This is a genomic window from Nocardiopsis tropica, assembly GCF_042660575.1.
Classification (GTDB): domain Bacteria; phylum Actinomycetota; class Actinomycetes; order Streptosporangiales; family Streptosporangiaceae; genus Nocardiopsis; species Nocardiopsis tropica.
In genome coordinates, this window is sequence record NZ_JBHSUF010000025.1 from 57,672 (window position 1) to 114,440 (window position 56,769).

General features: G+C 72.7%; 52 protein-coding genes and 1 riboswitch (1 of these 53 cut by a window edge). Of the genes, 23 read left to right on the top strand and 29 right to left on the bottom strand.

From position 1 onward, the window contains the following. The 12 genes from coaBC to pyrR form a co-directional block, all read right to left on the bottom strand. On the bottom strand, positions 1 to 640 hold the 5' portion of the coding sequence (gene coaBC / locus ACFQBR_RS29595) for a bifunctional phosphopantothenoylcysteine decarboxylase/phosphopantothenate--cysteine ligase CoaBC (protein ID WP_267950309.1). Its footprint begins 551 nt before the window's first position; only the first 640 of its 1,191 coding nucleotides appear in the window; its start codon is at positions 638 to 640; its stop codon lies off the left edge, out of view. 211 nt (positions 641 to 851) lie between these two features. Next, positions 852 to 1,118 carry a DNA-directed RNA polymerase subunit omega gene (gene rpoZ / locus ACFQBR_RS29600; protein ID WP_267948918.1) on the bottom strand — a complete coding sequence of 89 codons (267 nt, stop codon included), beginning with the start codon at positions 1,116 to 1,118 and terminating at the stop codon, positions 852 to 854. A gap of 143 nt (positions 1,119 to 1,261) precedes the next feature. Continuing rightward, positions 1,262 to 1,849, bottom strand: a complete 588-nt coding sequence (gene gmk, locus ACFQBR_RS29605; RefSeq protein ID WP_267948917.1) for a guanylate kinase — start codon at positions 1,847 to 1,849, stop codon at positions 1,262 to 1,264. Between the two features lie 319 nt (positions 1,850 to 2,168). After that, complete coding sequence (gene mihF, locus ACFQBR_RS29610) at positions 2,169 to 2,492, bottom strand: integration host factor, actinobacterial type (protein ID WP_267948916.1); 324 nt, start codon at positions 2,490 to 2,492, stop codon at positions 2,169 to 2,171. Between the two features lie 414 nt (positions 2,493 to 2,906). Continuing rightward, complete coding sequence (gene pyrF / locus ACFQBR_RS29615; RefSeq protein WP_344182859.1) at positions 2,907 to 3,614, bottom strand: orotidine-5'-phosphate decarboxylase; 708 nt, start codon at positions 3,612 to 3,614, stop codon at positions 2,907 to 2,909. 319 nt (positions 3,615 to 3,933) lie between these two features. After that, entirely contained in the window at positions 3,934 to 4,875 is a 942-nt protein-coding gene (locus ACFQBR_RS29620) for a dihydroorotate dehydrogenase (RefSeq protein WP_267948914.1), read from the bottom strand. A 37-nt stretch (positions 4,876 to 4,912) separates the two neighbouring features. Beyond that, positions 4,913 to 5,812, bottom strand: coding sequence for a dihydroorotate dehydrogenase electron transfer subunit (locus tag ACFQBR_RS29625; RefSeq protein ID WP_267948913.1), 900 nt, complete (start codon positions 5,810 to 5,812; stop codon positions 4,913 to 4,915). A gap of 307 nt (positions 5,813 to 6,119) precedes the next feature. After that, entirely contained in the window at positions 6,120 to 9,422 is a 3,303-nt protein-coding gene (carB, locus tag ACFQBR_RS29630) for a carbamoyl-phosphate synthase large subunit (RefSeq protein WP_344182861.1), read from the bottom strand. Positions 9,423 to 9,438: 16 nt separating this feature from the next. Beyond that, the gene (gene carA / locus ACFQBR_RS29635; protein ID WP_267948911.1) at positions 9,439 to 10,584 is read right to left on the bottom strand and encodes a glutamine-hydrolyzing carbamoyl-phosphate synthase small subunit; all 1,146 of its coding nucleotides are present in this window, start codon (positions 10,582 to 10,584) and stop codon (positions 9,439 to 9,441) included. A 59-nt stretch (positions 10,585 to 10,643) separates the two neighbouring features. Beyond that, a complete protein-coding gene (locus ACFQBR_RS29640; RefSeq protein WP_267948910.1) occupies positions 10,644 to 11,945 on the bottom strand; it encodes a dihydroorotase in 1,302 nt (433 codons plus the stop codon). 159 nt (positions 11,946 to 12,104) lie between these two features. Then, a complete protein-coding gene (locus tag ACFQBR_RS29645) occupies positions 12,105 to 13,013 on the bottom strand; it encodes an aspartate carbamoyltransferase catalytic subunit (RefSeq protein WP_267948909.1) in 909 nt (302 codons plus the stop codon). Beyond that, on the bottom strand, positions 13,013 to 13,636 hold the full coding sequence (pyrR, locus tag ACFQBR_RS29650; protein WP_267948908.1) for a bifunctional pyr operon transcriptional regulator/uracil phosphoribosyltransferase PyrR: 624 nt from the start codon (positions 13,634 to 13,636) through the stop codon (positions 13,013 to 13,015). Before pyrR ends, ACFQBR_RS29645 begins: the two co-directional genes overlap by 1 nt. 558 nt (positions 13,637 to 14,194) lie before the next feature. Here pyrR and bldD point away from each other — a divergent pair. Both bldD and ACFQBR_RS29660 read left to right on the top strand, forming a co-directional pair. After that, positions 14,195 to 14,689, top strand: a complete 495-nt coding sequence (bldD, locus tag ACFQBR_RS29655) for a transcriptional regulator BldD (protein WP_013154123.1) — start codon at positions 14,195 to 14,197, stop codon at positions 14,687 to 14,689. A gap of 272 nt (positions 14,690 to 14,961) precedes the next feature. Next, positions 14,962 to 15,576 carry a GNAT family N-acetyltransferase gene (locus tag ACFQBR_RS29660; RefSeq protein WP_267948907.1) on the top strand — a complete coding sequence of 205 codons (615 nt, stop codon included), beginning with the start codon at positions 14,962 to 14,964 and terminating at the stop codon, positions 15,574 to 15,576. Here the strand turns inward: ACFQBR_RS29660 and metF are convergent. Beyond that, positions 15,488 to 16,417 carry a methylenetetrahydrofolate reductase [NAD(P)H] gene (metF, locus tag ACFQBR_RS29665; protein WP_267950308.1) on the bottom strand — a complete coding sequence of 310 codons (930 nt, stop codon included), beginning with the start codon at positions 16,415 to 16,417 and terminating at the stop codon, positions 15,488 to 15,490. The two genes, ACFQBR_RS29660 and metF, sit on opposite strands and share 89 nt — an antisense overlap. Positions 16,418 to 16,619: 202 nt before the next feature. On the opposite strand from metF, the gene ACFQBR_RS29670 reads away from it, so the two are divergent. From ACFQBR_RS29670 to ACFQBR_RS29685, 4 genes are all read left to right on the top strand, one after another. Then, a complete protein-coding gene (locus ACFQBR_RS29670) occupies positions 16,620 to 17,711 on the top strand; it encodes a polyprenyl synthetase family protein (RefSeq protein ID WP_344182864.1) in 1,092 nt (363 codons plus the stop codon). Between the two features lie 110 nt (positions 17,712 to 17,821). Further along, a complete protein-coding gene (locus tag ACFQBR_RS29675) occupies positions 17,822 to 19,135 on the top strand; it encodes a DUF418 domain-containing protein (RefSeq protein WP_344182866.1) in 1,314 nt (437 codons plus the stop codon). 68 nt (positions 19,136 to 19,203) lie between these two features. After that, complete coding sequence (locus ACFQBR_RS29680) at positions 19,204 to 20,097, top strand: SDR family oxidoreductase (RefSeq protein ID WP_267948904.1); 894 nt, start codon at positions 19,204 to 19,206, stop codon at positions 20,095 to 20,097. A 152-nt stretch (positions 20,098 to 20,249) separates the two neighbouring features. Next, entirely contained in the window at positions 20,250 to 21,254 is a 1,005-nt protein-coding gene (locus ACFQBR_RS29685; RefSeq protein WP_378554911.1) for a zinc-binding dehydrogenase, read from the top strand. A gap of 180 nt (positions 21,255 to 21,434) precedes the next feature. Here ACFQBR_RS29685 and thiE read toward each other — a convergent pair whose 3' ends face one another. Both thiE and ACFQBR_RS29695 read right to left on the bottom strand, forming a co-directional pair. After that, on the bottom strand, positions 21,435 to 22,103 hold the full coding sequence (gene thiE, locus ACFQBR_RS29690) for a thiamine phosphate synthase (protein ID WP_330157729.1): 669 nt from the start codon (positions 22,101 to 22,103) through the stop codon (positions 21,435 to 21,437). Positions 22,104 to 22,241: 138 nt separating this feature from the next. Beyond that, positions 22,242 to 22,619 carry an Rv2175c family DNA-binding protein gene (locus tag ACFQBR_RS29695; protein ID WP_267950307.1) on the bottom strand — a complete coding sequence of 126 codons (378 nt, stop codon included), beginning with the start codon at positions 22,617 to 22,619 and terminating at the stop codon, positions 22,242 to 22,244. 107 nt (positions 22,620 to 22,726) lie between these two features. After that, positions 22,727 to 22,840, top strand: a riboswitch (TPP riboswitch). Here ACFQBR_RS29695 and thiO point away from each other — a divergent pair. The 7 genes from thiO to thiI all read left to right on the top strand — a co-directional run bounded on the left by thiO (position 22,836) and on the right by thiI (position 31,201). After that, positions 22,836 to 24,077 carry a glycine oxidase ThiO gene (gene thiO / locus ACFQBR_RS29700; RefSeq protein WP_378554912.1) on the top strand — a complete coding sequence of 414 codons (1,242 nt, stop codon included), beginning with the start codon at positions 22,836 to 22,838 and terminating at the stop codon, positions 24,075 to 24,077. It overlaps the preceding riboswitch by 5 nt. Before the next feature lie 8 nt (positions 24,078 to 24,085). Beyond that, positions 24,086 to 24,301, top strand: a complete 216-nt coding sequence (thiS, locus tag ACFQBR_RS29705) for a sulfur carrier protein ThiS (RefSeq protein ID WP_267948901.1) — start codon at positions 24,086 to 24,088, stop codon at positions 24,299 to 24,301. A 2-nt stretch (positions 24,302 to 24,303) separates the two neighbouring features. Next, a complete protein-coding gene (locus ACFQBR_RS29710; RefSeq protein ID WP_344185187.1) occupies positions 24,304 to 25,086 on the top strand; it encodes a thiazole synthase in 783 nt (260 codons plus the stop codon). Positions 25,087 to 25,580: 494 nt separating this feature from the next. Next, entirely contained in the window at positions 25,581 to 27,548 is a 1,968-nt protein-coding gene (pknB, locus tag ACFQBR_RS29715; RefSeq protein WP_344185188.1) for a Stk1 family PASTA domain-containing Ser/Thr kinase, read from the top strand. Positions 27,549 to 27,724: 176 nt separating this feature from the next. Next, a complete protein-coding gene (locus tag ACFQBR_RS29720; RefSeq protein ID WP_267948898.1) occupies positions 27,725 to 28,381 on the top strand; it encodes a response regulator in 657 nt (218 codons plus the stop codon). Positions 28,382 to 28,545: 164 nt separating this feature from the next. Continuing rightward, positions 28,546 to 29,571 carry a 6-phosphofructokinase gene (locus ACFQBR_RS29725; protein WP_267948897.1) on the top strand — a complete coding sequence of 342 codons (1,026 nt, stop codon included), beginning with the start codon at positions 28,546 to 28,548 and terminating at the stop codon, positions 29,569 to 29,571. Positions 29,572 to 29,911: 340 nt separating this feature from the next. Beyond that, positions 29,912 to 31,201 (top strand): tRNA uracil 4-sulfurtransferase ThiI, encoded by a 1,290-nt coding sequence (gene thiI, locus ACFQBR_RS29730; RefSeq protein WP_267948896.1) that lies wholly within the window; start codon positions 29,912 to 29,914, stop codon positions 31,199 to 31,201. Between the two features lie 66 nt (positions 31,202 to 31,267). Here thiI and aroF read toward each other — a convergent pair whose 3' ends face one another. Further along, positions 31,268 to 32,314 carry a 3-deoxy-7-phosphoheptulonate synthase gene (gene aroF, locus ACFQBR_RS29735; RefSeq protein WP_267948895.1) on the bottom strand — a complete coding sequence of 349 codons (1,047 nt, stop codon included), beginning with the start codon at positions 32,312 to 32,314 and terminating at the stop codon, positions 31,268 to 31,270. A gap of 453 nt (positions 32,315 to 32,767) precedes the next feature. Between aroF and ACFQBR_RS29740 the strand changes: the two genes are divergently transcribed. Next, a complete protein-coding gene (locus ACFQBR_RS29740) occupies positions 32,768 to 33,352 on the top strand; it encodes a molybdopterin-dependent oxidoreductase (protein ID WP_267950305.1) in 585 nt (194 codons plus the stop codon). Here the strand turns inward: ACFQBR_RS29740 and macS are convergent. From macS to ACFQBR_RS29755, 3 genes are read right to left on the bottom strand one after another with little or no spacing between them, the layout of a single operon-like run. Continuing rightward, positions 33,316 to 34,644, bottom strand: coding sequence for a MacS family sensor histidine kinase (gene macS / locus ACFQBR_RS29745; protein WP_378554915.1), 1,329 nt, complete (start codon positions 34,642 to 34,644; stop codon positions 33,316 to 33,318). The genes ACFQBR_RS29740 and macS overlap by 37 nt on opposite strands. A gap of 3 nt (positions 34,645 to 34,647) precedes the next feature. Beyond that, positions 34,648 to 35,559, bottom strand: a complete 912-nt coding sequence (locus ACFQBR_RS29750) for a hypothetical protein (protein WP_344184103.1) — start codon at positions 35,557 to 35,559, stop codon at positions 34,648 to 34,650. Continuing rightward, complete coding sequence (locus ACFQBR_RS29755) at positions 35,556 to 36,353, bottom strand: alpha/beta hydrolase (RefSeq protein WP_344184104.1); 798 nt, start codon at positions 36,351 to 36,353, stop codon at positions 35,556 to 35,558. The genes ACFQBR_RS29750 and ACFQBR_RS29755 overlap by 4 nt, the downstream gene beginning before the upstream one ends. A gap of 404 nt (positions 36,354 to 36,757) precedes the next feature. On the opposite strand from ACFQBR_RS29755, the gene ACFQBR_RS29760 reads away from it, so the two are divergent. After that, complete coding sequence (locus ACFQBR_RS29760; protein WP_344184105.1) at positions 36,758 to 37,582, top strand: lysophospholipid acyltransferase family protein; 825 nt, start codon at positions 36,758 to 36,760, stop codon at positions 37,580 to 37,582. Positions 37,583 to 37,680: 98 nt separating this feature from the next. On the opposite strand, the gene ACFQBR_RS29765 is transcribed toward ACFQBR_RS29760, so the two are convergent. Both ACFQBR_RS29765 and ACFQBR_RS29770 read right to left on the bottom strand, forming a co-directional pair. Then, positions 37,681 to 38,628 (bottom strand): ROK family glucokinase, encoded by a 948-nt coding sequence (locus tag ACFQBR_RS29765; RefSeq protein ID WP_267948891.1) that lies wholly within the window; start codon positions 38,626 to 38,628, stop codon positions 37,681 to 37,683. Between the two features lie 141 nt (positions 38,629 to 38,769). Next, positions 38,770 to 39,264, bottom strand: coding sequence for a hypothetical protein (locus ACFQBR_RS29770; RefSeq protein WP_344184106.1), 495 nt, complete (start codon positions 39,262 to 39,264; stop codon positions 38,770 to 38,772). A 539-nt stretch (positions 39,265 to 39,803) separates the two neighbouring features. Here ACFQBR_RS29770 and ACFQBR_RS29775 point away from each other — a divergent pair. Beyond that, on the top strand, positions 39,804 to 41,603 hold the full coding sequence (locus tag ACFQBR_RS29775) for an AMP-dependent synthetase/ligase (RefSeq protein ID WP_344184107.1): 1,800 nt from the start codon (positions 39,804 to 39,806) through the stop codon (positions 41,601 to 41,603). 382 nt (positions 41,604 to 41,985) lie between these two features. Here the strand turns inward: ACFQBR_RS29775 and qcrB are convergent, their stop codons facing one another. Genes qcrB through ctaE form a run of 4 tightly spaced genes read right to left on the bottom strand, consistent with a single transcriptional unit; the run spans position 41,986 to position 46,359 of the window. Next, positions 41,986 to 43,638 (bottom strand): cytochrome bc1 complex cytochrome b subunit, encoded by a 1,653-nt coding sequence (gene qcrB, locus ACFQBR_RS29780; protein WP_267948888.1) that lies wholly within the window; start codon positions 43,636 to 43,638, stop codon positions 41,986 to 41,988. A gap of 3 nt (positions 43,639 to 43,641) precedes the next feature. Then, positions 43,642 to 44,784: a cytochrome bc1 complex Rieske iron-sulfur subunit gene (gene qcrA / locus ACFQBR_RS29785; RefSeq protein ID WP_267948887.1), complete on the bottom strand. Its 1,143-nt coding sequence runs from the start codon at positions 44,782 to 44,784 to the stop codon at positions 43,642 to 43,644. Further along, positions 44,777 to 45,715 (bottom strand): cytochrome bc1 complex diheme cytochrome c subunit, encoded by a 939-nt coding sequence (gene qcrC, locus ACFQBR_RS29790; protein WP_431061492.1) that lies wholly within the window; start codon positions 45,713 to 45,715, stop codon positions 44,777 to 44,779. Before qcrC ends, qcrA begins: the two co-directional genes overlap by 8 nt. A 17-nt stretch (positions 45,716 to 45,732) precedes the next feature. Then, positions 45,733 to 46,359 carry an aa3-type cytochrome oxidase subunit III gene (ctaE, locus tag ACFQBR_RS29795; protein WP_433700465.1) on the bottom strand — a complete coding sequence of 209 codons (627 nt, stop codon included), beginning with the start codon at positions 46,357 to 46,359 and terminating at the stop codon, positions 45,733 to 45,735. Positions 46,360 to 46,840: 481 nt separating this feature from the next. Between ctaE and ACFQBR_RS29800 the strand changes: the two genes are divergently transcribed. The 3 genes from ACFQBR_RS29800 to trpD all read left to right on the top strand — a co-directional run bounded on the left by ACFQBR_RS29800 (position 46,841) and on the right by trpD (position 48,660). Continuing rightward, a complete protein-coding gene (locus tag ACFQBR_RS29800) occupies positions 46,841 to 47,278 on the top strand; it encodes a hypothetical protein (RefSeq protein WP_267948885.1) in 438 nt (145 codons plus the stop codon). 20 nt (positions 47,279 to 47,298) lie between these two features. Continuing rightward, a complete protein-coding gene (locus ACFQBR_RS29805; protein ID WP_267948884.1) occupies positions 47,299 to 47,421 on the top strand; it encodes a hypothetical protein in 123 nt (40 codons plus the stop codon). A gap of 147 nt (positions 47,422 to 47,568) precedes the next feature. Then, positions 47,569 to 48,660 (top strand): anthranilate phosphoribosyltransferase, encoded by a 1,092-nt coding sequence (trpD, locus tag ACFQBR_RS29810; RefSeq protein WP_267948883.1) that lies wholly within the window; start codon positions 47,569 to 47,571, stop codon positions 48,658 to 48,660. 96 nt (positions 48,661 to 48,756) lie between these two features. Here the strand turns inward: trpD and ACFQBR_RS29815 are convergent, their stop codons facing one another. Genes ACFQBR_RS29815 through ACFQBR_RS29830 form a run of 4 tightly spaced genes read right to left on the bottom strand, consistent with a single transcriptional unit; the run spans position 48,757 to position 51,989 of the window. Beyond that, complete coding sequence (locus tag ACFQBR_RS29815) at positions 48,757 to 49,185, bottom strand: protein-tyrosine phosphatase family protein (protein ID WP_267948882.1); 429 nt, start codon at positions 49,183 to 49,185, stop codon at positions 48,757 to 48,759. A gap of 6 nt (positions 49,186 to 49,191) precedes the next feature. Further along, complete coding sequence (locus ACFQBR_RS29820; RefSeq protein ID WP_267948881.1) at positions 49,192 to 49,467, bottom strand: Lrp/AsnC family transcriptional regulator; 276 nt, start codon at positions 49,465 to 49,467, stop codon at positions 49,192 to 49,194. A gap of 55 nt (positions 49,468 to 49,522) precedes the next feature. After that, positions 49,523 to 50,287, bottom strand: a complete 765-nt coding sequence (locus ACFQBR_RS29825; protein ID WP_267948880.1) for a rhomboid family intramembrane serine protease — start codon at positions 50,285 to 50,287, stop codon at positions 49,523 to 49,525. Next, on the bottom strand, positions 50,265 to 51,989 hold the full coding sequence (locus tag ACFQBR_RS29830) for a DEDD exonuclease domain-containing protein (RefSeq protein WP_267948879.1): 1,725 nt from the start codon (positions 51,987 to 51,989) through the stop codon (positions 50,265 to 50,267). The genes ACFQBR_RS29825 and ACFQBR_RS29830 overlap by 23 nt, the downstream gene beginning before the upstream one ends. Before the next feature lie 131 nt (positions 51,990 to 52,120). Here ACFQBR_RS29830 and ACFQBR_RS29835 point away from each other — a divergent pair, with 131 nt between their 5' ends. From ACFQBR_RS29835 to ACFQBR_RS29850, 4 genes are all read left to right on the top strand, one after another. Next, positions 52,121 to 52,402, top strand: a complete 282-nt coding sequence (locus ACFQBR_RS29835) for a hypothetical protein (RefSeq protein WP_267948878.1) — start codon at positions 52,121 to 52,123, stop codon at positions 52,400 to 52,402. Continuing rightward, the gene (locus ACFQBR_RS29840; protein ID WP_267948877.1) at positions 52,399 to 53,790 is read left to right on the top strand and encodes an NYN domain-containing protein; all 1,392 of its coding nucleotides are present in this window, start codon (positions 52,399 to 52,401) and stop codon (positions 53,788 to 53,790) included. Before ACFQBR_RS29835 ends, ACFQBR_RS29840 begins: the two co-directional genes overlap by 4 nt. A gap of 387 nt (positions 53,791 to 54,177) precedes the next feature. Next, positions 54,178 to 55,179, top strand: coding sequence for a C40 family peptidase (locus tag ACFQBR_RS29845; RefSeq protein ID WP_267948876.1), 1,002 nt, complete (start codon positions 54,178 to 54,180; stop codon positions 55,177 to 55,179). A 344-nt stretch (positions 55,180 to 55,523) separates the two neighbouring features. Further along, positions 55,524 to 56,561 (top strand): C40 family peptidase, encoded by a 1,038-nt coding sequence (locus tag ACFQBR_RS29850; RefSeq protein WP_378554914.1) that lies wholly within the window; start codon positions 55,524 to 55,526, stop codon positions 56,559 to 56,561. Positions 56,562 to 56,769 lie beyond the last annotated feature (208 nt).

The following is a 56,769-nucleotide window of genomic DNA, read 5'->3' on the forward strand; positions in this document are numbered from 1 at the left end:
GGGCGTACCCCTGCTTGCCGGAGGAGTGGTTGCCGAGGAACCGGACCGGGTCGATGGCCTCCCTGGTGCCCCCGGCGGAGACGACGACGCGGCGGCCGGCCAGGTCGGGGGCGGCGGTTCCGCGGCGCAGGACCAGCCGTGCGGCCTCGAACAGCTCGGAGGGCTCGGGGAGGCGGCCGCGTCCGCTGTCGGCGCCGGTGAGGCGTCCCACGGCCGGGTCGAGGACGACGGCGCCCCGCGCGCGCAGGGTGGCCACGTTCGCCCGGGTGGCGGGGTGCTCCCACATCTCCGTGTGCATCGCGGGTGCGAACACCACGGGGCACCGCGCGGTGAGAAGGGTGTTGGTGAGGAGGTCGTCCGCCAGGCCGGCGGCGGCCCTCGCCATGAGGTTGGCGGTGGCCGGGGCCACGAACACGAGGTCGGCCTCCTGCCCGATGCGCACGTGCGGGACCTCGTCGACCCCGTCCCACACCCCGGTGGTGACGGGCTGTCCGGACAGGGCCGCCCAGGTGGGCTCGCCGACGAAGCGGAGGGCCTCGGCGGTGGGCACGACCCGGACGCGGTGGCCGGACTCGGTCAGACGGCGGAGCAGCTCGCACGCCTTGTAGGCGGCGATGCCGCCGCCGACGCCGAGGACCACCCGGGGAACGCTCTGTGTCTCACTCACAGGAAGGAGTTCTACCAGGCCCGGCCGGGCGGGCACGCGCCGACCCCGCGGACGGCCGCGCCCCCCGCGCGCCCGACGGGGCGGTGGAGGGCGGTGTGCGGGCTCCGGCGGCACGCCGCGGCAGCGCCGGGCTCCGCCGCGCCTGCCGGCCCGTGGCACGGGACGGCCGCGGCGGAGGGGTGGATCAGGTGCCCTCGTAGGGCTCGGCGGTGAGCAGGCCGGACTTGACCTCGCGCAGGGCGATGGACAGGGACTTCTCCTGCACCTGGGTCTCGACCAGCGGGCCGACGTACTCCAGGAGGCCCTCGCCGAGCTGGGCGTAGTAGGCGTTGATCTGGCGGGCCCGCTTGGAGGCCATGGTGACCAGGCTGTACTTGCTGTCGACGAGCTGCAGCAGGTCGTCGATGGGCGGATTGGTGATGCCTTCGGCGACGGGCTCGGTACCAGCCACTTCGTTTACCCCCAGGGAAGGTCTCCGGCTCGTCGGAAGCCGTGACGTGATCGTTCGGGACGTGTTCGAGGATACGCGGCGCCTCCGGGGGCGAACCCGGCGCGGGCGGACGCGGGCGGCGGTGGCCGTGGGCCCCGCCGCTATCACACCTTGGGCGCGTCGATCAACGCTAGCAGCTCGGCGCACACTTCCTGCACGGACGTGTTGACGAGCGTGGTGTCGAACTCCTTCTCGGCGGCGAGCTCGACCTTGGCGACCTCCAGCCGGCGACGGATGACCTCGTCGGACTCGGTGCCGCGTCCGGTGAGGCGGCGGACCAGCTCCTCCCAGGAGGGCGGCGCGAGGAAGACGTGGTAGGCCTCGGGCATGGTCTCGCGGATCTGGCGGGCGCCCTGGAGCTCGATCTCCAGCAGCACGGGGGCGCCGGCGGTCAGGCGGGCCTGGACGGGGCCGCGCGGGGTGCCGTAGCGGTTGCCCGCGAACCTGGCCCACTCCAGGAGCTCGTCCTCGGCGACGAGGCGGTCGAACTCCTCGTCGGTGACGAAGTGGTACTGGACGCCGTCCTGTTCGCCGGGCCGGGGCGCGCGGGTGGTGGCCGAGACCGAGAGCCACACGTCGGGGTGCTCGCGCCGCAGGTTGGCGACCACGGTGCTCTTCCCCACACCCGAGGGGCCGGACAGGACGATCAACCGCTTCTCGGCCGGACGGGACTCGGATGCGAGCTCAGGCATGTGTGTTCGGGGCTTCCCTTCGGGGCCTGTCCGCCGCGGGGCCGGAGGCCATCGGCCGCGCTCCGGGGACCTGGCGGGACCGGGCGCGTCGCCGTGCGGGCGGCTGCTGTGCGGGGGTGTCCGCGAACGGTCGCGGGAAGATCCATTTATACCACCGAGCCGCGGTGCGGCGGACGGTTGTGACCTGGGGCCATCCGTCCGCCGACCGCGGCTCGCGCTGTGGCTTCACCGTGAGCCCGCCGCTGTCGCGGCGCGCTCTCCGCCGCGACTGTGGGGGACGCGGACGGGCCGGCGTACTGCGTACTGCTCCTACCGGGTGTTACTTGGTGAGGTCACCGAACTCGGCTTCCAGGGCCGCGCGCTGGTTGGTCCCCAGACCGCGGACACGGCGCGACTCGGCGATGTTGAGACGCTCCATGATCTGCTTCGCACGGACCTTGCCGACACCGGGGAGGGATTCCAGCAGAGCCGAAACCTTCATCTTGCCGATGACGTCGTCCTTGAGGCCGTTGGCGAGCACCTCGGACAACGAGATGCCGCCGTTCTTCAGCTTGTTCTTGACCTCCGCGCGCTCTTTTCTGGCCTTAGCGGCCTTCTCCAGAGCCGCGGTGCGCTGTTCAGGTGTGAGGGGAGGAAGGGCCACGCCGGGTCACCTCGGATTTCTACTCGTTTGTAGAGGGCGGACGCCTGCGCAAGTTAGTAGGTCTGACCCCTGTTAGGCAACGTAAAGTGCCCTTTCAGCGGCTATTTCATCGAACTAACTACGTAGAGTTACCATTCAATTGCGGTCGGAGACGAAATACAGGACCTTGGTCCCGATTGGGCCGAGCACAAAGCGCGTCACCAGCGCAGGTCACAGAGGGGTGACCCGGGTCACTCCGGGCAGCCTGTTCCGAGTTTCGGACACACCTAATTGGTGACCGTCAGTGATCCATAACCGCGCGTGATGAGCTCGCTTCGTTGGTTCGTCCCCGGGATCCTTCGATCCCCTCGCCCCTCCCCCCGGGACACCGTCGAAGGGTGCTCCCGGCGCCGTTCTCCCGTCCGTCCGCCTCCCCTAGACCCTGGCCCCGGCCCGCCGCACGGCGGCCGCGAGGGAGGCCGCCGCCGCGCCGGGGTCCGGCGCCCGCGTGATGGGGCGGCCGATGACCAACAGGTCGGCCCCCGCACCGATGGCCTCCTCCGGGGTGGCGACGCGCGACTGGTCCCCCCTGTCAGCCCCCGCCGGGCGCACTCCCGGTGTGATGAGGGTGACGTCCGGCCCCACCTCCGCGCGCACCAGCGCCACCTCCCGGGGGGAGCACACCAGGGCGCGCGCCCCGGCGCCCACCGCCAGCGCGGACAGGCGCCGCACCGCGTCCCGGGCCGGGCCGAGCAGCCCCACCTGCTCCAGGTCCGCCTCGTCCATGGAGGTGAGCACGGTCACGGCGGCGATCCTGGTGTCCGGGGCCGCCTCCGCGGCCGCGCGGACCATGTCCGCCCCTCCGGAGGCGTGCACCGTGAGGAAGGAGGGGCGCAGCCACGCGACACTGCGCGCGGCGCCCTCGACCGTGGCCGGTATGTCGTGGAGCTTGAGGTCGAGGAAGACCCCGAGCCGGCTGGCCCCGCGCACCGCGCTGACCACCTCCGGCCCGTAGCGCAGGTACAGCTCCAGTCCCACCTTGACCGTACTCACGTGGGGTGCGACGGCCGAGGCCCAGGTGGCCGCCGTCTCGATGTCCCCGGCGTCGATCGCGACGGCGATGGGCGCGGAAGGCGCGGTCATGTCGGTCTCTCCAATCGTGTGCCACCGGCTCCGTGCCGGTGCGTGCAACATCCGCACGTGCTTACCGATGTGCTTACCGAAGCATCGGCCGATGCACGTCCACTGTCCTGTGCACACCATCAAGGTGTGCGATTCCCCGGATGAGTCGCTTCATGCGCCCATTCCGTATCACTTCCCCGTAACGGCCGCCCAGACGGACGCAGCCCGACGCTCCCCCGAGACCGCCCCCTTGCGCCAGGATGCGCCTGTTTGGTCGCACAGAGCCATCTCAACGCCGTTCAGGCCGGTCAGGGCCCTTGTGCGCCGTGTGCCCGACCTGTCACGCCCCGGCCCCCTGCCGGTGGGCCGCTCCCACCACGTCCGAGGCCCTGGCGAAGCCCCGCGCCTCCAGAGCCTCGGTGAACTCCCGGAGCACGCGGCTGCACGCGGACGGGTCGGAGAAGTTGGTCGTGCCGACCGCCACGGCGCTCGCCCCGGCCGCCATGAACTCCAGGACGTCGGCGCCCGTGCGGACGCCGCCCATCCCGATGATGGGCACCCCGGGAAGCGCCTCGTGCACGCGGTAGACGCACCCCACGGCGAGCGGCCGGATCGCCGGGCCGGACAGCCCGCCCATCCCCCCGGCCACCGCGGGCCGCAGGGTGCGGGTGTCCACCGCCATGCCGCGCACGGTGTTGATCATGGACAGGCCGTCCGCGCGCGCCTCCACGCACGCCGAGGCCAGCTCCACCACGTCGGGGACGTCGGCGGCCAGCTTGGCCAGCACCGGAAGGTCCGAGCGGGCGTGGGAGCGCACCGTCTGCACCACCGCCGCCGCGTGGGAGGCGTCGTCGGCGAAGTGGCGCCCCGACGGGGCGGCCGGGTCGGGGCAGGACAGGTTCACCTCGATGGCGCTGACGCCGTCGGCCGCCGAGATCCGCCTGGCCAGCTCGCCGAACTCGCCCACCCCCGCCCCGGCGATGGAGACGATGGCCCGGCCGCCGCGGGCCAGCAGCCAGGGCAGGTCCCGCTGGAGGAACACGTCCACCCCGGGGCCCTGCATGCCCGTCGTGCTCAGCATGCCGCTGGGCGTCTCGGCCATGCGCGGCGCCGGACGCCCCGCGTGGGGCTCCAGCATCACCGACTTGGTCGTCACGGCGCCGATCGACGCGATGTCGAAGAACTGGGACAGTTCACGGCCGGAGCCGGCGCATCCGGCGGCGGTCACCACGGGGTTGGGCAGGTCCATGCCGCCCACCCGGGTCCTGAGGTCTGCGTTCACGTGCCTTCACTCGGTCGTGTGTGTGTCGCCGCCCGGGTCAGGCGATGTCGCGCGCCGACTCGGCGGCGCGGGCGGCGCTGGAGCCCTTCCACCCCGGGGCGCCCAGGGCGTCGAAGGGGATGGTCCCCACGTCGTCGAAGCGCACCTGTTCGCCGCGGAACACCGGGCCGTCCACGCAGGAGCGCACCATGCGGGTGATGCCGTCCTCCCCCACCACGGGGATCACGCAGGTCATGCAGATCCCCGTGCCGCAGGCCATGGTCTCCTCCACCGCCACCTGGACGGGGACCCCGTGGCTGCCCGCCACCGCGGTGACGGCGCGGAGCATGGGCATCGGGCCGCAGGCGTACACCGCGTCGGACCGGCACTCCTCGATCACGCGGCCCAGGACGTCGGTGACCCGGCCCCTGGTGCCGAAGGAGCCGTCGTCGGTGGTGAAGGCGGCGGTCTCGGCGATGCGGCGGGCGGTGATCGCGCTGAACACCCGGTCGGCGGAGGCCCCGCCGAGCACGAAGTCGACCCGGCACCCGCGCCTGCGCAGCGACTGGGCGAGCGGGAACAGCGGCGCGCTGCCGGAACCGCCGCCCACGAGCACGCAGTTGACGGGTTCGCGCGGCAGCGGGAACGGCCGGCCCAGGGGGCCGACCACGTCCAGCAGGTCGCGCGACCTCCGCTCGGACAGCCAGGCGGTGCCGGTGCCGCGCACGGAGAACAGGAACTCGACGGTGCCGCCGTAGTCGGGCTTGACGTCGTGGATGGCGAAGGGACGGCGCAGCAGGGTGCTGGAGTGGTCGCCGCCGACCGCCACCGAGACGAACTGGCCCGAACGGAACCGCTCGGCGATCCCCGGGGCGACGACGGTGATGGCGTAGTAGGCGTCCACCCTGCGCACGTTCAGCACGGGGCACCTGACCTGCACCGGTCCGTTGTCGCTCATGGTCTCGGAGAAGCCTCTCTCGCCTCGGGCGCGCGGGCGCCGCGGAGTCCCCGCGGCGCCCGCACTCTACTGCCGGGGCCCCGCCCGGAGGCGGGGCAGCCCTGTCCCTACAGCCTAGGCCGTTCGGTGGGCGTGCCCCGCTCAGCGCACCGGCGCCGCCCCCGGGGGACGGCGCCGCGGCCGCCTCCCCCGGCCCGTGCCCGGCGGATCGGGGGGCACGCGCCGCCGGTGTCCGGACCGCCCCGTGGCGCTCCTCACACCCTGTCCCGTCCGGGGCCCGCCCGGGCCCCGGACGGGGAGGCCCCGGCTACTCCCGGCCGGCGTTGAGCGCCCTGGCGTGCTCCTGGAGGGAGCGCACCCCGACGTCGCCGCGCACGCGCGCCTCGATGGCCTGGACGGCCGCGGCCAGCCCCTGCACGGTGGTGACGCTGGGCACGCCGCGCACCACCGCGGCGGTGCGGATCTCGTACCCGTCCAGACGCGGCCCGGCCTGGCCGGCGCTGCCGAACGGGGTGTTGACGATGAGGTCCACCCCGCCCTCGTGGATGAGCTGCACGATCGTGCGCTCCCCGTTGGGGCCGGGGCCCGCGCTGTGCTTGCGCACGACGGTGGCGCGCACGCCGTTGCGGCGCAGCACCACGGCGGTGCCCTCGGTCGCGAGGATGTCGAAGCCCAGGTCGGCGAGCCGCTTGACCGGGAAGATCATCGAGCGCTTGTCGCGGTTGGCCACGGAGACGAACACCTTGCCCCGGGTGGGCAGGGAGCCGTTCACGGCCAGCTGGGACTTGGCGTAGGCGGCGCCGAACTCGACGTCCAGGCCCATGACCTCGCCCGTGGAGCGCATCTCGGGGCCGAGGATGGTGTCGACCCCCTCGCCCTCCTTGTCGATGAACCGGTTGAACGGCAGCACGGCCTCCTTGACCGACACCGGGGCGTCGGCGGGCAGGTCGCCCCCGTCGCCGGTGGCGGGCAGCATGCCCTCGGCGCGCAGGTCCGCGATGGACGTGCCCGCCATGACGCGGGCGGCGGCCTTGGCGAGCGGCACCGCGGTCGCCTTGGACACGAACGGCACGGTGCGGGAGGCGCGCGGGTTGGCCTCCAGCACGTTGAGCACGCCCGAGGCCAGCGCGTACTGGACGTTGATCAGGCCGCGCACGCCGGTGCCGCGGGCGATCGCCTCGGTGGAGTAGCGGATGCGCTCGATGTCCTCCTGCCCCAGGGTGATCGAGGGCAGGGTGCAGGCCGAGTCGCCGGAGTGGATGCCGGCCTCCTCGATGTGCTCCATGACCCCGCCCAGGTACAGGTCGGTGCCGTCGTAGATCGCGTCCACGTCGATCTCGATCGCGTCGTCCAGGAAGCGGTCGATGAGCACCGGGTGCTCGGGGCTGACCTGGGCGTTGCGCTCGATGTAGTCGGCGAGCATCGTCTCGCTGTAGACGATCTCCATGCCCCGGCCGCCCAGCACGTAGGAGGGGCGGACCATGACGGGGTAGCCGATCTCGTCCGCCGCGGCCTTGGCCTCGGCGAAGGAGTAGGCGGTGCCGTACTTGGGTGCGGGCAGCCCCGCCTCGGCGAGGACCTTGCCGAACTCGCCGCGGTCCTCGGCCAGGTCGATGGCCTCGGGGCTGGTGCCGATGATGGGCACCCCGTTCTCCTTGAGCCGGCGGGCCAGCCCGAGGGGGGTCTGGCCGCCCAGCTGGACGATGACCCCGGCGACCGTGCCGCTGAGCTGCTCGGCGCGGACGACCTCCAGCACGTCCTCCAGGGTGAGCGGCTCGAAGTAGAGCCGGTCGCTGGTGTCGTAGTCGGTGGAGACGGTCTCGGGGTTGCAGTTGACCATCACGGTCTCGTACCCGGCCTCGGAGAGGGCGAAGGAGGCGTGGACGCAGGAGTAGTCGAACTCGACGCCCTGGCCGATGCGGTTGGGCCCCGAGCCCAGGATGATGATCTTGGGCTTGTCGCCGTCGGGGACCTCGGTCTCCTCGTCGTAGCTGGAGTACAGGTACGGCGTCCGGGCGGCGAACTCGGCGGCGCAGGTGTCCACGGTCAGGTAGACGGGGTGGATGCCGAGGGCGTGGCGGAGTTCGCGGACGACGTCCTCGCTCCGGCCGGTGATCTCGCCGATCTGGAGGTCGGAGAAGCCGAGGCCCTTGACCTCGCGGAGCAGGTCGGCGTCGAGCTTGGGCGCCTCGGCGAGGACGCGCGCCGCCTCCTCCAGCCGGAGCATCTGGTCCAGGAACCACGGGTCGATCCTCGTGGACTCGTGGAGCTCCTCGACGGTGGCCCCGGCGCGGAAGGCCTGCTGGACCTGGCGCAGCCGGTGCTCGGTGGGGACGGCGGCCCTGCGGAGGAGCTCGTCCTTGTCACCGGGGCTGCCCGCCCAGGACAGCCCCACCCCGGCCTTCTCCAGCGAGCGCATGGCCTTCTGGAGGGCTTCGGGGAAGGACCGGCCGATGGCCATGGCCTCGCCCACCGACTTCATCGTGGTGGTGAGGGTGGGGTCGGCCCCGGGGAACTTCTCGAAGGCGAACCGCGGGACCTTGACGACCACGTAGTCGAGCGTGGGCTCGAAGCTGGCCGGGGTCTCCTTGGTGATGTCGTTGGGGATCTCGTCGAGGGTGTAGCCGACGGCGAGCTTGGCGGCGATCTTGGCGATCGGGAAGCCCGTGGCCTTGGAGGCCAGGGCGGAGGACCGCGAGACCCGGGGGTTCATCTCGATGACGATGACCCGGCCGGTGGTGGGGTGGACGGCGAACTGGATGTTGCAGCCGCCGGTGTCCACGCCGACCTCGCGGATGACCGCGATGCCGAGGTCGCGGAGCTCCTGGTACTCGCGGTCGGTGAGGGTCATGGCGGGGGCGACGGTGATCGAGTCGCCGGTGTGCACGCCCATGGGGTCGAGGTTCTCGATGGAGCAGACCACCACGACGTTGTCGTTGGTGTCGCGCATGAGCTCCAGCTCGTACTCCTTCCAGCCGAGGATGGACTCCTCCAGGAGCACCTCGGTGGTCGGGGAGAGCGCGAGGCCCTGTCCGGCGATGCGGCGCAGCTCGGTCTCGTTGTGCGCGAAGCCGGAGCCCGCGCCGCCCATGGTGAAGGAGGGGCGCACGACGACCGGGTAGTTCAGCGCCTCGGCGGCGTCCAGGCACTCCTGGAGGGTGTGGCAGATGCGCGAGCGGGCGGACTCGCCGCCGATGCGCTCGACGATGCGCTTGAAGCTCTCGCGGTCCTCGCCGGACTGGATGGCGTCGATGTTGGCGCCGATGAGCTCGACGCCGTACTTGTCCAGGATCCCGGCCTCGTGCAGGGAGACGGCGGCGTTGAGCGCGGTCTGCCCGCCCAGGGTGGGCAGGAGCGCGTCGGGGCGCTCCTTGGCGATGATCTTCTCGATCATCTCGGTGGTGATCGGCTCGACGTACGTGGCGTCGGCGATCTCGGGGTCGGTCATGATCGTGGCCGGGTTGGAGTTGACCAGGATGACCCGCAGGCCCTCGGCCCGCAGGACACGGCAGGCCTGGGTGCCCGAGTAGTCGAACTCGGCCGCCTGCCCGATCACGATCGGGCCGGAGCCGACCACGAGGACGGATGAAAGATCACTACGGCGCGGCATGCTCTTGTTCCTCTAACTACTTGGCAGCCGGAGCGGGCTGGGCGTCGGACATCAGGGTGACGAACTCGTCGAAGAGCTCGGCGGCGTCGTGGGGGCCCGCGGCGGCCTCCGGGTGGAACTGGACGCTGAACACGGGCCGGTCCAGCAGCCGCAGGCCCTCGACGACCTGGTCGTTGAGGCCGATGTGGCTGACCTCGGCCCGGCCGTAGGGGGTGTCGAAGGGGGTGTCGAGCGGGGCGTCCACGGCGAAGCCGTGGTTCTGGCTGGTGATGGCGACCTTGCGGGTGCGGGTGTCGATCACCGGCTGGTTGACGCCGCGGTGGCCGAAGGGCAGCTTGTAGGTGCCCAGGCCCAGGGAGCGCCCCAGGATCTGGTTGCCGAAGCAGATGCCGAAGAGCGGCTTGCCCGCGTCCAGGACGCCGCGCATGGCGTCGACGGGGCCGTCCGCGGTGGCGGGGTCGCCGGGGCCGTTGCTGAAGAACACGCCGTCCGGGTCCAGGGCGAGGATGTCCTCCGCGGTGGCCGCGGAGGGCAGTACGGTGACCCGGCAGCCGCGCTCGGCGAGGCGCTGGGGGGTCATGGCCTTGATGCCGAGGTCGACGGCGGCGACGTGGAACCGGGTCGGGACGCCCTCGGGGGGCAGGACCTCGTAGGCGGCGTCCGTGCTGACCTCGGCGGCCAGGTCGGCGCCGGCCATGCGGGGCGCCTCCAGGACGCGGGCGAGCAGCTTCTCCGGGTCGGTCTCGACGGTGCTGACGGCCGCGCGCATGGCGCCCCGGTCGCGCAGGTGGCGGGTGAGGGCGCGGGTGCCGGTGAGGGCGATGCCGACCACGCCCTGGCGGCGCAGCTCCTCGTCCAGGGTCCGGCGGGCCCTCCAGTTGGAGGTGATGCGCGCGGGCTCGCGGACGACGTACCCGGCGACCCAGATGCGGCCGGACTCGGGGTCGTCGTCGTTGACGCCGGTGTTGCCGATGTGCGGCGCGGTCATCGTGACGATCTGGCGGTGGTACGAGGGGTCGGTGAGCGTCTCCTGGTACCCGGTCATGCCGGTGTTGAAGACGATCTCGCCGAAGGTCTCGCCGGTGGCGCCGAAGGATCGGCCGCGGAAGACCCGGCCGTCCTCGAGCACCAGAATCGCCGGTCCGCCGGTTTCCTCGGACACGTTTCCCCCCTCTGCCGCACCAGGACCGGCCTGGGCGTTCGCTGCTGTCGCTGCCGTGTTCACTTGATCTTGCCTTCCAGGACGGTGGGGGTGCCGCGCAGGAACGTGGCGCGGACCCGGCCCGGCAGGGTCATGCCCCGGAAGGGGGTGTTGCTGCTCTTGGTCGCCATGGCCGCACCGTCCACCGCGACCGGGTCGGCCGGGTCGTACAGGACGACGTTGGCGGGCTCGCCCTCCGCGAGCTCGCGGCCGTGCCCCCCGACGCGGCCGATGCGGGCCGGCGCCGCGGACATGCGGTCGGCGACCCCGGCCCAGGTGAGCAGGCCGGTGTCGACCATCGTCCTCTGCACGACCGCCAGGGCGGTCTCCAGACCGACCATGCCCATCGCGGCGGTGGACCACTCGGTCTCCTTCGCCTCCCTCGGGTGCGGGGCGTGGTCGGTGGCGACGATGTCGATGGTCCCGTCGGCCAGGCCCTCGCGCAGTGCCTCCACGTCCTCGGCCGTGCGCAGGGGCGGGTTGACCTTGTAGATCGGATCGTAGCTCTCCACCAGCTCGTCGGTGAGGAGCAGGTGGTGGGGGGTGACCTCCGCGGTCACGTCGCAGCCGCGGGCCTTGGCCCAGCGGATGATGTCGACCGAGCCCTTGGTGGAGACGTGGCACACGTGCAGGCGCGAGCCGACGTGCTGGGCGAGCAGGCAGTCGCGGGCGATGATCGCCTCCTCCGCGACGGCGGGCCAGCCGGGCAGGCCGAGCCGGTCGGAGACGCGGCCCTCGTTCATCTGCGCGCCCTGGGTGAGGCGGGGCTCCTGGGCGTGCTGGGCGACGACGCCGTCGAAGGCCTTGACGTACTCCAGGGCCCTGCGCATGAGCAGGGCGTCGGAGACGCAGATGCCGTCGTCGGAGAAGACGCGCACCCGGGCGGCGGACTCGGCCATCGCGCCGATCTCGGCGAGCCGCTCCCCCGCCAGGCCCACGGTGACGGCGCCGACCGGGCGCACGTCGCAGTAGCCGGCCTCGCGGCCCAGGCGCCAGACCTGCTCGACGACCCCCGCGGTGTCGGCGACGGGGTCGGTGTTGGCCATGGCGTGGACGGCGGTGTAGCCGCCGGCCGCGGCGGAGCGGGAGCCGGACGCGACGGTCTCGGCGTCCTCGCGCCCGGGCTCGCGCAGGTGGGTGTGCAGGTCCACCAGTCCGGGCAGGGCGACCAGTCCGGTCGCGTCGACGGTCTCGGCCCCCTCGGGGGCCTCCAGGTCGGGGCCGATCGCGGTGATCAGGCCGTCGGCCATGAGGATGTCGACGGGGTCCCCGCCGAGCGGGCGGGCGCCGCGGATCAGGTGCGGTCCGTTGGTGTCGGGCATGGCGGTGGTGACTTCCTCGTGTTCTCGGGTGGAGGCGTGGTTCGCGCGGGCGCCGGCGGGAGGGCGCTCACCGCGCGGGGCCGGCTCGGGCGCCGGCGGGCGCCGGCCCCCGGGGCGCCGGTCGCGGAACGGGGCGGCGTCCCCCGGGGAGGGCGCGGGCTAGGAGCCGCCGAGCAGCAGGTAGAGCACGGCCATGCGCAGGCTGACGCCGTTGGCGACCTGCGCGGTGACGGTGCACCGGGGCGAGTCGGCGACCTCGGCGGCGATCTCCATGCCGCGGACCATCGGTCCGGGGTGCATGACGATGGCGTGCTCGGGCATCCGGGCCAGGCGCGCGCCGTCGAGGCCGTAGTTGCGGCTGTACTCGCGCACGGACGGGAAGAACGAGTCGCGCATGCGCTCGGCCTGCACGCGGAGCATCATCACGACGTCGGACTTGGGCAGCACGTCGTCGAGGTCGTAGGAGACCTCGCACGTCCAGGTGTCCACCGAGACCGGCAGCAGGGTGGGCGGCGCGACCAGGGTGACGTGGGCCCCCAGGGTGGTGAGCAGCAGGACGTTGGAGCGCGCGACGCGGCTGTGCAGGATGTCGCCGACGACGGCCACCCTGAGGCCGTCCAGGCGCCCCAGCCGCTCGCGCATCGTGTACGCGTCGAGCAGTGCCTGGGTGGGGTGCTCGTGGGTGCCGTCGCCCGCGTTGAGGACGGAGCCGTCCACCCAGGTGGCGAGGCGGTGGGCGGCCCCCGAGGCGCTGTGCCGGATGACGACGGCGTCGGCCCCCATCGCCTGGAGGGTCAGCGCGGTGTCCTTGAGGCTCTCGCCCTTGGAGACGCTGGAGCCCTTGGCCGAGAAGTTGATGACGTCGGCGGACAGGCGCTTGGCGGCGAGCTCGAAGGAGGTGCGGGTGCGCGTGGAGTCCTCGTAGAAGAGGTTGACGACGGTGCGGCCGCGCAGGGTCGGGAGCTTCTTGACGGAGCGGTCGCCGACCTGGGCGAGTTCGGCCGCGGTGTCCAGGACGAGGGTGGCCTCGTCCCTGCTGAGGTCTCCGGTGGAGAGCAGGTGGCGCATCAGGCGTTCCCCTCGGTGGAGCCGGGACGGGGGCCGGGGGCCCCGGGTCGGAGGCCTCCGTCCCGGGAGGCGCCGGACGGGGGCCGCGAGGGGCCGAGCAGGACCGCGTCGTGTCCGTCGGTCTCCTCCAGGCGCACGGTGACGTTCTCGCGCAGGGAGGTGGGCAGGTTCTTGCCCACGTAGTCGGCGCGGATGGGCAGTTCGCGGTGGCCCCGGTCCACGAGCACGGCGAGCTGGACGGCGCGGGGCCGGCCCAGGTCGCCGAGGGCGTCGAGGGCGGCGCGCACGGTGCGGCCGGAGAAGAGCACGTCGTCCACGAGGACGACGACGCGGTCGTCGAGTCCGCCGCCGGGGATCTCGGTCCTGCCGAGGGCGCGCACGGGGGCCGATCTGAGGTCGTCGCGGTACATCGTGATGTCGAGGGAGCCGACGGGGACGGCGAGGTCCTCGACGCGTCCGATGCGCTGCGCCAGGCGCCGGGCGAGCGGGACACCGCGGGAGGGGATGCCCAGGAGGGTGACGTCCCCGCCGCCCTTGGTGCGTTCGAGCACCTCGTGGGCGATGCGGGTCAGAGCCCGGTTGATCTCGTTGCCGTCGAGGACGGCGCGGGTGCCGTCGGGCACCTCGGGTGACGGTTCGGCGACGCCTTCGGCATCACCTTGCGTCGACTTTCGGACACGCAAAGCAGTGACCCCTTCCCTGCCTCACAGAACAGGTCGTTAAAGGATGTCGATCGGCCCCACGCTACCAGCGGCGATCGGGTCACCCGAGGGGCGGTCCGGGGTCGAAAACAGCCAATGTGACTCTGGTCACACTATTGAGGGGACTCTCATCGCCCAGGAGTGGCCATATCGCCACGCAGTGGATACGACCACAGAATGGTTGAAAGGTGAAATTCCCTGTAGAAACGGGCTTTGTGGACCAGCGCGACGCCCCTCTCGTCCCGAACCGTCCGGACATGAGAGGAGTCTCACTTACGCACGGTTTGGCCACCGATTAGTCGCGTTTCACACCAACGGCTTGACCTGGGGGGCAGACCCCCCTACCGTCACTGTCTGTAACCACTACCGGGTGGGGTTGCACCCCGTGACCATCCGCTGAGCCGCACAGGCGGTTCGCCGAGTACGAGCGGACGTCCCCCCACCACGCCAGCCACCGTCACGGCCGGGAGCGACAAGAACATGCCATCCGAATACGCCAAGTCCCTCGGTGCGCGACTGCGCGCCATCCGCACCCAGCAGGGCCTGTCCCTGCACGGGGTGGAAGAGAAGTCCCACGGACGCTGGAAGGCCGTCGTGGTCGGCTCCTACGAGCGCGGCGACCGCGCCGTCACCGTCCAGAAGCTGGCCGAGCTGGCCGACTTCTACGGGGTCCCCATGTCGGAGCTGCTGCCGGGCGGCGCTGCGCCGACGCCTCTGGGCCCGACACCCAAGCTGGTGATCGACCTGGAGCGCATGCAGCAGCTGCCGCAGGAGAAGGCAGGACCGCTCTCCCGCTACGTCGCCACCATCCAGAGCCAGCGCGGCGACTACAACGGGCGCGTGCTGTCCATCCGCCAGGAGGACCTGCGTTCACTCGCGGTCATCTACGACAAGTCGCCCGGCGACCTGACCGAGGAGCTGATCAACTGGGGGGTCCTCGACCCCGAGGCGCGCCGCGCGGTCGACGCCTTCTAGGGACCGGGGAACACACGAAGGTCGCACCCGCTCGACGAGAACCGGCACCCCCCGGGGGCGCCGGTTCTCGTCGTGTCCGGGGCCGGCGCAACGGCGCGGCCGGGCGTGGGGCTTCCCCTCCCCAACCCGGCCGCGCCGCACTCCGCCGGGCGGACCCGGCGGAAGTAAATCGAACTCCTGTTCGATAGAAACCAGTTAACCCCAGCCCGTCCGACCCGTCAAGGTCCCCCGCGCCGAGGGCGCGTCGGCGGCCCGTGCCCTAAAATCGGGCTGTGGTAGCCGATACCGAGTTGCGCGAACTGGCGCCGCCCGCCTTCACGCACGCCGTCCCCGCGCTGCTCCGGGTGTACGAGGCCGCCATGCGCCCGCCGCCCGAGCAGCTGCCCGGTCGCGCGGCCGTCATGAACGGCCACGCCTACTACCCGGGCTTCCGCGCCGTGGTCGCGCTCCGCGACGGGCGCCCCGTCGGCTTCGCCTACGGCTTCCACGGCGTGCGCGGCCAGTGGTGGCACGACATGGTCGCCGAGGGGCTGCACGCCGGCGGGCGGGCGCGCCAGGCGCGCCGCTACCTCGCCGACCCCCTGGAGATCGCCGAGGTGCACGTCCACCCCGAGGCGCAGAACCAGGGCGTGGGACGGGCCGTGCTCCACGCCCTGTGCGAGGGGCGCGGTGAGCGCACCGCCGTCCTGTCCACGCGGACGGGGCCGTCGGCGGCGCGCCACCTCTACCGCTCGTGCGGGTTCACCGAGGTGCTGGAGGACTTCGCCTTCCCGGGCAGCCCCGACCAGCCCTTCTCGATCATGGCCGCGCGTCTGCCCCTGACGGGCTCCGGCGACCGGAGACCTCACGGAAGATCTGCCTGGTGGCCTTGGACTGGTTCGAGGTGATGAAGTGGATGCCCGGCGCGCCCTCGTCGAGCAGGCGCTCGCACATGCGCTGGGCGTGCTCGATGCCGAAGGCCCGCACCGCCTCGGCGTCGTCGCCGAAGGACTCGAACCGCTCCGCCAGGGCGCGCGGGAAGGGGGCCCCGGAGAGCTTCTCCGAGCGCGGGATGAAGGACGAGCGGACCACGGGGAACACCTCGGGGATGATCGGCACCTCGCACCCCCGGGCCGCCACGCGGTCGCGCAGCCGCAGGTAGTCCTCCGGGTCGAAGAACATCTGGGTGATGGCGTAGTCGGCGCCCGCCTCGCACTTGCGCACGAAGTGGTCGGTGTCGGTCTCCACGTCGGCCGAGCGCGGGTGCTTGTACGGGAACGCGGCCACGCCCACGCAGAAGTCGCCGCTGTCCTTGAGGAGGCGGACGAGCTCCTCGGTGTAGGTCAGCCCCTCGGGGTGGCTGACCCACTCGCCGTCGGGGTCGCCGGGGGGGTCGCCGCGCACGGCGAGCATGTTGGAGACGCCGGCGTCCGCGAAGCGCCCGATGAGGTGGCGCAGCTCGGCGACGGAGTGGTCGACGAGCGTCATGTGCGCCACCGGCAGCAGGGTGGTGTCGGTGGCGATGCGCTCGGTCGTCTCCACGGTCAGCCCGCGCGTGCTGCCGCCCGCGCCGTAGGTGACCGAGACGAAGGACGGGCCGAGTGCCTCGATCTCCCGGATCGCGCGCCACAGCCGCTCCTGCGACTGGGGCGTGCGCGGTGGGAAGAACTCGAAGGAGAACATCGGCTCGCCCGCGTTGAGGAGTTCGCGGATATGACGCGGCCTGGGGGCCGGGCTTCGGGGCGCCACGGGGCGTGTCGGTGCTGCCAGCATGTGCACCAGCTTAGGCGAAGCGCACTCACGGACAGGGACCGGCGTCCCACAGTGCGAGACCGTGTCCGGGCCGTCCGGCGCGGGGCGCGCCCGATGGGGCGCGGACCCGCCCGCCCCGGCGGGGCGGGTCGGCCGAACCGGGGTGAGGACGCCCCGAACAGCCGATAACGTGCAGGACATGGCCCCTTCCTCTTCTTCCACTTCCGCACTCTCCCCGTCCGTCTTCGCGGCCCGCCCCGCGGTGGACCGCGAGCTGGCCGGGTTCGGCGCCGCGCACCGCGAGCTGGTCCTGGGGATCGGCGAGGAGCTGGCACCCGCCATGGACGCCCTGGAGGCGATGCTCTCCGGCGGCAAGCGCCTGCGCCCGACCTTCTGCTACTGGGGGTGGAGGGGCGCCGGGGGCGCCGCCGACGACGAGCGGCTGATCCGTGCCGCCGCGTCCCTGGAGTACCTCCAGGCGTGCGCGCTCATCCACGACGACGTGATCGACAACAGCGACACCCGCCGCGGGCTGCCCGCCACCCACAAGCGGCTGGCCGGGCTGCACGCCGACCAGGGGTGGGGCGGCGACGGCGACGGGTTCGGCCGGGGGGCGGCGATCCTCATCGGCGACCTGTGCCTGGTCTGGTCGGACGAGATGTACCAGGCCAGCGGGTTCCCGCCGGAGGTGCTGCGGGACGGGCGGCGCCCCTTCGACGCGATGCGCACGGAGGTGATGGCCGGGCAGTACCTGGACACCCTAGAGCAGGTGCGCAGCACGAGCACCCGCGAGGCCGCCCTGCGCGTGATGCGGTACAAGTCGGCCAAGTACACGGTGGAGCGCCCCCTGCACCTGGGTGCGGCCCTGGCGGGCCGGTACGAGGAGCTGGCGGGGGTCTACACGGACTACGGCCTCCCGCTGGGCGTGGCCTTCCAGCTGCGCGACGACGTCCTCGGCGTGTTCGGCGACCCGTCCACCACGGGCAAGCCCGCCGGCGACGACCTGCGCGAGGGCAAGCGGACACTCATCGTCGCCGAGACGCTGGCCCGCACCGGGGCCGCCGACGGCGAGCGCTTCGCCTCCCTGCTGGGCGACCCCGACCTGTCGGTGGACGCGGTCGAGTGGATGTGCGGGCTGATCGAGGGCTCGGGCGCGCTGCGCGCCTGCGAGGACCTCGTCGAGGAGTACGCCGGACAGGCCGTGGCCGCCCTGGACAGCCCCGAGCTGGACGCGGACGCCCGCGAGCCGCTGCGCGCCCTGGTGGTGGCGGCGACCGCGCGCACCCACTGAACCCGGCCCTTAGGGGATATTCAGGGGTTTCCCAGCGCGAAAGTACGTTGTGCCCGACTTCGTCCTCCGGTTGAATCGTCGAAAGACCTAGCGCGACCGGAGGACACCCCATGTCTGGGCACACCGTCTCACGAGGCCCGACGGACGCGGGTGAACGGGCGCTCGCCCCCGACCTGGCACGCGGGTTCATGCTCCTGTTCATCGCGATCGCCAACACCGTCTGGTACCTGTGGGCCGTCCCCATGGGCGGCCTGAGCGCCCACCCGGAGCCCGGGGGCGTGCTGGACGCGGCGGCGCAGTTCTTCACCGTCGTCGCGGTCGACGGGCGCAGCTACCCGATGTTCGCGTTCCTGTTCGGCTACGGCATGGTGCAGCTCGCGCGGCGCCAGGAGGCCGCGGGAGCGGACGCGGAGGCCGTCGACGCGCTGCTGCGCCGCCGCAACCTGTGGCTGCTCGCGTTCGGCCTCGTGCACGCTCTGCTGCTGTGGATGGGCGACGTCCTGGGCGCCTACGGACTGGCCGGCCTACTTCTGGGCTGGCTGTTCCTGCGCCGCAGGGACACCACCCTGCTGGTGTGGGCCGGGCTCCTGACCGGCCTCATGCTGCTGCTGTCGGCCGCCAGCCTGGTCGGCCTGGCGCTCATGCCCGCGGACCAGCCCGCGATGGCGGGTCCGGGCATGGACGACATGGCCTTCAACATCGGCAACCCCTCGATCCTGGGCGCCGCGATCGGGCGGCTGTCGGTGTGGCCGCTCATCGTGCTCGGCCAGGGCCTGCTCGGCCTGACCGTGCCCACGGCGATCCTGCTCGGCTTCTGGGCGGCGCGCCGCCGGATCCTGGAGGAACCGGGCCGCCACCTGGTCCTTCTGCGGCTGACGGCCGCCGCCGGCATCTCCCTCGGGTGGCTGGGCGGCCTCCCCTCCGCGCTCGTCCAGGTCGGGGCGTGGGACCTGACCGTCTCCCAGGGCGGCATGCTGGCCCTGCCCCACATGGTGACCGGCCTGGCCTGCGGCGTCGGCTACGTGGCGCTGATCGCCCTGGTCGCCCACCGGATCCAGGCGGGGGGCCGCGGGCCCGGGCCGGTGGTGACCGCCCTGAGCGCGACCGGCAAGCGGTCGCTGTCGGCGTACCTCGCCCAGTCGGTCCTGTGCGCGCCGGTCCTGACCGCCTGGGGGCTGGGGGTCGCGGCCCACCTGTCGCCGTGGTCGATGTTCCTGTTCGCGGTGGGGGTCTGGCTGGTGACGGTGGCCGGCGCGTACGCGCTGGAGCGCGCGGGCAGGCGGGGCCCGGCCGAGGTGCTGCTGCGCCGGCTGGCCTACCGGGGGACCGGACGGGGGTCGTCGGAGGGCACCCCCGGAGGCGACGGCGCAGGCCCTCCCGCGGGGCCCGGCGAGGGGAAGGGCCAAGAGCGCACCACCCCCTGACCCGGAGGCGCAAAAAGCCGCGTGCCGGTGAGTGCCCGGCAGGCCCTCGTACCTCAGGATGGGGTGTCATGGGCGACGATCACATGACAAACCACACCATAGGTGTGACCGGGGCGACCGGGGCGCTGGGCGGGCGGGTGGCAGCCCGGATCGCACGGCTCGGATTGGCGCAGCGCCTCGTCGTGCGCGACATCAACCGGGCGCCGGAGTACCCGGGCAGCACCGCGGCGATGGCGGCCTACGAGGACACGGCGGGCTTCGAGCGGGCCTGCCGGGGTGTGGACACACTGTTCCTGGTCTCGGCGACCGAGTCCGAGGACCGGATGGACGTCCACCTGAGCGCGGTGGACGGGGCGGTCCGCGCGGGGGTGTCCCGGATCGTCTACCTGTCCTTCCTGGGGGCTGGTCCGGCCGCCACGTTCACGTTCGCGCGCACGCACTTCTACACCGAGGCCCACATCAGGTCGACGGGGGTGCGGTACACGTTCCTGAGACCCAGCCTGTACCTGGACCTGCTGCCCGGCTGGGTGGGGGACGACGGCGTGGTGCGCGGCCCGGCCGGCGACGGCCGGGTCGCGTGGGTGTCCCGGGACGACGTGGCGGACGTGGCGACGGCGGTGCTGACCGACCCGGCGACCGCGCTCGCCTCGGAGGACACGACCCACGACGTCACCGGCCCGGAGGCCCTGACCCTCGGAGCCACGGTCGACAAGCTGGGCACGCTCACCGGCCGCTCCGTCCGCTACGTGCCGGAGACCTGGGAGGAGGCGCTGGAGTCGCGCCGCGCCACCGGCGCCCCGGAGTGGGCCGTCGAGGGGTGGGCCTCGTCGTACGCCGCGATCGCCGCGGGTGAGCTCGACGAGGTCGCCCCGACGGTGCCCAAGCTGACCGGCCACCCGGCCCAGTCCATCGAGGGGTTCCTCCGGCGCCATCCGAGCGCCCTGTCGCACGTCGGGGTCTGACCACCGCCCGCCCGCCACCGCCGCGCCCCGTGCGCGGCGGTTTCGTCGTCCCGGGGACTTCTCCCGCACCGGGACTTGACCTCAATATTAGTTGAGGTACCAGGCTGGGCACCGCCGGCGGAGAGCACGGCGCGACAGCGAGGAGATCCGGTATGCGAGCGGTACGGGTGGACGGGTTCGGCGGCCCCGAGGTCCTGGTGGCCCGGGAGGTGCCCGAACCGGAGCCGGGGCCCGGGCAGGTCGTGGTGGAGGTGGCGGCGTCCAACGTGATGTACCTGGACACGCTGGTCCGCAGCGGATGGGGGCTGGACCACTTCCCGGTGGAGCCCCCGTACGTGCCGGGCGCGGGGGTGGCCGGGACCGTGGTCCGGGTCGGCGAGGGGGTGGCCCCGGAGAGGGTCGGCGCGCTGGTCGTCACCGACACCGGCCGTGCCGCCCCGGAGGGGGGCGAGCCCGTGCCCCCCTTCGGCGGGTACGCCCAGCGGGTCGCCGTCCCGGCGTCGGGACTGGTCGACGTCCCGGAGGGCCTGGCCCCGGAGCAGGCGCTGGCACTCCTGCACGACGGGCCCACCGCCCTCTCGCTGGAGCGCAGCGGCGGGTTCGGCCCGGGCACGTGGGTGCTCGTGCTGGCCGCGACGGGCGGGGCCGGCAGCCTGGCGGTCCAGCTCGCCGCCGCGGCCGGGGCGCGCGTCGTGGGCGCCGCCCGGGGCCCGGAGAAACTGGCTCTCGCCCGTGAGATGGGGGCGGAGGCGGTCGTGGACTACTCCGAGCCCGGATGGGTGGAGCGGGTCCGCGAGGCCACCGGCGGCGCGGGCGCCGACATGGTCCTGGACGGGAGCGGCGGCGACCTCGGCGAGGCGGCGTTCGGCGCCGTGGCCGACGGCGGACGCTTCCTCTCCTACGGCTCCGCGGGGGGCCGCTTCTCCGAGGTGGACGCCGGGGAGGCGGAGCGCCGCGGGATCGAGGTGTTCGGCCTCTTCGACCTGGAGGACGGGAAGGAGGGTCGGAGCGGCGCCGTGCGCCGGATCCTGGAGATGGCCCGCTCCGGGCGCGTGAGACCGCATGTGGGGCTGACGCTGCCCCTGGAGCGGGCGGAGGAGGCCCACCGGGCGCTGGAGGAGCGCCGGGTCCTGGGCAAGGTGCTCCTCGTGCCGTGAGGGCGGTGGGGCGGACCACCGGCCGGGCGCGGGCGGCCGTCGACGGGGATCAGCGCGGCGGCCGCGGCCACCGGCCTGCGCGGGAGCCGCGGCGGCACCGCCGTCCCGGGCCCCTCCCCCGGAGGCGGGGCGGGGCGGCGTCCTCGCCCTCCCGGGGTCCGGCGGGGCCGGGGGCGCCGCTCAGCCCCCGGTGCGGGCGGTCAGGCGCTCGCGCAGCCCGGCCGCGGCGGCCCGGGGGTCCTCGGCCTCGGTGATCGCGCGCACGACCACGACCCGGCGGGCGCCCGCCTCCACCACCGCGTCGATGTTGGTCGCGTCGATCCCGCCGATGGCGAACCACGGGCGGTCCGTGCCCAGCGCGGCGGCGCGTTCGACCAGGGACAGGCCCGCCGCGGGGCGGCCCGGCTTGGTGGGGGTGGCCCAGGTGGGGCCGACGCAGAAGTAGTCGCTCCCGGCCTCCTCGGCGGAGGAGGAGGCGGCCGCGATGTCGTTGTTGGAGCGGCCGATCACGGGGTCCGCCCCGATGATGTCGCGGGCCATGGGCACCGGCAGGTCGCGCTGGCCCAGGTGCAGGACGTCGGCGCGCACCGCGCGGGCGATGTCCGCGCGGTCGTTCACCGCGAGCAGGGCCCCGTGCCGCTCACAGGCCTCCCGCATGACCTCCAGGGCCGCGATCTCCTCGCGGGCCTCCAGCCCCTTGTCCCGGAGCTGGATGATGTCCACCCCTCCGGCCAGGGCCGCGTCGGTGAACTCGGCGAGATCACCGCGCCCGGTCCGGGCGTCGGTGCACAGGTACAGAAGGGATGCGTCCAGGCGCTTGCGCAGGCTGGTTCCGTGGCTGGTCCTCACCCCGCCCACCCTAGGCCCTCGCCGGCCGGCCCCCGAGGGGAGGCCGCCCGACGGCGCGCCGCGCCCCGGGCCGTGTTCCGCGGATCGTTCCGGGACCGCGTCCGCCGACGCCCGCCGAGAGCGTCCGCGGACCACGCGCTAGAAGGCCATGCTCTGGGCGCGGCGGCGCACCTCGGTGCCCCGGTTCTCGCGCATCGCCTGGATGGGCGTGCCCGGCAGGGTGTCGTCGGGGGTGAAGAGCCAGCGCAGGGCCTCCTCCGTGGAGAAGCCCGCGTCGGTCAGCAGCACCAGGGTCCCGGGCAGCCCCTTGACGAGGTCGTCGCCGTCGATGAAGGCGGCGGGGACGGACAGCTGCCCTCCGCGGACCACACCCATCATGCGGTTCTCGCGGATCAGGGTCTTGATCCGGTTGGGGCTCACGCCGAGCGGCGCGGCCGCCTCCTTCAGGGTCAGCCACTCGCCGACCAGCGTGTCTATGTCGATGTCGCTTCGTGTCACCCTCCCAATCTGCCACATCCGCACGGGGCCCGGACACCTTCCGGCGCCGCGGGGGCCGGGCGCCGTGGAGATCCCCACCACTGCCACGCATTCCGGGAGGAGGTTCTAGGATGGGGACAGACCTCTGCACATCCCGCGGGAGCCGGGTGGGACCCGGCTGAGAGGGAGGCTGTGAGCCTCCGACCGCACGAACCTGATCCGGGTCATGCCGGCGAAGGGAGTGGGAACAGCGCCGTGCGCACGAAGAACGATCCCCGCCGCGAAACGATTCGTCCTACCGGTGGCGGCCCCGGGGACGCGCCGGAGCGGACCGTCGTCGTGGTCGGCGGCGGCCTCGTGGGGAGGGTCACCGCCTGGCGGGCCGCCCAGGAGGGCCTCCGCGTCACCCTGGTCGAACCCGACCCCGTGACCGGCCCCGCCGGCGCCCGTGCCGCCTCCACCGTCGCGGCGGGCATGCTCACCCCGGCCACCGAGGCCGTGTTCGGCGAGGAGCCCCTCATGGAGTTCGGGGTCCGCTCCGCGGGCATGTACCCCGGGTTCGTCGCCGAACTGGAGGCCGCCGGCGGGATCCGCGTGGGCTACCGCACCACCGGGACCCTCCTGGTGGCCTTCGACCGCGACGACATGGCCGTCCTCACCGACCTGCACCGGCTCCAGGAGCGCCTGGGCATCGCCACCGAGCGCCTGACGAGCCGCGAGTGCCGCCGGCTGGAGCCGGTGCTCGCCCCGTCCGTGCGCGGCGGCGTGCTCGCCCCCGACGACCACTCCGTCGACCCCCGGCTGCTGCTGCGCGCCCTGGCCGCGGCGGGCGGACGCGCGGGAGTCACCGAGACCGCCGGTCGGGCGGAGGAGGTCACGGCCCCCGGCCCCGGGGGCGCCCGGCTGGGCGTGCGCCTGGACGACGGCCGGGTCCTGCCCGCCCACCAGGTCGTCCTGGCCGCAGGCTGCTGGAGCGACCGCGTCAAGGTGCCCGAACCGGTGGTGCCGCCGCTGCGCCCGGTCAAGGGCCAGCTCCTGCGCGCCCGGGTGCCGGCCGGCGAACCGCCCCTCGTCGGCCGCACGGTCCGGGGCCTGGTGAGGGGCTTCACCACCTACCTGGTGCCGCGCGCCGACGGAGAGGTGGTCATCGGCGCCACCCAGGAGGAGCTGGGCTACGACACCTCGCTCACCGCCGGGGGCCTCTGGCAGGTCCTGCGGGACGCGCGCGAGCTCGTCCCGGGGGTGACCGAGCTGGAGGTCACCGAGACCTGTGTGGGCCTGCGCCCGGGCTCACCGGACAACGAGCCCCTGCTGGGGCCGACCCGGGTCCCCGGCCTGCACCTGGCCGCGGGGCACTTCAGGCACGGGGTCCTGCTGACCCCGGCCACCGGGGAGGCCATGGCGCGCGCCCTCACCACGGGCGCCCTGCCGGAGTACGCGCGCAGGTTCGCCGCGGACCGGGTGTCCGGCGACGCGCACACGACGACGTGGGAGTAGGAGAGGCAGTGCAACTCATCATCAACGGCGACCTCCGCGAGTTCGCCGACGGCACGACCGTGGAGGCGGTCGTCCGCGACCTGACCGCGCCGGGCGGCGGCACGATCCCCGGCGGGATCGCCGTGGCCGTCAACGACGAGGTGGTGCGCCGGGCCGCGTGGGCGGACGGCGCGCTGGGCGCGGGCGACCGCGTGGACGTCCTCACCGCGGTCCAGGGAGGCTGAGCATGAGCGCACACGGAACCGGACGAGTCGAGGACCCCCTGGTGATCGCCGGGACCTCCTTCGGCTCGCGGCTGATCACCGGCACCGGCGGGGCGCCCTCCCTGGAGGTCCTGGAGGAGGCCCTGGTGACCTCCGGGACCGAGCTGACCACCGTGGCCATGCGCAGGGTCTCCCCCGGCGCCCAGGGGTCGGTGTGGGACGTGCTGTCCCGCAACAGGATCCGCGCGCTGCCCAACACCGCCGGGTGCTTCACCGCGGCGGACGCGGTGCGCACCGCCCGGCTGGGACGCGAGGCCCTGGGCACGGACTGGGTGAAACTGGAGGTCGTGGCGGACGAGCACACCCTGCTGCCCGACCCGGTGGAGCTCCTGGACGCCGCCGAGCAGCTGGTGGACGAGGGGTTCACCGTCCTGCCCTACACCAACGACGACCCGGTGCTGGCCCGGCGCCTGGAGCAGCTGGGGTGCGCGGCGGTGATGCCGCTGGCCGCGCCGATCGGCTCCGGGCTGGGGATCCGCAACCCGCACAACCTCGAACTGATCGTGGAGGGCGCGGGGGTCCCCGTGATCGTGGACGCCGGGATCGGCACCGCCAGCGACGCCGCCCTCGCGATGGAGCTGGGCTGCGATGCGGTCCTGCTGGCCACGGCCGTGACCCGGGCACAGGACCCGGTGCGCATGGCCGCCGCGATGCGCGACGCCGTCCGGGCCGGCCGGGGCGCCCGCCTGGCCGGTCGCATCCCGGTGCGCCGGCACGCCCTCGCGTCGTCCCCCGCGGTGGAGTAGCGCCCCGGCGCGGCCTGCCGCCGCGCACGCCCGGGGAGGGCCGCCGACCGCGTGTCCCGTCCCTCCGGGGAGTGACGCGCCCGGGGCCGGGGCGCACGGGGCGCGTGTTCCGTCCGGGCGTGACCGGTCCCACCCTGGCCGGCCCGCCGGGACGGCCCCCGGGGCCGCGACGCCGCGGGGACCGGGCCTCCCGGTCCCCGGACCGGGGGCCCGGCGCGCACCGGCCCCGCGAGGTCCGGAGCGCCGTTCCCGGAACGTTTGGAACCGTCCCCTAACGTGGGATGGGTGTGCGGCCCGACGGAGGGCACCGCACGCTCGCCGATGAACCAGGCGCGAACGCCCGCCACCGAGGGTGGAGAGGCGCGACGCGACCGCGAACCGCGGGGCAGACCTGGCGTGGGCTTCCGCTATCGTGTCGGTTCGACACCCGGTGTCGGGTACGCGCCACCAACCGCGACAGCCCGCGCTCCCCGCAGCAAGGACACTACTCCGCCGTGGACATGACGACTTCCGACCCGCTCGTAGGCGCGACCCTCGACCGACGCTACTTCGTCGAGTCCAGGATCGCCGGAGGCGGGATGGCGACCGTCTACGTCGCCCACGACCTGAGGCTGGACCGCCGCCTGGCGTTGAAGGTGATGCACCCGTCGCTGGCACAGGACCCCACCTTCGTCCAGCGCTTCATCAACGAGGCGCACTCCGTCGCCAAGCTCTCCCACCCCAACGTCGTCCAGGTCTTCGACCAGGGTGAGGACCAGGGACACGTGTTCCTGGCGATGGAGTACGTGCCCGGCCGCACCCTGCGCGACCTGCTCAAGGCCCGCGGACGCCTGTCCCCGCACGAGGCCCTGAACGTCATGGCGTCGGTCCTGGCCGCGCTCGGCGCCGCCCACCAGGCGGGCATGGTCCACCGCGACGTCAAGCCCGAGAACGTCCTCCTCACCGAGGACGGCCGGGTCAAGGTGGCCGACTTCGGCCTGGCGCGCGCCGTGGAGCAGTCCAACCAGGGCCTCACCCGGACCGGCACCCTCATGGGCACCGCCGCCTACCTGGCGCCGGAGCAGATCGAGAAGGGCGTCGCCGACGCCCGCAGCGACGTGTACGCCGCGGGCATCATGTTCTACGAGCTGCTGACCGGCGGCCAGCCGCACACCGGCGAGACGCCCATCGCGATCGCCTACCAGCACGTCAACGAGGACGTGCCCCGCCCCTCGCACTTCCTGCCGGGCCTCCCTCCCGAGGTGGACGCGCTGGTCACCAAGGCCACCGAGCGCGACCCCCGCTACCGTCCGAGCAACGCGGGCCAGTACCTGGCCAAGGTGCTGGAGGTCCTGCACCGCCTGCCGGCCCGGGCCCCCGGCGGCGAGGCGCCGCTCGCACCCGTCGCCCCGACCGCCGCGACGGCGTCCGTCACGGCCCCCCAGCTCATCGCGGGCGGGGCGGGGCCGGGCACCGAGAACGCCACCATGGTCGTGGACATGAACAGCGCGGGGCTGCGCGACGACGGCTACGACGGGGACGACTACGACGACTACCCGGACGACCGCGACGCCCCGAGGCGCCGCGGTCTGCTGATCGGGATCGGCGCCGCCGCCCTGGCACTGGTGCTGCTCCTCACCGGCTGGTGGTTCCTCGTCGGGCGGTTCGAGTCCGTGCCGGACGTGGTGGGGCAGAGCCCCGAGGCCGCGCGCGAGGCCATCCTCGACGAGGGGCTGGTCTACACGCTCGCGGAGGAGCCCGTCTACAGCGACGCCGAGCCGGGCAGCGTCGGTCGGACCGATCCCGGACAGGGCGAGCGCCTGTCGCCCGGGGACGAGGTGACCGTGTACGTCTCCCAGGGCCCGCAGAACGTGACCATGCCCGACCTGGCGGGCGAGGACGCCGCGAACGCCCTCGCGGCGCTGGAGGACCTCGGGTTCTCCCCGGACAACCTCGAACAGGTGGACGTGGACGACGAGGACGTCCCGCCCGGCGAGGTGATCTCCACCGACCCGGAGGCGGGCGCCGAGGCCGACCGGGAGGGCACGGTCACGGTCACCGTCAGCCGCAGCATCTCCGTTCCGGCCGTGGTCGGCCAGGAGCAGGGCGCCGCCCGGACGGCCCTGGAGGAACTCGGCCTCACCGTCAGGGTGGTCGAGGAGGAGAGCGAGGACGTCGACGAGGGCCTCGTGATCCGGCAGAGCCCGGACAACGGCGCCAGTGTGGGGGCCAACGGCGAGGTCACCCTGACCGTCTCCACCGGCCCCCCGGGCGTCACGATCCCCGACGTGGTCGGCATGCCGGTGCGGGACGCCGAGGAGGAGCTGGAGGACGCGGGCTTCGACGTGAACGTCGAGCGCGTCCTCGGCGGCAGGGTGGTCTCCCACCAGTCGCACACGGGCGAGGCGCCGGAGGGCACGGAGATCACGATCACCGCGACCCCGGGCGGCATCGACTTCGGGGACTTCGAAGAGGACGACTGACGCGCATGCCCGGGACCGGGCGTGCGGGCAGGGGCGTGCGGGCCGGTCCGGCCCGCGCGCCCCTGCGCCGTTGCGCACCCCGGACGGCGAACCCGTGCGGCCCCCGCGCCGACACGTCCCGCACGGGTTCGCGAACCGCCGGCACGGGGCCGCCCCGGTCGGGATAGGGTCCCTGCATGGCGACCGAGGAGATCCGGGTACTGGTGGTGGACGACCACCCGATGTGGCGCGAGGCGGTCGCGCGCGACCTGGGCGAGGCCGGGATCGAGGTGGTGGGGACGGCGGGCGACGGCGCCAAGGCGCTGCGCATCGCCCCGGCCGCGCGTCCCACCCTGGCGGTGGTGGACCTGCACCTGCCGGACATGACCGGGGTCGAGCTGACGGCGGGCCTCGTCGCGATGCCCGAGCCCCCGCAGGTACTGGTCCTGTCCGCGAGCGGGGCCGGCGACGACGTGCTGGCGGCCGTGAAGGCCGGGGCCACCGGCTACCTGGTCAAGTCGGCGGGGCGGGACGAGCTGCTCGACGCGGTGCGCCGCGTGAACACCGGCGAGGCCGTGTACACCCCGGGACTGGCCGGGCTCGTGCTGGGCGAGTACCGCAGGCTGTCGTCGTCCGACCGCGTCCGGGAGCCCCGGGCGCCCGCGCTGACCCCGCGTGAGACCGAGGTGCTGCGCCTGGTGGCCAAGGGGCTGGCGTACAAGCAGATCGCCCAGCGCCTGACCATCTCCCACCGCACCGTGCAGAACCACGTGCAGAACACCCTCACCAAGCTGCACCTGCACAACCGGGTCGAGCTCGTGCGGTACGCGATCGACCAGGGCCTGGACGAGTAGCGGACAGTGCCCCCGCCCGGTTCCGGTCGCGCTCCCACGCGTACGGCGACGGCGTTCCGGGGCTGTTCACCTCCCCGGGTTGGCCACGGGGAGCCGGGCCCACTATGGTCTAGACCATATGGCGTCTCGCGCCGTGGGAACACACAACGTCGAGGAGAATTCGTATGCGAGTCGGGGTGCTGACCGGTGGCGGAGACTGCCCTGGTCTGAACGCGGTCATCCGCGCCGTGGTCCGCAAGGGCATCAAGGACTACGGGTACGAGTTCATCGGCTTCCGGGACGGCTGGCGCGGACCGCTGGAGGGCGACACCGTTCCGCTGAACGTCGAGTCCGTGCGCGGCATCCTCCCCCGGGGCGGCACCATCCTGGGCTCGTCCCGCACCAACCTCATGAAGATCGAGGGCGGTGTGGAGCGCGTCAAGGACAACATGGCCGCGCTCGGCGTCGACGCGCTGGTCGCCATCGGCGGCGAGGACACCCTGGGCGTGGCCCGCCAGCTGCACGACCGCGGCGTCAACGTCGTGGGCGTGCCCAAGACCATCGACAACGACCTCAACGCGACCGACTACACCTTCGGTTTCGACACGGCCGTGAACATCGCCATGGAGGCGATCGACCGCCTGCACACCACGGCCGAGTCGCACCACCGCGCCCTCGTCGTGGAGGTCATGGGACGCCACGCCGGATGGATCGCCCTGCACTCGGGCATGGCCGCCGGCGCCAACGTCATCCTCATCCCGGAGCGCCCCTTCGACATCGACGACGTCGTCAAGCACGTCGAGAGCCGCTTCCAGACCCAGTACGCGCCGATCATCGTCGTGGCCGAGGGCGCGCACCCCAAGGAGGGCCAGATGGAGCTGGCCACCGGCGAGACCGACTCCTTCGGGCACGTGCGCCTGGGCGGCATCGGCCAGCGCCTCGCCGAGGAGATCGAGAAGCGCACCGGCAAGGAGGCGCGCTCGGTGGTCCTGGGGCACGTGCAGCGCGGCGGCACCCCCACCGCGTTCGACCGCGTGCTGGCGACCCGCCTGGGTGTGAACGCCATCGAGGCCGTGCACGACAAGTCGTTCGGCAAGATGGTCGGCCTCCAGGGCACCGCCATCGTCCGCGTCGACCTGGCCGAGGCCACCGACACCCTCAAGACGGTCCCGGCCGAGCGCTACGAGGAGGCCGAGGTCTTCTTCGGCTAGGCCCGCCGCGAGCTCCGGGAGCGCCCGCGACACGGGCCGGAACCGTCGGAACACGGACCTCCGGTGCCTCCCGGACACCACCGGCCCCGTCGGCCGCCGGCCACGTGCGCCGGCCCCGGGCCGGTGAGCGCCCTCTTCCCAGCTCCCAGGGGAGGGGGCGCGTCCGCGTCCTGGACCGCCGCAACACTGTGTTTACCGCCGCATGCCCTCCCACCCCGTCGGAAAACGGTTCGAGCGGTCGGGGGGATGTTCGATACTGGAGGGCGGCGCTGGACACCCGGTTCCACCGCCGACGCTCCCACCTCGTACCGGGCCGTAGGCATTCACCGGAGGTAGCACCATGTCCGCGTCGCTCGAGTCCGCGCCGCTCCCCGTCACCGAGGTAGGAGCCGAGGCCGGGCTGGGCGAGCTCTGCGTGCTCATGAAGCTCGGCGAGATCGTCCTCAAGGGCTCCAACCGCAAGCTGTTCGAACGGCGGCTCCACAACAACATCCGCGCGTCCGTGCGCGACCTGGGCGAGGTCCGCCTCTCGCAGCGCGGCGCGGGCGTCATCATCGTCCGCAAGCCCGGCGCCTCCGACCTGGAGGTCGCGGAGATCGCCGACCGCATGGCCAACGTCATGGGCGTGGTGTGGGTGCACCTGGTCCGCCGGGTGGCCAAGGACCTGGACGCCATCACCGACATCGGCGTGCGCTCCCTGGCCGGCCGCCAGGGCTCCTTCGCGGTGCGCGCGCGCCGCCGCGACAAGCGCTTCGGGATGACCTCCTCCGAGCTGGCCGGGTACCTGGGCTCCAAAGTCATCGAGGCGCACGGCTACCCCGTGAACCTGAAGCGGCCCGACAACACCCTGTACGTCGAGGTGGACAAGGACGAGGCGTTCGTGTTCACCGACGGCATCCCGGGCCAGGGCGGCCTGCCCGCGGGGATGAGCGGTCGCGGACTGGTGCTGATGTCCGGCGGGATCGACTCCCCCGTGGCCGCGCACCGGATGATCCGGCGCGGGCTGAAGGTCGACTTCCTGCACTTCTCCGGAATGCCGTTCACCGGCCCGGAGTCCATCTACAAGGCCTACAGCCTGGTCCGCCAGCTGGACCGCTACCAGGTGGGCTCGCGCCTGTTCGTGATCCCCTTCGGCAAGGCCCAGCAGCAGCTGAAGAGCTCCGGCATCGAACGGCTCCAGATCGTCGCCCAGCGGCGCCTGATGCTCAAGACCGCGGAGGCCCTCGCCGACGACCTCGGCGCCGAGTGCCTGGTCACCGGGGACGCCCTCGGCCAGGTCTCCAGCCAGACCATGACCAACCTCACCGCGCTGGACGACGCCGTCGACCTGCCGATCCTGCGCCCCCTCGTCGGGATGGACAAGACCGAGATCATGGACCAGGCCCGCAGGATCGGCACCCTGGCCATCTCGGAGCTGCCCGACGAGGACTGCTGCACCATGCTGACCCCGCGCCAGGTCGAGACCGCCGCCAAGATCCCCGACCTGCGCCAGATCGAGAAGCGCCTGGACGCCGAGGAGCTCGTCGAGCACCTGGTCACCACGGCCCAGGTGCACAAGCCGAGCTTCCTCGGCGACGCCGCGCCCAAGCGCCTCGACGGCGCGAGCAAGCCCGCCGCCGCCCGCCTCTGACGCGGGCCCCGCGACGGAGCCGCCCCGCCACGTCGGACGTGGCGGGGCGGCTCCGTCGCCACGGCCTCAGAGACCGGCCAGCTCGCGGCCGGGCGCCGGGGTGAGGGTGCGCCCGCTCAGGGCGGCGAGGGTGCCGGCCAGGTCGCGCAGCTGTGCCAGGTCCTCCTCCAGGAGGGCCTGCGGGCCGTCGCACAGGGCGGTCTCCGGGTGCGGGTGCACGTCCACGATGACGCCGTCGGCGCCGACCGCGACCGCCGCGCGGGACAGCGGGAGCACCAGTTCGCGCTTGCCGCCCGAGTGGGACGGGTCGACGATGACCGGCAGGTGGGACAGGTTCTGGGCGACCGGGACCGCGCTGATGTCGAGCGTGTTCCGGGTGGCCTTCTCGAAGGTGCGGATGCCGCGCTCGCACAGGACGATGTCGAGGTTGCCCCGCTGGGCGATGTACTCGGCCGCCATCAGCCACTCCTCGATGGTGGCGCTCATCCCCCGCTTGAGCATGACGGGCTTGCCCGCGTCGCCCGCCGCCTGGAGCAGGGCGAAGTTCTGCATGTTGCGGGTGCCGATCTGGAGCATGTCGGCGTAGGAGGCGACGAGCTCGACGTCGGCGGCGTCCACCACCTCGGTGACGACGGGCAGACCGGTCTCCTCGCGGACGTCGGCGAGGATCTTCAGCCCCGCCTCGCCCAGCCCCTGGAAGGCGTACGGCGAGGTCCGCGGCTTGTACGCGCCGCCGCGCAGCAGGGAGGCGCCCGCGGTGAGGGCCATCCTGGCGGCCTCGAGGGTCTGCTCCGGGGTCTCGACGGCGCACGGGCCGGCGATGACGGTGACGTTGTCCCCGCCGATCGGCACCCCCCGGACGCTGACGACGCTGCGGCTGTCGTGGTTCTCGCGGCTCACCAGCTTGTACGGCGCGGAGATGCGCAGGACGTCGCTGACACCGGGCTTCGCGGCCAGGCCCAGGTTCTGGAACCGCTCGACGTCCCCGACCAGGCCGATGATCGTACGGCTGACCCCTCGGGTCACGTAGGCCTCGCCTCCGGAGGAGGTGACCAGTTCGACGAGCGAGTCGATGTTGTCGGGGGTGGCGTCCGGCGCCATCACGATGACCATGTGGTTCGTCCCTAGCTGCTTGTCGGTGGGAGTGGCGGGACCGGTGCGCGCCCGGGACACGAAAAAGCCCCGGGCTCTACCGGCCCGGGGCTCAAGTCGTCTGTGTCAGCGCAGCGCTTTACAGGCGACCGGGGTATCGGGCCGGTAGCCATAAAAGCGCCAGAAGTTTCGCTGCATGGCTGTGACTATAGCGCACGGTTGTGGCGTGCCCGCACGCACGGGGCGAGTGACCTGGCTCTCGTCGGCGCCTGGCAGGATGGCCGGGCGCCGCGTTCCCCCGCGGCGGACGGGACGGGGAGGTCCCGGCGGGGGACACGCCCGACCCGTCGGCAGGGGCGTAGTGCAAGGGCCGGGCGGCCGGAGCGGGACGAGCAGGGGGACGTGTTGTCCGAGAGAGCGGACGGGGACGGCGGTGCGGGGGAGGATCGCGCCGGGCGCGCCGGGGGGCCCGGGATCCCGCCGGGCCAGGCCGTACGGTACGAGCACAGACCGCTGCACTACGGGCCCGTCCCCGTCTTCCGGCCGCACAGGTGGGACTTCCGGGTCATGGGCGCGACGGAGACCCTGGGCTCCTACCGGTGGACGTGGGAGGAGTTCGGCACGCTGCCCCGCACCGACTCGGTGAGCGACTTCCACTGCGTGATGCGGTTCAGCGTCCCCGGCGTCCCCTGGGGCGGGGTCCGCGCCCTCGACCTGGTCTCCGCCGCGCCCCCGGCCCCGGAGGTGACGCACGTGATGGCCTGGGGGGAGTACGGGTACAGCGCCAACCTGCGCCTGGACGACTTCCTGTCCGAGCAGGTCCTCCTGGCCACCCACCGCGACGGGGAGCCCCTCGCCCCCGAGCACGGTTTCCCGCTGCGGCTCGTGGTCCCCCACCTCTACGGGTGGAAGAGCGTGAAGTGGCTGCGCGCGGTGGAGTACATGACCGCCGACCGGCGGGGGTTCTGGGAGGAGCGCGGCTACCACAACCGCGCCGACCCGTGGAGCGAGCAGCGGTTCTCCTACCAGGAGGAACCGGGCCACGGGCCTCCCCTCTGAGGCGGGTTCCCCCGGGGGACGCGCATCTCCACCTCCGTTCCCTGCCCCGGGACCGAGACGTACTCGACGGTTCCCCCCAGGTCCCGCACACGCCCCCGGATGGACTGGGCCACGCCGAGGCGGCCGTCCGCGTGCGCCTCCTCCAGCCGGCCCGGCGCGATCCCCGGCCCCTCGTCGCGCACGGACACGGTCACCCCGCCGGGCTCGTCCTCCAGCAGCACCCAGGCACGGGTGCCGCCGGGGCAGTGCCGCTCCACGTTGTCCAGGGCCGCGAGGACCGCGGCGGCCAGCTCCTCGGCCGTGCGCGCGGGGAGCAGGACGGGGGAGGCCGGCGCGGACACCGAGACGCGGGACGACTCCGCCCTGCGAACCTGTTCGCGCAGGTCCACGGGGGCGCCGTCGAACCCCGCCCCCGGACCGCCGCCCCGGGGCCCGCCCCGGGACCGCGGGTCGGCGTGCACGGCCGCGGCGCGGCCGGAGGCGCCGTCCCGGGCGCCGGCCCACCGCGGCGCTCCGCGGGCCCCCGGCGCCCCCGCCCGCGCGGCGCCGTCCCCGGACGACCCGCCGGGCGGGTCCCCGCCCGGGAGCCCGTCCGCGAAAAGGGCGCGCAGCCGCACCTCCTGCTCGCCCGCCATCCGGCCGAGCTCGGCGGCCTCGCCGCCGGCCTCGGCCCCGCGCCGGCTGACGAGGGCGAGCACCTGGAGCACGGAGTCGTGGATCGAGCGGGCGAGCTGCTCCCGCTCACGGAGGCGGGCCTCCAGGGAGACCGCCTGGGCGAAGCGCCGCTCCGCCTGTTCGGCGACCTTGGCCATGTACCCGACGACCAGGGACGCCAGCAGCAGGAGCACGACCCCCCGTGCGGTGGCGGCGGTGATGTTCGCGTCCATGACGACGCGCAGCGTGAGGTCGGCGAAGCCGTAGAGGAGGGCGACGACACCGGCTCCGCGCCGTCCCCAGATGACGGCGGCGGAGAGCGCCGCCCCCGCGAACCAGTAGCCGCTCAGGGGCGGGGCCTGGGTGAGGTAGAAGGGCGTGGCGGCGGCGGCCGTCGCGAACATGCAGGCGAACGCGACGGCCAGGTCGGCGGTGAGCAGGCGCCAGGTGCGGAGCTCGGGGCGCGCGTAGCCGTAGGTGGCGGCCACGGTCCACACGGCCATGGCCGCCAGGACCGTCCACGCGACCCAGGGCCTGGTCAGGGCTCCGTGGTTCTGGACCAGGAGGACGAGGGAGTAGACCAGGGTCGCGGCGCGGAAGACGGCGAACGCGCGCCAGAGGGGGACGTCGAAGCCCAGTGGTCAGACCACCGCCCCGTTGTCCGGCCCGTTGTCCCCGGGCGGCCGCGAGTCGGTCATGCGCAGGATGAGCACGACGAAGCTGGCGAGGAACGCCACCACGGCGAGGAACATCATCCAGTTCGGCAGGGAGATGCCGGCGAACGCCGCGCCGAACACCAGCACGGGTCCGCCCAGCAGCCCGAACCAGGCGGCGATGCCGACCCGGTCGCCCTTGAGCAGGGGAGGCGGGGGCGGGGGCTCGTAGTGGCCCTCCAGCTCCGCCTCGGCCCGGCGCCGCGCGTCCTCGTCCTCGTCGTCCTCCCCGGCTGCGTCGGGAGGGCCTCCGGCGAGCAGGTCGCCGTCGGGGGCGCCGCCTCCCCCGGGCCCGGCGTCCTCGCGCCGGTCGGAGGCCCCGAGGTTCTCTGCGTCCGGCCAGGCCGTGCGGGTGGGCCGGTCGGAGGCGTCCTCGTCGTAGAAGCGCGCCACCAGGTCGTTCCAGACGTGGTCCTCGTCGGAGGACCTGGCCTGCGCGGCGTCGGGGTCGCCGAGCGGCCCGTCGAGCAGGTCGCCGCCCGCGGGGCCGTCGGCCTGGGCGTCGGGGGCGGCCCCGCCCTCCGCGCCGTCGGCCTCGGGCCTGGAGTCCCCGTGCGGTGCGAGCAGGTCCGGGTCGGAGTGGCCCAGGTCGGGCAGCTCGGCGCCCAGGACCCGTTCCGCCGCGGCCCGCTCCTCGGCGTCCACGTAGAGGTGGTCGGTGGGCGGGTCGTCGGCCCCGCCCCCGGACGGATCCAGGACGTCCTCGTTCAGGGGCACCGCGTAGGCGGCGATCCCGCTGCGTCGCAGCGCCTCCAGCATCGTGTCGGCGTGCGAGGGCGCGAGCAGGATGAGGGGCACGTAGGCGTCGGCGAGCAGGCCGTTACCCCGACGTTGCGTCATCGGTCGGCTCCTTCCCCGCTTCTACGGTGCTCCCGCACGAAGGCGAGGCTTCCGTCGAAGATGGCGGCGGCGTCATGGTCGAGGGTCGCCACGTGGTAGCTGTCGTGCAGCAGGTGGATCGTCAGCCGGGTGTTGACCGCTCTCCTAGCGAGGATACGCAGACTCCGCGGTCCGACGACGTGGTCCTGGGTACTGCGATAGGCCAGAATCGGCGCTCGCAAACCGGACATGCCCTCCTGAACTGCGCGCCACAGCTTCGGGAGTGTCGCGGCGGCCGCGGTGGGGACCCTGTCGTACCCGCCCTCGGTCGTGTCGTCCTTGGAGACGTCGCTGGAGAGCCCCGGCGTGGAGGGCATGATCCGCGAGGCGAGGCGGCGGACCGGCGCGATGAACGGCAGCCTCGCGTCCTCCAGGGCCAGGGACGGGTTGACCAGCACCGCCCCGCGCACGAGGTCCGGGTGCTCCTGGGCCAGGCGCAGGGTGAGGGCCCCGCCCATGGACAGCCCCATGACGTACACCTCCTCGCAGCGCGAGGCCAGGTCCAGCAGGGCCCGTTCGGCCTCGGCGAACCAGTCGTCGCTGGTGGTGAGGTTCATGTCCTGCCAGACCGTGCCGTGCCCGGGCAGGAGGGGGATCTCCACGCTGTACCCCGCAGCGGCGAGGTGCTCCCCCCAGGGGCGCATCGAGTACGGGGACCCGGTGAATCCGTGACAGAGCAGTACGCCGACCTCCGACCCGCGGTGGCTGAAGGGCTCCGCCCCGGGGATGAGGGGTACGGTGTCGGTCGGTCTCACGGAGCGGCTCCAGGGGATCGTGCGGTACGCGTCGGTGTCGGCGGTGCCGGCGTCGGCCGTGGACCGGGCGCCGCCGGGCGTCCAGGCCCCCGACTCCAGCCGTGAGGCTAGCCGCTCGGCGGAGTGTTTGTCATGGGTGCACACTAACGCCCCGGCCTCCGGGGACGAGAGGGGCACAGCGCACCGCGGGGGCCGACTGAGTATCCTCGACTGGGTCGGGCCGAGAGCCCGTTTGGGGGCGCTTTGGCAGTTGCCCCCGCACGGTGGGAGGATGGCGCACGTCAGGCGGCGGCTCCGACGTCCTCCCGGGGCGCGAGCCCTTCTGGCAATGTCGGTCGAGCGGGACAGTGAATCGTGGCAGGCCCTGCCCAGTCCTCCCCGCGTGTGCAGGGGTGATCTGAGCGATGTTCTACTGGGTGGTCAAGGCGTTCCTGGGGCCGATCCTGGCCGTGCTGTGGCAGCCGCGCGCGGAGGGCGTGGAGAACGTGCCGCGGCGCGGTCCGGCGATCATGGTCAGCAACCACCTGTCCTTCTCGGACCACTTCTTCGGTCCGCTGCCGCTGCCGCGCAAGATCACCTTCCTGGCCAAGTCCGAGTACTTCACCGGCACGGGCGTGAAGGGGCTGCTGAGCCGGGCGTTCTTCACCGGCGTGGGCCAGATCCCGATCGACCGGTCCGGCGGCAAGGCGAGCGAGGCGGCGCTGCGCACCGGCCTGCGGGTGCTCAAGCGCGGCGACCTGCTGGGCATCTACCCGGAGGGCACCCGCTCCCCGGACGGCAAGCTGTACCGCGGCCGTACCGGCGTGGCGCGGCTGGCCCTGGAGTCCAAGGCCCCCGTGGTGCCGATGGCGATGATCAACCTGGAGAAGATCATGCCTCCCGGCCGCACCGTCCCCAAGCTGGGCGTGCGCCCCAAGGTCAAGTTCGGCAAGCCGCTGGACTTCTCCCGCTACGAGGGCATGGAGACGGATCCGCGCGTACTGCGGGCCGTCACCGACGAGATCATGTACGCGCTGATGGAGCTGTCCGGCCAGGAGTACGTGGACCGCTACGCGCAGTCGATCAAGGCGGAGCTGGAGGCCGAGGCCAAGGAGGCGCGGCGCGAGCAGCACGCCGGCGACAAGGACCGCAGGCGCGCCGAGCGCGAGCGCCGCAAGGAGGAGCGCCGGGCCCGCAAGGAGGAGAAGCGGGCCGCGCGGGGCAGCGGCGGCGACGACGCGAAGGAGTAGTCCTTCCCCACGACGTACGGAGCGGGTCCCCGTGGCGGCACGGGGACCCGCTCCGTACGTGCGTCGGCCTCGGCGGCCCGGGGCCGGGGCGTGGCGGGTCAGTGGCGGGCGAGGTCCCCGGCTCCGACGATGCCGGCCTCCCCGCCCAGTTCGGCCAGGCGCACCTCGGCCAGGCGCCGGCCGGGCCGGCCCGACACGTGCCGGGCGAAGGAGGCGCGGACCGGGTCCAGCAGGATCGACCCGGCGTCGGAGACCCCGCCGCCCAGGACGAAGCACTCCGGGTCCAGGATGGCGGCCAGGTCCGCGAGTCCCAGCCCGACCCACTCCCCGACGATCCCGAAGCACTCCAGCGCGGCCTGGTCGCCCTCCAGGGCCGCCTGGGTGATGACGTGCCCCTCCACCTGCTCGACGACCCCGTCGGCCAGCTTGAGCATGCGCTCGGCGGCCCGGGGGTCGGTGCGGGCGCGGTCCTGCCCCTCCGCCACCAGGGCCCGGCCGCTGGCGTACTGCTCCCAGCACCCGTGGTTGCCGCAGGCGCAGCGGCGCCCGTGCGGAACCATCCGGTAGTGGCCGACCTCGGCGGCCACGCCGAAGCGGCCGCGGTGCAGGGCCCCGCCCATGACCAGGCCCCCGCCGATGCCGGTGCCCAGGGTGACGCAGACGATGTGGTCGCTGCCGCGACCGGCGCCGAACCGGGCCTCCGCCCAGGCCGCGGCGTTGGCGTCGTTCTCGATGACCACCGGCAGGCCGACGCGCTCCTGGACGCGCTCCTTGAGGGGTTCGTCGTGCAGCCCCAGGTTGACCGCCACCTGGATGGTCGCGCGGTCCTCGTCGACGAACCCGGCCACGCCCACGCCGACGGCCCGGACGGACTCCGGCTCCTGCCTGCCGCACAGCTCGGCGACGGCCTTGGCGACGACGTCGGCCAGGCCCTCCGGGTCGGCGGCGGGGGTGGGGTACTTGACCTTGTCGAGGATCTGCCCGTCGCGGTCGACGACCCCGGCGGCGACCTTGGTTCCGCCGATGTCTACGCCGATGGTCAGCATGGGGGCTGCTCCTTCGCACTTACGCCCGAACTCTGACATAAGTCTCAAGGTTCATGGCAGAGGGTTTTCAAATGGTGTAAACCATTCGATTAAACCAGGCCGGACGCGACCCCCGACACCCCGGGAGCGAAAGCCGCCGGGCTAACCCCGCTCCCCCGCCCCGGCCTGCCCGTCCGCGGTCTCCGGGGCGCCGTCCTGCACCGGGGCCGGGGAGGACGAGGAGGGGGCCGGCGGCTCGGCGGCGGGGTCCTTCCCGGCCTCACGACGCCCCGCGTCGTCCGCGCGCCCCTGCTCCAGGGAGCGCTCGACCACGCCCCAGGTGCGACCGAGGGCGTCGAAGGCGGCCAGTCCGGCGCGCCCCAGGTGACCGGCGACCTCGGGGGCGGACCTGCGCACGATGTCGAGGACCTCCTCCAGCGGGGGCCGCTCCTCCTCGCTCTCCAGCCGGATCGCCTCCTCCCACACGTCCCCCTTGGCCGGGGGCGCAGAGGTGACGGCGCCGACCCCGCGCTTCACCCCGGCCACCAGGAGTCTGCGCTGGAGGGTGTCGACCAGCCTCAGCGCGTCGTCGATGAGGTCCGGGGCGTCCCCCCTTCCCGCACCCGAACCGCCGTCGCGACCGGTGTTCTCCGCCATGTCCGCTTCCTCTCCTCGCGCCGTGTTCCTGGCTTCACGGTAACCGGACCCGGTGCGCCCGGCGGGCTTTCTCAGGGCAGGTTCAGGGACGGGCCAGGGATGAGCCGGGGCTCCCCCGGCGTTGTCGCGGACGGTGGGGTTTCCGCCTTCCGAGCGCGACGAAACGCCTCATACAAGTCATATGACACAGAGTTAACGTGATGTGCACAAAGACCATGGCAGGCGTATAGTCTCGCGTGCGTACGCGAAGTCAGCGAAATCACCCTCCTGACCTGCGCACTTCCGATTCCCCCGAGGGCGCCGCACGCCGTCGGACCGGACGGGCCCGCGTACCGCACGACACTTCAGGGACTCGGACCCGACACGCCTGGCGACAGGGGGACACCACGCTGAACAGCGCGTTCACTCCCTGCCACGCCTCGGCTCCGGATCACCGTTGGATACCGAACGGCAACACGTTCTACTCATGAGTAGCATTCTGTTGTTACGGTCGTCACGTCCCCACTTATCCAGAACCCGTACACGTCCAGGAGCACCACGTGCGCGAATACAGCTCTCCCGCGAAGGCTGAGATCTCCGACGACGCGCGCCTGACCGACACGCTCTACGCGCGCGCGGTCGGCGAGCCCTCAGCCGTCGCCGCCCGCCGGCAGGAGTCCGGCCAGTGGCGCGACGTCACCGTCGCGGAGCTGCACGGCGACATCGCCGCGTACGCCAAGGCCTTGATCGCCGCGGGCGTCGAGCACGGGGACCGCGTCGCCCTGATGTCGCGTACCCGTTACGAGTGGACCGTCGTCGACTACGCGATCTGGTCCGTCGGCGGTGTGACCGTCCCGATCTACGAGACCTCCTCCGCCGAGCAGATCGAGTGGATCCTCTCCGACTCCGCCGCCAAGGCCGCCTTCGTGGAGACCGGGGACCACGCGGAGCGCGTCGAGTCGATCCGCGCCAAGGCTCCCGCCCTCGGCCCCGTCTGGCGCTTCGACGGCCCCGAGTTCGCGGAGCTGCGCTCCAGCGGGACCGAGGTCGCGGACGAGGCGCTGGAGAAGCGACGCACCGCCGTCAAGGTCGACGACATCGCCACCCTCATCTACACCTCGGGCACCACCGGCCGCCCGAAGGGCTGCAAGCTCACGCACCGCAACTTCCTCTTCATCGCCCACAACGCCCTCGCGGGCCCCGCCAAGCAGGTGCTGCGCGGGAAGGAGAACCCCTCCACCCTCCTCTTCCTGCCCCTGGCCCACGTCTTCGCCCGCTTCGTCCAGGTGATGGTCGTCGAGGGCAAGGCGACCCTCGGCCACTTCCCGTCCACCGGTCCGGAGCTGATCGAGCAGTTCTCCGTCTTCCGGCCGACCTTCCTCCTCGCGGTCCCCCGCGTGTTCGAGAAGGTCTACACCAAGGCCGAGCAGAAGGCGACGGCCGAGGGCAAGGGCAAGATCTTCAACGCCGCCGCCGAGACCGCCATCGCCTACAGCAAGGCGCTCCCCACCGGGCAGATCCCGCTCGGGCTGAAGCTCAAGCACAAGCTGTTCGGCAAGCTGGTCTACGGCAAGCTGCTCGCCGCACTCGGCGGCAACGCCGACTACGCCGTCTCCGGCGGCTCGGCCCTGGGCGCCCGCCTCGGCCACTTCTTCCGCGGCATCGGCTTCACCATCATCGAGGGCTACGGCCTCACCGAGACGACCGCGCCGACCTCGGTCAACAGCCCCGAGTTCAACAAGATCGGCACCGTGGGCCAGCCCCTGCCCGGCACCACCGTGAAGATCGCCGACGACGGCGAGATCCTCCTCAAGGGCGACCACATCATGGTCGGCTACTGGCAGAACGAGAAGGCCACGAAGGAGGCCTTCACCGAGGACGGCTTCTACCGCACGGGCGACCTCGGCACCCTCGACGACGACGGCTTCCTGAGCGTCACCGGACGCAAGAAGGAGATCATCGTGACGGCGGGCGGCAAGAACGTCGCCCCTGCCGTCCTGGAGGACCGCATCCGCGCCAACGCCCTGGTCAGCCAGTGCATGGTGGTCGGCGACAACCGCAAGTTCATCGCCGCGCTGATCACGATCGACCCGGAGTCGTTCGCGCAGTGGAAGGAGGCGAACGGCAAGACCGGCGAGATCGCGGACCTGACCGGGGACCCGGACCTCAACGCCGCCGTCCAGGAGGCCGTGGACAACGCCAACAACGCGGTGTCCAAGGCCGAGGGCATCAAGAAGTTCAAGATCCTGCCCAGCGACTTCACCGAGGAGAGCGGCCAGATGACCGCCTCCCTGAAGGTCAAGCGGCACGTGGTCAGCAAGCAGTGGAGCAAGGAGATCGACGACATCTACGGCGCCTGATCCCCAGGGCTCCGGAAGGGGGCCGGCCGCCGGGAGGCGGTCGGCCCCCTTCTCCGTGTGCGCCTCCCCCGGGCCCGGAGCGCCGTCCCGCACCCGTGCGGGACGGCGGAGCCGCCGCCGAAACCCTGGTGGGACCGGGGTTCTCCGTCCCGCACCCGCGGGGGTCGGCGGCGGTGCGTCCCGCACGGACGGGGCCGCCGCCCTGTCCGCGGCTGTGCACCACCGGCCACCCTTCCGGAGGGGAGGGCCGCCCGGACGTCTCCCGGGGGCTCACGGGGCCGTTGGGGGCCGCCCCGCCCCGGCCGCGCCCCGCCGGTGGGAGGGCGAGAACGCGACGGACCCGGCCGCGCGGTGCGGCCGGGTCCGTCGAACAGGAGGCGTCCTAGTGCGCGGACTCCTTCTCACCCTCCGGTGCGGAGTGGTGGAGGTGGTGGCCGCTGTGCGCCTCGACACCGTCGATGGACACGTTGTCCTTGGTGTACCAGTGGGCCAGGGCGCGGCGGAGCTTGCCCATGCCCTTGCGGGACTCGGGGTTCTCCACCCCCTTGTCGTCGACGTCCGCGTCGTCCGCGAGGGCCGTGGAGCCGATGAGCGGCTTGCTCTCCAGCACCTCGGTGGTCTCCTCGGAGTTGCGCTTGTGGACCTCGATGAACTCACCGCTGGGGAGCTGCCGGATGGTGCCGCTCTCGTAGCCGTGCTCCAGGGTGTCGCGGTCCCTGCGCTGGAGGCCCAGGCAGATCCGCTTGGTGACGATGAACGCCACGACCGGCCCCACGAAGACCAGCACACGGAAGATGTACGTGGTCAGGTACAGGTCGATCGAGAAGGTCTCCGACAGGATGTCGTTGGACCCGGCGAGCCAGAGCACGCCGTAGGCGGTCATGCCCGCGACGCCCAGCCCGGTGCGGACCGGCGCGTTGCGCGGACGGTCGGCCACGTTGTGGACGCGCTTGTCCCCGGTGATCCACTGCTCGACGAACGGCCAGGCGCCCGGCAGGACGAAGAGCATGCCCATGACCCCGAGCCCCGGGACGAGCACCGCGATCGGCACCGCGTAACCGAAGACGCTGAAGTCGAAGGTGTTCGGGAAGATGCGCAGCGACCCCTCCAGGAAGCCCATGTACCAGTCGGGCTGGAGCCCGGAGGTGATGGACGTCGGCGTGAAGGGCCCGAACAGGTGGATCGGGTTGATCTGCACGAACGCGCTCAGACCCGCGATCACGGCGAACGTGAAGAAGAAGAACCCGCCGGCCTTGACCGCGAACGCGGGGAACATGGGCGTTCCCACCACTGTCTTCTCCGTGCGCCCGATTCCCGGGTACTGCGTGTGCTTCTGGTGCCACAGGATCATGAAGTGCGCCACGATCAGGGCCAGGAGCACCGCCGGGATCGCCAGCACGTGCAGCATGTACAGCCGGGTGATGATGTCCTCGCCGGGGAACTCCCCGCCGAAGAGGAACATCGACACGTACGTGCCCACCAGCGGCAGCGCCAGGATCACGCCCTGGAGGATCCGCACGCCCATGCCCGAGGGCAGGTCGTCCGGCAGGGAGTAGCCGAAGAGGCCCTCGATGATCGACAGCGCGAAGATCGCGATGCCGATCAGCCAGTTGATCTCGCGCGGCTTGCGGAACGCACCGGTGAAGAACACGCGGAGCATGTGCACCACGATCGCCGCCAGGAAGATCAGGGCGGCCCAGTGGTGGATCTGCCGGACGAGGAAGCCGCCACGCACATCGAAGTCGATGAACAGCGTGGAGGCGTACGCCTCCGACATGGGAACGCCCTGGAGGCGCTCGTAGGAGCCGTCGTAGACGACCTCCAGCATGCTCGGCTTGAACCAGAGCGTGAGGAAGACGCCGGTGACGAGCAGGATGATGAACGAGTACAGCGCGATCTCGCCCAGCATGAAGGACCAGTGGTTAGGGAAGACCTTGCGGAGGTTCTTCTCACCGGTCTTGGCCAGGTGGAAGCGGTCGTCGATGAAGTTTCCGACGCCGCGCAGCGCCTTGGGTGCTTGCGTGGTCTTACTCATCGACTAGTCCTTCGCATAATCCCAGAACGTCGGACCGGTCGGCTCCGTGAAGTCGCCGGTCGCGATGAGGTAGCCCTCATCGTCGACGCTGATGGGAAGCTGCGGCAGAGCGCGGTGCGCCGGTCCGAAGACGACCTTGGCGGCGTCCGCAGCGTCGAACGTTGACTGGTGGCACGGGCACAGGATGCGGTGCGTCGTGCGCTCGTACAGGGCTGCGGGGCAGCCCACGTGGGTGCAGATCTTGGAGTAGGCGATGATCCCGTTGTGCGTCCAGTTCAGACGCGTCTCATCGGTCCCCTCGATCGGCTCGGTCATGCCCTCCTTCCAGTCGTTCTCCGGGATCTTGATCAACAGGATCACGGATTTCGCCTGGTCGGTGAGGCTCATGCCGTGCGGGTGGTGCCCGTCGTCGATCGCGGGAAGGGCGGAGATCATCCCGTACGGGTCGTTCTCCAGGTCCTCCGCGCGGATCTCGCGGTGGGTCCCCTCGACGAACATGCGCATCCCGGGTTCCCACGGGGTGTGCTTCAGCTTGTCCCCGGGCAGCGGGCCGGTGTCGCGCAGCAGCACGATCGGGGCCAGGCCCAGGGGGACCATCGCGAGGATGAGCGTGCGCCGCATGAGCGGGCGCTTGGTGAAGCCGCTCTCGTCGGCGCTCTTCATGAAGAAGTCGCTGAAGGAGCCCTTCTCCTTCTCGTCGGACGCCAGGTCGTCGTAGGGCGAGTGCACCTCGTAGTGGGGCATCACCTGGCGCGCCCAGACCGTCATGCCCGCGCCGATACCGAACATGGCGACGGTGAGCGTGCCACCGAGCAGCATGTTCGAGTACTGGCCGATCTGCGGGTCGGCGATCGCGGGCTCGCCCGCCGCGTTGGGCGGGAACAGGAAGTAGGAGACGAGGAAGCCGATACCGCCGAGGAAGGCGATGATGAACCAGGCGGACGCGGCCTTCTCGCCGCGGCGCTGGACCTCCTCCGGGCGCGCGTGGGTCTCCGACGCCCGGTAGGGGCCGGCGTGCTCCTCGGGCGCCCCGGCGGAGGACTCGGTCACCACGCGTTCCTCCGCGGCGGCCGTCGGGGTCCCCACCACGCGCTCAGGCGTGTGGGCCCCGGCCTCGTTGTTGTCGTTGTTGTCGTTCTCAGTCATGTGCACGCTGCTTCGCGGTGATCCAGATCGCGCAGGCGACGATCAGGGCCAGGCCGACGACCCACCCGATGAAGCCCTCGGCGACCTGGCCGATCCGTTGGAGGTCGAAGACGCCGCCGGCGTTCGGCTCCGCCTGGAGGGTCTTCACGTAGGAGATGAGCTCGTGCTTCTCCTCGGGGGTGATGGCGCCGTCGCTGAACATCGGCATGGCGCCGGGGCCGCTGACCATGGCCTCGTAGATCTCGCGCGGGGAGGCGTCGTGGATCTCGGGGGCCCAGCGGCCGTCCGTGAGGGCGCCGCCGCCACCGGACCAGCTGTGGCAGTGCGCACAGTTGGTCAGGTAGAGCTTCATGCCCATGTCGGTGTCCTCGGCGCCCTCGATGTAGGAGTCGTACTCGGACTCCCACTCCTCGACGGCCGCCTCGTACGCCGTCTCGTCCTCGAAGTCCGCGCGGTTGGGCTCGGAGTCCGGGACCTCGTAGGGCACCTCGGCGCCGCTCTCGCCGTTCCTGATCTCCGCGTTGTAGTACGCGATCAGGTTGGCCAGGTCCTGTTCGGACATGGCCATGGGCTTGCGCGGCATCTGGCTGCTCGGGTCCATGGACGGCATGCGCCCGGTGCTGACCTGGAAGTCGATGGCCGCGGGGCCGACGTCGCGGAGGTCGGGACCGTTGGTCACGTTCCCCTCGGCGTCGTAGCTGCCGCTCCCGTCGTAGTTGTGGCAGCTCGCGCACGTCTGGTCGAAGACGGTCTTGCCCTCGGCGATGTCCACGTCATCCGGTGACGGGACGTCAGCGGCGAGAGTCTGCGCCTGGGCCTGGTCCGCGGTGGGTGCCAGGGCGGCATACCCCACCCCGAACAGGGCTAGCGCGAGGATGACGACGACATACCCCGCAAGGGGATGCCGTCGCCGCGCGGTAATCCATTTCACGGTTTCCCCGTTTCGGGTTACTGGATGAAGTAGATGGTGAAGAACAAAGCGACCCAGACGACGTCGACGAAGTGCCAGTAGTAGGACACGACGATCGCGCTGGTTGCCTGCTGGTGGGTGAAGCGCTTCGCGGCGTACGTGCGTCCCAGCATGATGAGGAACGCGATCAGCCCACCGATGACATGGAGTCCGTGGAAGCCCGTGGTCAGGTAGAACATCGACCCGTAGGCGTTCGACTGAAGAGTCAGGCCCTCGTGGACGATGAGCTCGTAGTACTCGTAGGCCTGTCCCAGGATGAAGAACAGTCCCATGAAGAACGTCACGAAGAACCACATGCGCAGCTTCTTGACGTCGCCGCGCTCTGCGGCCCAGACGCCGGCCTGCGCGGTGAAGCTCGAAGCCACGAGGACCACGGTGATGGTCGTCGCCCACGGAACGTTCAGGTGGGTCGCCGGCCATGCCCCGAGGTCGGGGTTTCCATTGGTCACCGATCGGATGGTGAAGTACATCGCGAACAGCGCAGCGAAGAACATGAGCTCGTTGGCCAACCACACGATGGTGCCAACGCTCACCAGGTCAGGACGCTTTGCCGCACCATGTGCTGGTGTCGGTGCTGTTTTTGGGTTCGCGGTTGCTGTCGCCACGGGAGCATTATTACGGCATCTCGCGGAGGTCCGTACTCGACCCCCCGTAAGGAGGCGGTTCAGTCCCGATATGGCCTGCCTCGGACCGCCGCCACGGCCCTCACGCCGTGACTCGGGCGTTACTGTAGCGGCTCGGGCACCGCGGGTCCGCATCCGCCGCGCCCTCGGGGGCCGAAAAGCGCGATCCTGGGCGGCTGAGGCGATTCGTACCCCTCCTCCCACCACTCCAACCCACCACGGCCAACGCCCAGGTATCGAAACGATCACTGTTGGACAACGCCGCGCCCGGGGCGGGTGGGCGAACCCCTCCGAGGTACTGGCATCCTGTGGTGTCGAAGGTCTCAGCCGCCCGAAGGACCCGCCGGTTCTCCTGGGCAGCGGGGCCACGAGGCAATACAGTCATAGGCATACAGCCAACGAACGCCTCGGCCGCACCCCCCACGGCGGCGGCCGCGGACAGACGCGATGGGACGGTTGCGCGATGGTGGTCAGCGGTACGGACACGGGTGCCAGGATGCGCGTGCTGGTCTACAGCGACAACGCCGACACCCGTGAGCAGGTCCGGCTGGCGATCGGCCGCCGCCCCGCGGCGGACGTCCCCCGGGTGGAGTTCGTCGAGTGCGCGACCGCGCCCGTCGTCCTGCGCAAACTGGAGGACACCGACCCGGCCGCGGCGATCGACGTGGCCGTCCTCGACGGCGAGGCCTCCCCCGTCGGCGGGATGGGCCTGTGCCGCCAGATCAAGGACGAGATCTACCGCTGCCCGCCGGTCCTGCTCCTGGTGGGCCGCCGCGACGACGGCTGGCTCGCGACCTGGTCGCAGGCCGAGCAGGTCGTCAGCCACCCGATCGACCCCGTCGCGCTCGCCGAGTCGCTGGCCGAGCTGATGCGCCGGCGGGTCGCGGCCCTCAGCGGGTGATCCGGGTGGGAGGCGGACGCGTGGTGGACGACAGCGGCGAGCGGGACATGCGCCGCCGCCTCGTGGTGGGCGGGTCCCTCAACCACGGCGCCGACATCGGGCGATGGCGCGGCCGCGCCCCGTCCCCGTCCCCGGGGGCCTGAGGGCGGCCCGCCCGCTCGTCCGCCGGCGCCCGTGAGGGCCGCCGCGCGGAGGCGGGCCGCCGCCCCGGCGCCGCGCACGCGGAACCCCTCCGCCGTGCGCCGCCTCCCCGGGTCCCTACGCCCGTTCCTCACCGTGGAGTCACCAGAATGAACGCCCCTGCCTCGCCCGCCCCCGCCTCCGAACCGTCCGCCGTCACCGAGCGGACCTGGTCGAACCTCATCACCGCCCTGCTCGGCGGTGTCACCCTCAGCAGCGCCGACACCGTCTGGGCGATGAACGAGATCATGTCGGGGTCGGCGACCGACGCCCAGATCGCCGGGTTCGCCATCGCGCTGCGCGCCAAGGGCGAGAGCGTGTCCGAGGTGACCGGCCTGGCCCAGGGCATGCTCGACAACGCCGTGCGCGTGAGCGTGCCCGGGCCGACCCTGGACATCGTCGGCACCGGCGGCGACCGGGCGCACACCGTGAACGTCTCCACGATGGCGGCGATCGTGGCCTCCGCGGCGGGCGCGCGCGTGGTCAAGCACGGCAACCGGGCCGCGTCCTCCTCCTGCGGCACCGCCGACGTGCTGGAGCGGCTCGGGGTGGTCCTGGACCTGCCCCCGGCGCTGACCGCGCGGGTGGCCGAGGAGGCGGGCATCACCTTCTGCTTCGCGCCCCTGTTCCACCCGTCCCTGCGCTTCGCCGCCAAGCCGCGCCGCGAGCTGGCCGTGCCGACGGTGTTCAACTTCCTGGGGCCGCTGACCAACCCCGCGCAGCCGACGGCCTCGGCGATCGGCGTCTTCGACGAGCGCATGTGCGAGGTCATCGCCGGCGTGTTCGCGCGCCGCGGCTCCTCCGCGCTGGTGTTCCGGGGCGACGACGGCCTGGACGAGCTGACCACGACGACCACGTCCACGGTGTGGGTGGTGCGCGACGGCTCGGCCCGCAGGGAGACCCTGGACCCGGCCGACCTGGGCATCGCCCGGTCCGGGGCCGAGGACCTGCGCGGCGGGGACGTGGAGTTCAACGCCCAGGCGGTGCGCGACCTCGTCGCCGGGCGCCCCGGGCCGGTGCGCGACGCGGTGCTGCTCAACGCGGGCGCCGCGCTGGCCGCCGTGGACGGCGTGGAGGGGCCGCTGCTGGACGCCGTGGGCGCCGGGTACGCGCGGGCGGCCGCCGCCGTCGACTCCGGAGCGGCCGAGCGCACCCTGGAGAACTGGGTGGAGATCAGCCAGAGCCACGCCAAGGCGGCCTGAGGACGCGGCGGCCGGGCCCCGTGCCCCGCCCTGCCGCGGGGGCGGGTGGCCGGGATCCCCGGCGCCCGCCCCCGCGTCCGGCCGCGGGCCCGCCGCTCACCCGAAGCGGCGCGCGAAGCGCCGCTGCCACGGGGTCTCCACCGCGCGCGGCGAGTAGTGCTCCCGAACGTAGGCCACCGCCTCCCCGGCGGGCACCCCGTCCATGACGGCGAGGCAGGCCAGCGCGGTGCCGGTCCGCCCCCGTCCGCCCGAGCAGGCGACCTCGACCCTGTCGGCCCCGGCCCGCTCCAGCGCCTCCCGCAGGGCGCCGCGCAGGCCGGCCGGGTCGGACGGCAGACCGAAGTCCCTCCACCTCACCCAGCGCGCCTCCCAGGGCACGGGGGGCGGCTCCTGCCCGAGCAGGTACACGGCGAAGGAGGGCGCGGGGCCCTCCGGGAGCGGGCGGCGCAGGCCCCGGCCGCGGACCAGCGCCCCCGAGGGGAGCCGGAGCACACCGGGCGCCGAGGGGTCCCAGGAAGATGCCACCGGCCCCTACCAGCCGATCGCGAAGGCGGACTCCAGGTCGTGCTTGGAGTAGGCGCGGAAGGAGATGTGGGTGTCGGAGGACAGCACCCCGGGAACCTTGTTGACCCGCCCCGGGATCACCTCCGCCAGGTCCTCGTGCCGGCGCACGCGCACCATGGCGATGAGGTCGACGCCCCCGGTGACCGAGTAGACCTCGCTCACCCCGTCGATCTCCGCGATCGCCTCGGCGACCTCGGGGATGCGGTTGACGTCGGCCTTGATCATGACGATCGCGGTGATCACTGTGCCTCCAGGGCGGTTGGCCGCGGGAAGGCGGCCCCGGCCGCGCGGGGCGCCCCTAGTAGACGTCGGAGAGCCGCGTCCCGGAGCGCCATCGCAGCCGGTAGACCACCAGTCCCGCGATCACCCCGGCGATGAACCCGTACACGTGCGCCGCGTAGGCGACTCCGCTCCCGGCGCCGGGGGAGTTCGATGTGGTGACGTAGAGAAGATACTGAAGCACGAAGTAGCTTCCGACCAGGGCCCACCCCGGCAGGCGCATCGGGATCACCACGAACACCAGTGTGGTGACCCGGCTGCGGAACTGCACGACGAGGTAGGCGCCGAGCACGCCGGAGATGGCGCCCGAGGCTCCCACCATGGGCATCTCCCCCCCGGGTTCCACCAGGGAGAAGCCGTAGGCCGCCGCCACCCCGGTGACCGCGTACAGCAGCAGGAAGCGGACGCGGCCGATGCGGTCCTCCACGACGGGGCCGAAGACGAACAGGTAGACCATGTTGCCCAGCAGGTGCATGGCGCCGGCGTGCACGAACATCGAGCTGAGCACCGAGAACCACACGGACTTGCCGTCCACCGACCCGCACTCGGGCACCGCGTGCGGGACCCGGTCCACCTGTCCGAGGATCTCGGCGGGCACCGCGCCCCAGCGCATGAAGTAGTCCTGGATGGCGCAGAAGCGGCCCACCATGTCGACCGGGTACCAGACGGCCGTGGCGGCCTGGGGGGACAGCAGGTAGACGAGGACGTTGACCGCGATCAGCGTGTACGCGACGACGGGGGCGCGGCGGACGGGGTAGTCGTCATTGAGCGGAAGCGCGGCCATGCGCCCAGTGTGTCATCTCCGTGTGCGCCTCCGCGCTCCGCAACGGGCATGTCCAGACCCCGTCGATGTCGACGAGCCTCGTCGCGGGGTCGGTCAGCCAGTCCAGGACGAGCTCGGTCTCCGCGGGCAGGGCCCTGGGGCTCGGCCCGTACCCCGGAGGGACGTACTCGGCGGTCGCCAGGAGCGAGGCCAGGAACGCGGTCGGATCGGTGCCCGGCCGCAGGACCGCGCTGGCCGCGAGGCGCCCGTGGCGGACCACGCAGGTCTCCCAGCCCGTGGCGGAGCGCCGGGAGGCGACCACCTGGGCCACCGAGGCCAGGGCCGACAGCCGCTGGGCCCGCCGGGCGCCGCGCAGGAAGGCGGCGAGGCGGTCGCGGAGGGCTGCGGCCTCCTCGTAGCGCAGGGCTCCGGCGAGTTCGGCGATGCGCGAGGTGTGCGCCGAGACGACGGCGGCGGGGTCCCCTGTCATGGCCTCGCGCGCGGCGTCGGCGTGGACGGTGTAGGCCTCGAGCGCCTCGGTGCCGTCGCAGGGGGCGCCGCAGCGTCCCAGCTGGGCCAGGACGCACGGGTCGATCCTCCTGCTCTCGGAGAAGGCGTGCGTGCACTGCCGCAGCGGGAACGTGTGGAGCAGGGCCTCCTTGGCCTGCTCGGCGTCCCTGGCCGAGGCGTAGGGACCGATGTAGGGGGCCCCGTCGTCCTTGACCGCCCGCACCACGGACAGGCGCGGGTAGGCGTCGGTGGTGAGCTTGACCCACGAGGCGCGCTCGGGGTTGCGGGAGCGCCGGTTGTAGGGGGGCTTGCGCTCGGCGATGATCCGCAGCTCGCGGACGGACGCCTCCAGTTCGGTGGCGCACTCGATGGGGGTGACGCCCTCGACCAGCGCGGCCATCTCGCGGATGTGCCTGCGGCTCTCCGCCGCGGTGAAGTAGGAGCGGACCCGCCGCCGCAGGTTGTTGCTCTTGCCCACGTAGAGGCCGGCCCCGCGCGCGTCGGTGAACACGTACACGCCCGGGCCCTCCGGCAGGCCCTCCGCCAGGTGCCGCCTGGCCTTCTGCGCCCGGCTGGCGGGCTTGCTGACGGCGCGCAGCTCCTCCACGCTGGTCACGCCCATCGGCCCGAGGCGCTCGATCAGCCCGTGCAGGACCCCGACCGTGGCCCGCGCGTCGTCCAGGGCTCGGTGGTTGGGGGTGACCGGAACCCCGAAGAACGCGGCGAGGGTGGCGAGCCTGTGGTTGCGGGTCTCGCTCCGCGGGAGGATCGCCCGGGCCAGGCGCAGGGTGTCCACCACCGGGTACCCGGGCCAGGCCGACCCGTGGCGCTCGCACGCGGCCTTCAGGAAACCGGTGTCGAAGGCGGCGTTGTGGGCGACCAGGACGGTGTCCGGCTCCTCGTCGAGGAACGCGAGGACGCGGGGCAGGACCTCCTCCATGGGGGGCGCGGTCGCCACCATGGACTGGGTGATCCCGGTCAGCAGGGTGATGGCGGCCGGGACGGGCACGCCGGGGTCGACCAGGGTGGAGAACTCGCCGAGGACCTCTCCCCCGCGCACCCTGACCGCGCCGACCTCCGTGACACGGGCGGCGGACGCGCTGGTCCCGGTGGTCTCCAGGTCCAGCACGACGAACGTCGCCGCGGCCAGGGGCGTGCCGAGGTCGCTGATGCTCGTTTGGACGCCGGCGGGCGCCGCGGACTGTCGAACCACGCGGTCAGGCTAGTCGGCGGTGACGACCGAAAACGGTCGGGATACGGTCTGACCTGCCCGACATGGAAAGATGTGGGGGACGGGGCCGGAAGGTCCGCGGCCCCGTGACGAGCACGACACGAGGAGGAACCGTGGGGATCGCTATGCCGGGTGACAAGGAGCGGTGGCGGTGCACCGGATGCGGGAACCTCACGCGGTTCGACGTGACCAGGACGACCCGTTCGCAGGACTACCTCCACCTGGACCTGGCCGGTGAGGGCCGCGTCGAGGAGCGGACCGTGCTCTCGGAGACGGTCGAGCGCGTGAAGTGCCGCTGGTGCGGCGCCACCGACAGCGTCGAGGTCATCGCCCGCCCCGACGCCGACCGGTCGGCCACCGGTTCCTCGGCGGAGAGCCCGACGGGTCAGGCATGAGCGCCCGCCCCGAGGCGGGCGGCGACTCCGACGGCACCGGCCCGCGCGACGAGAGTGTCGACGTGACGCCCGGCGCCGACAGCGACGGGGAGCGGCTGCGCCGCCCCCTGCCCGAGCCGGTGCGCGCCCGGGTCGTCGAGTACGGTTCCGACGTGCTGGGCGGCATGCGCGCGAGCGAACTCCCCCCGCTGCTGCGCAGGGTCGCCAAGTTCGAGCCGCGCCGCCGTGCCAGGCTCGCCGGCCCGCAGATCGCCGCCCAGCTGGAGACCGACGGCGGCTTCCGCGACATGGTCGCGGCCCGGGTGCGGCAGGTGTGGCCGGAGCTGGCCGAGGGCCTGCACTCGGGCGTGGTGCCCCCTGCCGCGGACCCCGTGGCGGTGGCGGCCTGCGCGTACCTGCTGCGGCCCAAGGGCTGGCCGGAGATCATCGAGGACGTCCACCTGGAGCTGGAGCGCCTGGCCGGCGCCAGGGAGGTGGACGAGGCGGCCGAGGCGCTGGACTCCGTGCGCCGCCAGCTGGACGAGGCCAGGAGCGAGCACCAGTCGGAGACGGAGCGGCTGCGCTCCCAGCTCAGGGAGCAGCGCACGGAGATCGCCGAGCTGCGCCGCAAGGTGCACACGGAGCGGCAGCGGGCCAAGGGCGCCGCGGCGGAGGCCGCACGGGTCCTGGCCGAGACCTCCGACCGCGAGTCGGAGTCGGCCACGCAGATGAACGCCCTGGAGTCGGAGAACCGGCGGCTGCGGTCGCGGCTGGCCTCGGCCGAGGCGCAGGTGGAGAACGCCCGCCGCGCGGTGCGCGCCGGACGCAACGCGGACGAGGCCCGGCTCCGGGTGCTGCTGGACGTGCTGGTCGAATCCGCGCACGGGCTGCGCAGGGAGCTGGCGCTGCCCGCGGCCCTGGACAGCCCCGCGGACCTGGTCGCCGAGGCCGAGCAGCAGCGGCGGGTGTCGCTGGGCGGCCTGCCCGACGACGACCCGGGCCTGCTGGAGCACCTGTTGACGGTGCCCCGGGTCCACCTCCTGGTGGACGGCTACAACGTGACCAAGACCGGGTACGGGACCCTCCCCCTGGCCGACCAGCGCACACGGCTGATGGCCTCGCTGGAGGGGTTGGCCAGCCGGACCAAGGCCGAGATCACGTGCGTGTTCGACGGCGCCGACATCGACGCTCCCCCCGTGGCGGCCCCCACCCGGCGGGTGCGCCTGCTCTTCAGCGCCCCCGGGGAGACCGCCGACGAGCTGATCGTGCGGCTGGTGCGCGCGGAGCCGCCCGGACGCCCGATCGCCGTGGTGACCTCCGACAAGGAGATCGTGTCCGCGGTCCGGCGCGCGGGTGCGCGCGCGGTGCCCTCGGCGATCTTCCTGCGCCGCCTGGAGGCGCACGGCTGAGCCGCCCTCCGCCCCCGGCCGGGTCCTCCGAGGGTCCGGCCGGGGGGAGCGGCGCCTCCCCTCCTGCCGCCGCCGGGGCGTGGCGAGGCGCACAGCGGACAGAAGCCCGCACGTTCCGGGCCACACCGCCCCCGACCGCTCCTTCCAGGCGTAACGTCCCCGCGGGAACGGTGGGTTCCCCCATGATTCGGGGGTTGTGCCCACAGATGTGGTTGAGACGAGCAGAGCGGTCCGCTAGGTTCTTCCCGAACGTGAGTGCTCCATCGGAGCGAAGGCAGGATCTGCGCCCTCCGGTCGGGACCCGCACACTCACCCGCCCCGCCTCCGCGCGGACACTGTCCTCCAGCACCCCTATGCGGACTTCCCAACCTCAAGGAGCGGACCGCCATGAAGAACCCCGGTGGTCGGCGTACAGCCCGCCGCATCGCAGCCACGACCGGTATCAGCGCTGTCGTCGCGAGTACCCTCATCGCCCCGGGCACCGCCTACGCGGAGCCGACCCAGGACGAGGTCGAGGACCGGATCGAGGAGCTCAACGAAGAGGCCGCGGCCGCCGTCGAGACCTACAACCAGGCCAAGGAGGACCACGAGGTCGCCGAGGCCCTGTACGAGGAGCTCGAGGAGCAGGTCGGGGACGAGGAGGAGCGCTACGAGGAGCTGCGCGGCAAGGTCCAGCAGCTGGCCAGCGCCACCTACCAGTCCGGTGAGCTGGACTCCACGAGCACCATCCTGACCTCCGACGGCCCCGAGGCACTGCTGGAGCAGAACGCCGACCTGAACTACCTCTCCGAGGCCCAGAAGGCCGAGCTGGACGAGTTCGGCGAGTCCTCCGAACGGCTGTTCAGCCTCAAGGACGAGGCGGAGGAGGCCCTGGAGGAGTCCGAGGCCGCCCTGGAGGAGGCCGACGAGGCCAAGACCGACGTCGAGGCGAAGATCGAGGAGCAGCAGGAGATCCTCGCCCAGTTCCCCGACGCCGACCGCTCCGCCGACGGCGCCGACTCCAGCGGCGGCCAGTCGTACACCGGCGGCGCGTCCGGCAGTGCCGGGGCGGCGCTGGACTTCGCCTACTCCAAGGTCGGCCTGCCCTACGTCTGGGGCGGCACCGGCCCCAACGGGTACGACTGCTCCGGCCTGGTCCAGGCGTCCTGGCGCAACGCCGGCGTCGACCTGCCCCGCACCACCTTCTCCCAGGCCGAGGTCGGCCACCGGATCAACGACATGAGCGCGCTCCAGCCCGGCGACATCATGTTCTTCTCCGGTGTGAACCACAACGGCCTCTACGCCGGCAACGGCCAGATGGTGCACGCGCCGAGCAGCGGCCGCAACATCGAGGTCGTGGACCTGGCCGCCTACTGGGCCGGACAGTTCGAGTTCGGCGTCCGCCCCTAGGGCCCGCCCCACGCGCACGGAGAGGCCGTCCCCGGTTCGCCGGGGGCGGCCTCTCCATGTGCGGAGCGTGCCCGGGTAAGGGACACGGAAGGGGTTTCCGGACACCCGACGCCCCACGGTGGAACGTCACGAAAAGGTTGAGGTGAACCCGCGCGATGCACTAGTGTTCATCGCCGACAGCGGTTGCTCCTCTTCACCGCCCCCAGGTGGTGACAGCCGTGTCCCGACCGGGCCCCACAGCGTTCGGGCCGGCTCCCCGGCCCTTGAACCCCCACCCGGCGCAGTCCCTTGCTCCCGCTGAACCCCGCACGGCCCGGGACAAGGGGAGAAAGGTGTAACCCAACGTGTCTGCATCCCCTGGCGGCCGCAGGCGCCGCACAGCGGTCCTCGCCGCCCTCACCCTCGGGGCCCTCGTCATGCCCGCCGCGGTGGCGCACGCCGAACCGACCTCCGAGGAGGTCCGCGAGGAGATCGAGCGCCTCGAAGAGGAGTTCATCGAGCTCAACGCGACCTACAACGAGGCCCAGGAGACCCACGAGGCCGCAGAGGAGAAGCTCGAGGAGGTCCTGGCGGAGATCGAGGCCGCCGAGGAGAACGTGGAGGAGCTGGGCCTGGACGTGCGCAAGCTCGCCGGAGCCGCCTACTCCAGCCCCGACTTCACCTCCTTCAACGAGCTGGTCACCTCGACCGGGCCCGAGAACGCCCTGGCCCACCAGGCGGACCTGACCTACCTCGCCGGCCAGAACGACGGGCAGCTGGCGCGGTACGCCGAGGAGCTCGCGAACCTGGAGACCCTGGAGGCCTCCGCGGCCGAGACCGAGGAGGAGGCGGCCCAAGCCCTCCAGGAGGCCGAGGACGCCACCGAGGAGGCCGAGGAGGCCATCGCGGAGCAGGAGGAACTGCTCTCCCAGCTGACCGCCGAGGAGCAGGAGGCGGCGACCGAGAACGTCGGCGGGTCCGGCGGAGGGGACAGCGGCAGCACCGGCGGTGGCGGTGGCAGCTACACCGGCCCCGCCTCGGGCAACGCCAGGACCGCCCTGGACTTCGCCTACTCCAAGATCGGTATGCCCTACGTCTGGGGCGGCACCGGCCCCGACGGGTACGACTGCTCCGGCCTGACCCAGGCCGCCTGGGGCGCCGCGGGCGTGAGCCTGCCGCGCACCACCTACTCCCAGGTGAACGCGGGACAGCGGGTGTCCTGGGAGAACAAGCAGCCCGGCGACCTGCTGTTCTTCTACCCGGGCGGCAGCGGCCCGGAGCACGTGGGCATGTACGCGGGCGACAACGTGATGGTGCACGCGTCCACCTCGACCAAACCCATCGGCACGGTGACCCTGAACGACTACTACCGCTCCGAATTCGTGACCGCCGTGCGCCCGTAGCGACGGCAGGCGTCCCGGGTCCCGCGGCAGGTCGGCGGGGCCCAGCGGTGGCCGCGACATCCTGGTTCCCAGGGGGTCGCGGCCACCGCGTCTTCCGTGCAGGGCCGGATCCCTGTCCCCCCTCATCTCGGGGACGCCCCCTATCCCGTCACCTGTACGGCGTAGATCCCCTTAGGCCGGTCCGCCGCACCCGGGACGGCCCCCGCAC

Coding starts and splice junctions, on each gene's coding strand:
- gmk (WP_267948917.1), bottom strand. CDS start 1,849: ATGCCTGAGCTCGCATCCGAGTCCCGTCCGGCCGAGAAGCGGTTGATC.
- pyrF (WP_344182859.1), bottom strand. CDS start 3,614: ATGACCGCGCCTTCCGCGCCCATCGCCGTCGCGATCGACGCCGGGGAC.
- ACFQBR_RS29625 (WP_267948913.1), bottom strand. CDS start 5,812: ATGAGCGACAACGGACCGGTGCAGGTCAGGTGCCCCGTGCTGAACGTG.
- carB (WP_344182861.1), bottom strand. CDS start 9,422: ATGCCGCGCCGTAGTGATCTTTCATCCGTCCTCGTGGTCGGCTCCGGC.
- ACFQBR_RS29640 (WP_267948910.1), bottom strand. CDS start 11,945: ATGCCCGACACCAACGGACCGCACCTGATCCGCGGCGCCCGCCCGCTC.
- ACFQBR_RS29645 (WP_267948909.1), bottom strand. CDS start 13,013: ATGCGCCACCTGCTCTCCACCGGAGACCTCAGCAGGGACGAGGCCACC.
- bldD (WP_013154123.1), top strand. CDS start 14,195: ATGCCATCCGAATACGCCAAGTCCCTCGGTGCGCGACTGCGCGCCATC.
- ACFQBR_RS29670 (WP_344182864.1), top strand. CDS start 16,620: ATGGCCCCTTCCTCTTCTTCCACTTCCGCACTCTCCCCGTCCGTCTTC.
- ACFQBR_RS29675 (WP_344182866.1), top strand. CDS start 17,822: ATGTCTGGGCACACCGTCTCACGAGGCCCGACGGACGCGGGTGAACGG.
- ACFQBR_RS29680 (WP_267948904.1), top strand. CDS start 19,204: ATGGGCGACGATCACATGACAAACCACACCATAGGTGTGACCGGGGCG.
- ACFQBR_RS29685 (WP_378554911.1), top strand. CDS start 20,250: ATGCGAGCGGTACGGGTGGACGGGTTCGGCGGCCCCGAGGTCCTGGTG.
- ACFQBR_RS29695 (WP_267950307.1), bottom strand. CDS start 22,619: ATGTGGCAGATTGGGAGGGTGACACGAAGCGACATCGACATAGACACG.
- ACFQBR_RS29710 (WP_344185187.1), top strand. CDS start 24,304: ATGAGCGCACACGGAACCGGACGAGTCGAGGACCCCCTGGTGATCGCC.
- ACFQBR_RS29720 (WP_267948898.1), top strand. CDS start 27,725: ATGGCGACCGAGGAGATCCGGGTACTGGTGGTGGACGACCACCCGATG.
- ACFQBR_RS29725 (WP_267948897.1), top strand. CDS start 28,546: ATGCGAGTCGGGGTGCTGACCGGTGGCGGAGACTGCCCTGGTCTGAAC.
- thiI (WP_267948896.1), top strand. CDS start 29,912: ATGTCCGCGTCGCTCGAGTCCGCGCCGCTCCCCGTCACCGAGGTAGGA.
- aroF (WP_267948895.1), bottom strand. CDS start 32,314: ATGGTCATCGTGATGGCGCCGGACGCCACCCCCGACAACATCGACTCG.
- ACFQBR_RS29750 (WP_344184103.1), bottom strand. CDS start 35,559: ATGACGCAACGTCGGGGTAACGGCCTGCTCGCCGACGCCTACGTGCCC.
- ACFQBR_RS29760 (WP_344184105.1), top strand. CDS start 36,758: ATGTTCTACTGGGTGGTCAAGGCGTTCCTGGGGCCGATCCTGGCCGTG.
- ACFQBR_RS29765 (WP_267948891.1), bottom strand. CDS start 38,628: ATGCTGACCATCGGCGTAGACATCGGCGGAACCAAGGTCGCCGCCGGG.
- ACFQBR_RS29770 (WP_344184106.1), bottom strand. CDS start 39,264: ATGGCGGAGAACACCGGTCGCGACGGCGGTTCGGGTGCGGGAAGGGGG.
- qcrB (WP_267948888.1), bottom strand. CDS start 43,638: ATGAGTAAGACCACGCAAGCACCCAAGGCGCTGCGCGGCGTCGGAAAC.
- qcrA (WP_267948887.1), bottom strand. CDS start 44,784: ATGACTGAGAACGACAACAACGACAACAACGAGGCCGGGGCCCACACG.
- ACFQBR_RS29800 (WP_267948885.1), top strand. CDS start 46,841: ATGGTGGTCAGCGGTACGGACACGGGTGCCAGGATGCGCGTGCTGGTC.
- trpD (WP_267948883.1), top strand. CDS start 47,569: ATGAACGCCCCTGCCTCGCCCGCCCCCGCCTCCGAACCGTCCGCCGTC.
- ACFQBR_RS29825 (WP_267948880.1), bottom strand. CDS start 50,287: ATGGCCGCGCTTCCGCTCAATGACGACTACCCCGTCCGCCGCGCCCCC.
- ACFQBR_RS29840 (WP_267948877.1), top strand. CDS start 52,399: ATGAGCGCCCGCCCCGAGGCGGGCGGCGACTCCGACGGCACCGGCCCG.
- ACFQBR_RS29845 (WP_267948876.1), top strand. CDS start 54,178: ATGAAGAACCCCGGTGGTCGGCGTACAGCCCGCCGCATCGCAGCCACG.